The organism is Sorangium sp. So ce1335, assembly GCF_051521615.1.
Lineage (GTDB): Bacteria > Myxococcota_A > Polyangia > Polyangiales > Polyangiaceae > Sorangium.
The window spans coordinates 4,059,215-4,116,885 of sequence record NZ_CP150363.1 but is presented as its reverse complement, the minus strand read 5'-3'; the positions used below and the strand labels follow the sequence as shown (position 1 = coordinate 4,116,885).

Below are 57,671 nucleotides of genomic sequence, written 5' to 3'. Positions count from 1 at the left end.
TTCAGCAAGAAGCGCTCGGCGATGGGCAAGATGTCCTCCCGGCGCTCGCGCAGCGGGGGCAGCGTCACCGTGAACACGTTGAGCCGATAGTAGAGATCCTCGCGGAAGACGCAGTCGTCGACGAGGTCGAGCAGATCCTTGTTCGTGGCGGCGACGACGCGGACGTCGGCCTCGATCTCCTTGCGGCCGCCGACGCGGGTGAACCGGTACGTCTCGAGCACGCGGAGCAGGCTGACCTGCACGGCAGCGTCCATCGTGCCGACCTCGTCGAGGAAGACGGTGCCGCCGGCGGCCGCCTCGAACTTGCCCTCCGCGGCCGCGAACGCGCCGGTGAACGAGCCCTTCTCGTGGCCAAAGAGCTCGCTGCCGATGAGCTCGCGCGGGATGGCGCCGGTGTGCACGGGGACGAACGGGCCGGCGCGGCGGCGGCTCCGATTGTGGATCGCGCGCGCGACGAGCTCCTTGCCGGTACCGCTCTCGCCCACGATCAGCACGGGCGCCATCGTCGCGGCGACGCGCTCGATGCGCGTGAAGACCTCCCGCATGCGGGCCGAGCCGCCGATCATCCCCTCGAACACGAGCTGCCCGTGGAGGGGGTCGTCGTCCTCGCCCTCGACGAACTCGCGGGCGGGACCGTCGGAGAGGAGCTGGCGCACCAGCAGCACGAGGCGCGCCGGATCGAGCGGCTTCTGGAGGTAGTCGGCCGCGCCCAGCTTGAGCGCGTCGACGGCGCTCGTGATCGACGCGGCGCCGGTGACCATGACGACGGCCGGCGGCGGCGTCTTCGGCTCGGGCCCTTCGAGCTCACCTGGGGAGAGCCGGCGCATGAGATCGACCCCCGTCATCCCTGGCAGGTTGAGGTCCGTGACGAGCACGTCCGCCGGGGTCCGCTGATGGATCTCGAGCGCTTGCTCGCCGCTCGAAGCGACGACGACGTCGAGGCCTTCGTGACGCAGCACCGCCTCGAGGATGGCCGCCTGGTCAGGCTCGTCCTCGACCAGCAGCACCCGGCCGTGCTGGTTGTGGCCCCGATGCGGCGAGCGCGCTTGTCCGCGCGGAATTGCAGCAGATACTGCGTTCGGTCCCAAAGCTTCCCTCCCAGCTCGGCGGACGGACGGCTCGGCCCCGTGCGATGTGAAACGTGCCGCTCAATTTGTACCCTGCGGGAGCTTCACATCAACTCGGGAGTTGCCTCCTTCTCGGTGCAAAGCCCCCTCACATGCCGTCCGTGACATGCCGTCCATGCGCAACGGATGCGACGCCCCCGGGTCGCTGCCCCCTGTGGTGACACGCCAGCGCGCGCATCACCAGCGCTCGATGATGCCGCATGCGATGCGATCGGCCAGCGCCATGCACGTAAGCATCGGGTTCACGGCAGGACTTCCGGGAAAGATGCTCGTGTCGGCGACGTAAACGTTCTCCAGATCGTGGCAGCGACCCGCTTCGTCGACGACGCCGTCGCGAGGCCTCCGCGACATCCGCGCCGAGCCGAAGGCGTGGTTCGCCGCGGTGATCGTGTCGCGCCCGTCGAGCCGCTTGCTCTTCAGGATCTCGGCTTCTGCCGGCGACGTCAGCTCGTCGGGGATCCCGTGCAGCCCGGGCAGGATCGAGGAGGCGCCCGCCGCCCAGCAGATGTCCGACAGGATCCCCAGGCCGCGCTGGATCTTCTCGACGTCGCGCGGCGCGTAGTCGAACCGCACATCCGGATCCCACGAGCCGCGCTTCGGACGGACCGTCCCGCGCGACTGCTCGGCCGCGATGATCACATCGAACGGCGCCATGCGGTTGTATGTCCGCAGATGACGCTGGTAGTCGTGCCCGAAGCCCGGGAAGCGCGCGGCGAGCACCGCGGGGGGCGACCAGAGGACCTCGAGCTTGATGCCCTGATCGAGGAAGTGGAGCGAGTGATAGCCCTGGGTGGCGCCCTCCCACGGGTCGATGGGATCGGGGAACACGGCCATGATCGCGAGCCCCGGGTGGAGCTGCAGCTCGTTCCCGACATGACCGCTGGAGCTCGCGGCGCCGCTGCGGAGCAGGATCAGCGGCGTCGCCATGCAGCCCGCCGCGAGCACGACGAGCCTGGCCCGGATCTCGACGGCCGCCCCCTCGCGCCACGTGAACGGCTCGATGGTGCGGCCGCGCATCCCGGCGGCCCGCCTGCCCGACAGGAGCAGCGTCTCGGCGCGCACGCTGGTGAAGACGCGCGCGCCCGCGCGGATCGCGGCAGGGACGTACGAGACGTCGGTCGACATCTTCGCGCGGTTGCGGCACCCCGTGAAGCACTCGCCCGAGCCGCGGCAGCCGCGCACGTTGCGGTGGGTCGGCTCGCTCGACAGGCCCAGCGCGTCGCAGCCCCGCTTGAAGCGCAGGTTGCGCTCGCCCTGCACCTCCATGGGCGTGGGCGCGACCCCGAGCAGACGCTCGACGCGCTCGTAGTGGGGCAACAGCGTCTCCAGCGTGATCGACGCCGTCCCGGTCCGGTCCGCCCACTTGTCGAACACCCAGGCGGGCGCGCGCGCGCAGATCGCCGAGTTGACGACCGACCCGCCCCCGAGCGCGATCGCCTGCATGGTCGGGATGAGCATGCGACCGCGCGCCGCCCGCATCCCCCCCTCGCGCAGCGTGCGCGCCAGCGACTCGCCCGCCTCCTGCCGGAAGTCCTCCACCCCGAACGGCGGCCCTTCCTCCACGAGGATCACGTCGCGCCCCGCCTCGGCGAGCTCCTTGGCGACGACCGCCCCGCCCGGCCCCGACCCGACGACGAGCACCTCGCAGGACGCCCGCACGTCACCGTCGTAGTCGGCGAACACCTTCACCTGGGAGCGCGGCTCGCTGGGCGCGAGCGGCTCCACCTCGGCCCTCGATCGGAGCGCGGCCACGGGGAGCTGGCGCTGCTCGGCGCGCTCGGGGCTCGCGGGCGGGAGCGCCCCAGATAGCCCCGGGAGCTTCATGCCGTCACCCCCGGCGAGAGCGACGTGGCGCTCACGGCGACCCCCTGCCCCGCCGGGCTCGCGGGGGCGCGGCGCTCGAACGGCGTGGCGCAGCAGGAGACGCCGATCGCGCGGGCCACCTTCTCGTTGGCGAGGTAGCCCATCGAGAGCATCGTCCGGAGCGAGAGGAACGTCACCCGCCGCAGGTAGATGCAGCTCTGCGCCATCGACGCGAGCACCGCGACGCGATCGGGCTGCGGCAGCCGCGTGAAGCGGGCGCGCCGCGGCCCGAAGACCCAGGGCGAGAGCTCGACGAAATGGAGCAGCAGCCGCAGGTAGGGCCGGAGCGGCCGAGGCGTGCGCGCGACGTAGCGATCCATGTACTCGACGAGCCCGGCCTCGGTGCCGGAGAGCGGGATCGGGCCGCCGGCGGGGAACAGCGCGTCCGCGCAGGCCGCCACGATGGCCCGCTCCCTCATGGAGAGCGCGCGGGCGGGCGCACCGGAGCTCCGGCCCCTGCGCGCGAGGACCACCGCGGCGAGGGCGAGCGCCGCGAGGGCAACGACGAGAACGATCACGGGCAGATGCGCAACGACGTCGCTCATCACTCGACTCCTTTCCTGGCGGCGCGGGCTCGCGTGGCGCCGCGCTCGGCCGCCCCACGGGCTCGCGCCCCCGTCGCCATGGCTGCCTCGAGAGCCTAATCCGGCGAGCGGAGTGCGCAATTTCGTTCGCACTGCGTCGGGGTGTTCGCACACCATCCTGTCCTGATTTACGCGGGCCGAGGTTACGGCTGTGACAATCGCGGTATGGTCGGCGCCCGATGAGCGACGAGCGCAGCAGAATTGCCGTGGACACGAGCGAAGACCCAGGACGCGACGAGCCTGCGGAGGACGAGGAGCCGATGGAGGACGAGGAGCGCCCGACGTCGCCGGCGCGCGATCTTCGTGGCTGGCTCGCCGGCGCGCCGCTGCCCGCGTGGCTCCAGATCGCGCTCGGGCTGGTCCTGCCGATGCTTGTCACGATCGTGGGGGCGCTCCGCGTCGCGAGCTTCACGATCGACGACGCGTACATCTCGTTCCGGTACGCGGAGAACCTCGCGAACGGCAACGGGCTCGTCTACAACGTGGGCGAGCGCGTCGAGGGCTACACGAACTTCCTCTGGACCGTGCTCCTCGCCGGCGCGGTGAAGCTCGGCGCGACGCCGGCGGCCGCGTCGAAGGTGCTCGGCGTGGCGTGCGCGTGCGGCGCCCTCGTCCCGACGTACCTCCTCTCGCGGCGGCTGCGCCCGTTCTCGAACGTCCCGTGCCTCGCGACGTGGCTGCTCGCGACGAGCATCCTCTTCTCCGGTTACGCGGTGTTCGGGCTGGAGACGCCGCTCTTCCTCCTGCTCACGCTCGCGGGGACCGAGCTCTTCCTCCGCGAGGAGGACGCCGCCGAGGCCGGCGAAGGGCCGGAGCGCGCCGCCTGGTTCCACGCGGTCCCCTGGTCCGGCGTCGTGTTCGCGCTCGCCGCGCTCACCCGCCCCGAGGCGCCGCTGTTCCTCGGGCTGCTCGTCATCTGGCACGTGGACCAGGCGTTCTCGCGGCGAAACCTGCTCCGCCTCTTCGCCTTCGCGCTCCCGGTCGCGGCGCACCTGCTCTGGCGGCACAGCTACTACGGCGCGTGGCTCCCGAACACGCTCGCCGCGAAGACCGGCAACTTCGCGCAGCAGCTCCAGGGCGGCAGCGACTACGTCCGCAAGTACGCGCAGCACGCCGGCGCCTTCCTGTGGCTCGGGCTCTTCTCGGTCGCGTCGTCCGTCGTCCACCGGCGCCGGAGCGGCCTCGCGATCGCGTCGATCGCGCTGCTCTTTGGCGTGTACGTCGTCGTCGTCGGCGGCGACTGGATGCCGTACTTCCGGTTCCTCGCGCCCGCTGAGCCGTTCGCGTTCCTGCTCGTCGACCACGCGATCCGCGCGATCGCCGCGCGGCGCGAGCGGGCCGCGTCGCTCGCGCTCGCGGCCTTCGGCGCGATCACGTTCGCGACCCGCACCGAGGAGCTCTGGCGGGCGCAGCGCAACATCCTCGTCAACGACAAGGGCTTCTGGGACGACGCGGCCGGGCGCACGGCCGACTGGCTCGAGAAGAACGCCGAGCCCGGCCCGATCGCGATCGCGGACATCGGCTACGTCGGGTACCGCACGGGCTTCCCGGTCGTCGACATGCTGGGGCTGCTCAGCCCCGAGGTCTCGAGCCTGCCCGGCGGGTACACGCACAAGGTCGGCACCGGCTACACCGACGCGCTCTTCTCCAAGAACCCGCGCTACTTCCTGATCATCGCCTCCGGGGCGGACTGCAGGAACCCCACCGTGCCCTCGTCGCGCGCGTCGTACAACGATCCCCGGTTCAAGAAGGACTACAAGCTCCGCCAGACCATCGCCCTCAAGAAGGGCGGCGCCTGGTGCATCTACGGCAAGACGTCGTACCCCTGACGGCCGGCCGCGCTCGCCTCACCCTCACCCCGCCGAGCGCCCTCCTCGCGGCGCTCGGCTCGGCCTCCCCCGACGCTCGCCTCAGCGCGGTTCGTCGGCGCGCGCCGGCGCTTCTCCTTGCGCCCCTGCCCCGGCGGCGGTCCAGAACGCCCGCACGTCCTCGATGCGCTCCGTCCGGCGCGCGTCCGGCAAGCTGTCGAGCAGCACGCGGCCGTAGCCGCGCGTGCGGACCCGGCGGTCCAGGATCGCCACGATGCCGCGATCGGTGCGCGTGCGGATCAGCCGGCCGAACCCCTGCTTCAGGGTGATCGCGGCCTGCGGGACGCTGTAGGCGATGAACGGGTTGCCGCCGGACTGCTCGATCGACGCGCACCGGGCGGCGACCACGGGATCGGTCGGCACCGCGAACGGGAGCTTCTCGATGATCACGAGGCGCAGCGCCTCGCCCGGGACGTCGACGCCCTCCCAGAAGCTCATCGTCGCCACGAGCACGGCGTGCCGCTCGGCGCGGAACCGGCGCAGCAGCGCGCCCTTCGGCGCGTCCCCCTGCACGAGCAGCGGCATCGGGGCCCGCGGCGCGCCCCCGCCCGCCCGGGCCTGCGCGGGCGCGCGGCCGAGCCGGGCGCGCAGGGCCGCGGCGAGCGCGTTCATCGCGCGGATCGACGTGCACAGGACGAACGCCCCGCCGCCCGTGATACCGATGAGCTCGGCCATGCGATCGGCCGCGCGATCGACGAACGCCGCGTCGGTCGCCTCGGGGAGGTCGCGCGGCGTGTAGAGGAGCGCGGCGTTCGGGTAGTCGAACGGCGACGGGACCTCGAGCTCGTCGACCGGCACCGACACGTCCTCGTCGAGCCCCATCCGCGAGCGGAGGAACCGGAACCCGGATCCGCTCGAGCCACCCGTGGTGAGCGTGGCGCTCGTCAGCACCACGGCGCCGATCCGCTCGAAGACGTGCTCGCGCAGCATGTGCCCGAGATCGACCGGCGACGCGCCGAACGACACGCCGCGCCCGCGCACCTCGACCCACGTGACCTGGTTCGTCGCGGGGTCGACGATCCGCGCGGCGTCGTCCCGCACCTGCGCCGCGCGGTTGCCGACGAGCTGCACCGCCTCGCTGATCGCGTTCGCGCTCGCGTAGCTCGAGAGCGCCTCGAGGTGGTCGTCCAGGCGATGGTAGGCCTCGAGCAGCTCGCCGGACCACGCGTCCCTGGCGAGCGGGACGCGGGCGCCCTCGCGATCCGCGCTGGCCGCGGGGCCGCCGAGCGCGGCGAGCCGGTCGAAGAGGGCGTCCGCGGACTCGCGCACGACGGCCGTGATCGCCGTCCCCTCGCCCCGGCCGAGGATCCTGTCGGCGAGGCCCGACGCGATGAAGGCCCGGTCCGCGTCGCGCAGCATCGAGTCGACGCGCGCGCGCGAGACGCGGACGCCGAAGAAGCTCGTCGCGATGTCCTCGAGCTGGTGCGCCTCGTCGAAGATCACCGCGTCGTACGGCGGCAGCGCGCCGGCGCCCGCGAAGCCGCGCCGCGCGCCGGCGATCTTCAGCGCGAGGTCCGCGAAGAAGAGGTGATGGTTGACGACGAGCAGGCGCGCCGCCTCGCTGTCGCGCTTCATCCGCGTGACGAAGCACTCGTCGTAGTAGTCGCACGACGATCCGAGCCGCGTCTCGCTCGACGACGCCACCTCCCGCCAGAGCGGATCCCCCTCGGCGAGGTGGACGAGCTCGGCGACGTCGCCCATCTCGGTCTCCTGCGCCCACGCCTCCAGGAGCGGCAGCGAGCGCCCCGCGGCCCCGGCGCCAGCGCCGGGGCTCTGGCGGAGCTCGTTGAAGCGGCGCAGGCACAGGTAGTTGCCGAGCCCCTTCACGAGCGCCGCGCGCGGATCCAGCCGGAGGTGCTCGGCGACGAGCGGCAGGTCCTTCGTGTAGATCTGGTCCTCGAGCGCCTTCGTCGCGGTCGAGACGACGACCTTGCGGCCGCTCAGGATCGCGGGGACCAGGTAGGCGAGCGTCTTGCCCGTCCCGGTGCCCGCCTCGCAGAGCAGGATGCGGTCCTCGGCGATCGCCCGCTCGACCGCGCTCGCCATCGCGACCTGGCCCTCGCGGTCCTCGTAGCCCAGGAGGCCGCGCGCGAACGGGCCGGAGGGCCCGAGCAGGCTCGCGGCTCGGTCGAACGGCATCGTCTACCGCTTACCGCGGTACGGCAGTCTTCTCCAGCGAGAGGGCGAACCCCACCTCGCTGACGGCGAGCTCGAGCGACGCCACCGGCTTCTCGAACTGGACCTCGCACCACGTATCCAGCGTCCGCGCGGCGTCGCCCGGATCGTGGACGTGGCGGAGGGCGGCCGCGCCCTCGGTGTAGCCGCGCGCCACGGCGGCCTCGGCCAGGGCGCGCGCCCGGTCGAAGAGCAGCTCGTCCGCCGCGCCCGGGAAGTCGCTGCGCTGGGCGCGCACGACGAACCCGACGCGCAGCGGCTCGGCGCCCACGACGACGCCGGAATCCATGAGGAGGTTCTCCCGCACCCGCTCCGCGACGTGCACGGCGTCGCCCCGGGTGCGGTACACCTCGAATCCGGCCTGGAGCAGGGCTTTCTTGATCTCCGCGGGTGTCGGCATCGTCCGCTGGTTCCCGGCTACCCCCATGCCAGCAGGAACATCCATCGCAAAATTGCGGGGCCCTCGTCAAGCTGACAGCGCTGACATGGACCTGTGGCGCTTTGGCGCCAGAGCGCATTTCCGCGCACGTCCGCGCAGTCACATACGCGGCTACGAGCTCGACCGTGACGGCCTCGGCTCCCCCTCGTCGAGGAAGCAGACGCCGACGATCGAGCCGTCCGGCTCGTCCTGGACCCACGTGATCCGGCCCGGGCGCGGCGCCCGGCCGTCGAGCCAGACCGTTAGCTCCGTGCCGGGGTCGAGTGAATTTTCTATCACCACCCGAAGCCCGCCGACGCTGACGTTCAGCGTCCAGCCGGAGACCGCGCGATCCTCGGTCTCGAGGCGCACCCGCTCGCTGAGCTCACGGCGCGGGCTCCTGCGGCGGTTCGCCAGGAGCTCGGGTGGAATCTGGAGCGACGGAGGAGTGAGGGTTCTGCGTCGAATCACAGAAGAAAATTACAAGCACACGCCGTGCCCGGGAATGGATTTTCTGGCCTCCCGAGCAGCTTCAGCGTGGACGGGAGCGACGGGTTGATCAGTGCGCTTCGGCGTGGTCGGGCTTGTGGCCGGAGCCGTCGCTCGGCTCCTCGAAGACGGAGACGGGCTCGAGCAGCGAGAGCTGGTCGCGCTTGATGCCCACGCCCTTGTCGGAAAAGAAGAGGTCGTTCTCCTGCAGCCGCGACCGGACGCGGGCGATGAACAGGATAGGCATGCCCGCCTGCGTGTAGCCGAGCTGCACAAGGGTCCCCTTCGGCCAGTTGCCCCCGTCGAACGTGAGCTCCTTGCGGAGCGTGTAGAACCCCTCGGCAGGGAGGCGCTGCAGCGAGTCCGCCCACGTCGTGCCCCGGAACGCGACGGCGGGGCCGTGGAAGTGCCAGCGGTTGTGGACGTTGTGATCGGGCGTCGTGACCGTCGGCAGACCGTTGTCCGAGTGGTTGTGGAAGGAGACGATGATGCCGGCAGGTACCTTGTCCTCGTGTCCGGGGAGCGGCTTTGTCGTCAGGTAGAGGCCGCAATCAGGGAGGTGTGACTTCGAGCTTGCCATGGGATGAGCCCCTAGCCCCGCTCTCGACCGCCGTAAAGACACGCCGTCGACGCCGTGCTATGCCGCGCCAGGCCAAGGCGAGAGGCTGCTCGAGGAGCGAGCAGCGCGCCCCGGGAGCGAGCCCTTCGTGAACAGACTGAGCCAAATCTTCGGCGCCGCCATCGTCATCGCGATCGCCGTCGTCTTCATCGTCCAGTTTCGCCCGAGCGCCGGCCCCGTGCAGTCGTCCGGGAGCACCTGCGCCGTCGAGGTCCGGGGGAGCTGCATCTCCTCCATCGAGTTCAACGCCTCGAGGAACCTGCTCGCGATGCGCAGCGTCGACGAAAACCGCCTCCGGGCAATGGGGCTCCGGCGGATCACGGCGGAGGGCCTCTACGAGCGGTGGCTGCTCAACGAGGACGCGAAGCGCCTCGGGATCAGCGTCTCGGACGACGAGCTGACGGCCGAGCTCGGGGCAGGCAGGGTGCGTGTCTCGCTCCCGGCGGACAAGATCCGCCAGGTCGGTTACGCCCTCAACCTCCGAGAGGACCTGATTCGCTACCTGGACGTCCGCAACCGCCAGACGAAGAAGTTCGACAACAAGCAGTACGAGCGGCAAATCCGGGCGATCACGAAGATGAGCCCGACCGACTTCCGCGACTACCAGCGGAAGGAGCTCATCGCCGCGCGGATGCGCGACTTCGTCCGCGCCCGCGTCCGGGTCGGCGAGAACGAGGCGTTCGAGCAGTTCTCCCGCGAGAAGTCGACCCGGACGCTCAGCTACGTGCGCTTCGACCGGAGCTTCTACAGCGACCTCCTCGTGGACACCTCGGAGAAGGCGATCCAGGCCTGGGCCGACGCCAACAAGGAGGAGCTCGACAAGACCTGGGAGGGGCGCAAGGCGCAATACCTGCCGGAGTGCCGGGTCGCCCGGATCGTCACCGCCGAGGTGAAGTCCGACGAGGCCGCGCAGGGACCGGAGGCGGGCAAGGCCGCCGCGAAGGCGCGGATCGAGCAGGCCGTCGAGCGCCTCAAGAACGGCGAGGGCTTCGCCGACGTGGCGCGCAGCGCGAGCGACGATCCGAGCGCGGCGCGCGGCGGCGAGCTCGGCTGCGTGACGAGGGGCAGGCTGAGCAAGCCGGTGGAGGACAAGCTGTTCGAGATGAAGGCGGGCGAGGTGTCGGAGCCCGTCGAGACCGAGGACGGCTTCCACGTGATCAAGCTCGAGCAGATCGCGAAGGACGCCGAGGCCGAGAAGATCGGCCGGCTGGAGACGGCGCGCGACCTGTACATCCGCCACGAGTCGGAGCGGCTCGCGGCCGAGGCCGCGAAGCAGGTGCTCGCCGCGGCCGCCGGCGGCAAGTCGCTGGAGGACGCGCTCGCCGCGTACATGGCGCAGCTCGCGCCCTCGAAGAGCGCGGCCGCCGCGCCGGGCGCGAAGCCGGCGGACAGGGCCGCCGCGCAGGACGGAAGCAAGGGCGACGCGAGCGGCGCGAAGAAGGAGGGAGAGTCCGAGCCGGGAGAGGCGCGGGCGCCCTACACGATCGCCACGCATCCGAACCGGCCCAACGTCGAGACGAGCCTGCCGTTCAACGTGTCGGGGTCGCCGATCGCTGACGCGAGGGACAGCACCGAGCCCGCGCGCATCGCCTTCCAGCTCGACAAGCCGGGCGACCTGCCCAAGGACGTCGTCGCGCTGGAGAACGGGTATGCCGTGATCCAGCTCAAGGAGAAGACCTCCCCGACCCAGGAGCAATGGGACAAGGATCGCGAGTTCTACATCTCGGCGATGCGGGCCGCCAAGCAGAACGACGCGCTCGTCGGGTACATGCGCCGGCTCAAGTCGACCATCGGCAGCGAGGTCAAGTACGACCAAGGCCTCCTCAAGGAGTCCAGGCCGGCCGATGACGGCTCCGGCGAGCCGGAGCTCCCGATCGAAGACGAGGGGGAATGACGTCGCTCCCGCTGCGCGACGCTCGGGACGTCGTCCTCCCGAACGGCCTCAAGGTCGTGCTCGTCCCGCAACCGCAGGTGCACCGGGCTGTCGCCTCGCTCTACCTGCGCGTGGGCTCGCGGTTCGAGACCCAGCAGAACAACGGGATCTCCCACTTCCTGGAGCACATGGTGTTCCGTGGGACGCCGACCTTGCCGTCGGCGCACGCGCAGGCGCTCGCCTTCGAGCGCCTCGGGGGGACGCTCTACGCGGCGACCCACGTCGACCACGGCGTGATGAGCATCTCCGTGCCCCCGGCGAACCTGGATCCGGTGCTCGCGCTGCTCGGCGAGGTCACCACGTCGCCGCGCTTCACCGCGATCGAGGTCGAGCGCGGCATCGTGCGCGAGGAGATCCTCGAGGACCTCGACGACGAGGGGCGCGACATCGACGCGGACAACAACGCCCGCGCGCTCATGTACGAGCGGCACCCGCTCGGCTTCACGATCACCGGGGACATCGACGCGCTCGACAGGTTCGACGAGCCGATGCTGCGCGCGCACCACGCACGGCACTACACGGCGGCGAACGCGGTGCTCTGCGTGGCGGGGCGGTTCGACCCCGAGGCGTGCGCGCGGGTGATCGAGCGGCACTTCGGCGCCATGCCGCGCGGCGAGCAGGTGCCCGTCACGCCGCCGCCGAACGGGCAGAAGAAGCCGAGGTTCCGCTTCATCGAGAACCAGTCGAGCCAGACCGAGCTGCGGGTCGCGTTCCGGGGCGTGAGCGAGCGCGATCCGCGCGAGCCCGCCGTGGAGATGCTGCTCCGCGTGCTCGACGACGGCATGTCGACGCGGCTGTACGAGCGGATCTGCGACCGGCTGGGCCTCTGCTACGACGTGTCGGGGATGTTCGAGGCGTACGAGGACGACGGCGTCGTCGACATCGCCGCGGGCGTGCAGCACGACCGCGCGACCGTGGTTGTCCGGGAGATCTTCGCGTTGCTCCGAGAGCTCGCCGAGACGGGGCCGCGCGAGGACGAGCTCGCCAAGGCGCGGGACCGCCACCTCTGGTCGGTGGAGGCGATGCAGGACGACCCCGAGGCGACCGCCGGCTTCTACGGGCTCTCCGCGCTCGCCGACATCACCCGGACCCCGGAGGCGCGGCACGAGGAGCTCGCCCGCGTCACCGTGGAAGACGTGCGCAACGCCGCGCGCGCGCTGTTCCGGCCGGAGCGCCTCACCGTCGTCGCCGTGGGCCTGCTCCGCGCCTCCGAGGAGGCGAAGCTCGAGAAGGCCGTGCGCTCGTTCGGCTGAGGTGCCGCGCACCGCCGCGCGGTGCGTGGTGAGACAGGCGAATCCAGACAAGGCGGAATGACCCGCTGCGTGGACGGTCGGCGGCTGACCCCAACCTCGGTCGGCCCTCGCTCCGACCGCAACCTCGGTCGGCCTCTACGACGTCAACCTCGGTCAGCCCAACCTCGGTCGGCCTCCACGACCTCAACCTCGGTCGGCCTCTACGACCTCAACCTCGGTCGGCCTCCACGACCTCAACCTCGGTCGACCTCTACGACCTCAACCCCGGTCGACCTCTACGACCTCAACCTCGGTCGGCGGCGCCCGACCTCCCGCCCGACCTCAACCTCGGTCGGCGGCGCCCGACCTCCCGCCCGACCTCAACCTCGGTCGGCGGCGCCCCCGACCCCCAACCACGGTCGGCCCCTACGACCTCAACCTCGGTCGGCGCCCGCTGACCTCAACCACGGTCGGTCTGCTCGCCGCCGCGAGGGCCTGACCGCCCATTCCCCCGGATGGGCGTGCCTGTTCGTGTCAGCGCCGGTGCGCGTGGCTCCCACGGCCCCGCTGGGGACGTGACCGGCAGCACGCGTTTTATATTTGCATCTATGCGCATCGACGCATATACGTTGCCAGGTGGTCACCGTCACGGAGCCCCTGGCACAGCCTCTCGAGGCGATCGCGCGGTGCGAGCTGTACCGGCTCCTCGCCGATCCGGTGCGGGTGCGGCTCCTCGGCCTGGCAGCGGCGGAAGAGCTCGCCGTCGGCGAGCTGGCCGAGCTGCTCCGCGAGGGCCAGCCGAAGATCTCGCGCCACGCGGCCGCGCTCCGCGAGGCGGGCATCCTGCTCGCCCGGCGTCAGGGCACGTGGACGCTGCTCCGCCTCGACCCGCGCGCCACGACCGACCCGGTGGTCGACGACGCCGTGCGCGCGGGCCAGCGCGCCTGCGCGGCGGACGGGACGCTCGCGCGCATCGAGGACGTGCTCGCCGCGCGCGACGCCGAGACCCGCGAGTTCTTCGCGCGCGGGGGGCGCCCGCTCCGCTCGGGGCCGCCGTCCGAGCTCGCCGCGTACCTCGCCGCGCTCGCGCCGCTCCTGCCCCACCGCCGCCTGGCCGTCGACGCGGGCACGGGCGACGGGGCGCTGCTCGAGGTGCTGTCGCCCGTCTTCGACCGCGTGGTCGCGCTCGATCGCGCGAGCGCCCAGCTCCAGCTCGCGGCGGAGCGCATGCGGCGGCGCAGCCTCGAGAACATCGAGCTCGTGTGCGGCGAGATCGACGGGCCCGAGGTGATCCGGGCCGTGGCCGGCGCGCTCGGGATCGATCCGCCCGAGGGCGGCGAGCCCCTCTCCGGAGGCGCCGACGTTGTCTTCGCGGCCCGCGTGCTGCACCACGCGCCGCAGCCAGCGAAGGCGATGCGCGCGCTCGTCGAGCTCGCGCGGCCGGCCGCGCCCGCCCACGCCGATGACGCCCTGCGCGCCCGCGGCGGCGCGGTGTGCGTGCTCGACTACGAGACGCACAACGATCCGACGCTGCGGGAGCAGGAGGCGGACATCTGGCTCGGCTTCTCGCCGACCGACCTCAGGCGCCTCGCGGAGGACGCCGGGCTTTGCGGCGTCGAGATCCGACGGCTGCCGTCCGCCTGGCAGGGCGAGGGCCCGGATCGACACCTGGTTTGGCAGTTGCTCGTCGGCTGGCGCGGCGCGCGCGCACCGGCGCATTCACCGGAACAGACAAGGGGACACCATGACTGCTGAGAAGAAGCTCTCGTACAAGGTCGCCGACATCACGCTCGCCGACTGGGGTCGCAAGGAGATCCGCATCGCCGAGAAGGAGATGCCCGGGCTGATGGCGCTCCGCGCCGAGTACGGCCCGACGCAGCCGCTCAAGGGCGCGCGCATCGCCGGCTGCCTCCACATGACGATCCAGACCGCGGTGCTGATCGAGACGCTGGTCGCCCTCGGCGCCGAGGTCACCTGGTCGAGCTGCAACATCTACTCGACGCAGGACCACGCGGCGGCGGCGATCGCGGCGGCCGGCATCCCGGTCTTCGCCTGGAAGGGCGAGACCCTCGAGGAGTACGACTGGTGCATCGAGCAGCAGCTCTACGCCTTCAAGGGCGGCAAGGGGCCCAACATGATCCTCGATGACGGCGGCGATCTGACGGTCATCGCCCACGAGAAGCACCCGGAGCTCTTCACCGGCACCGACCCGATCCGCGGGCTGTCGGAGGAGACGACGACGGGCGTGCACCGGCTCTACGAGATGCACCGCGCGGGCAAGCTGAAGGTGCCCGCGATCAACGTCAACGACTCGGTGACGAAGAGCAAGTTCGACAACCTCTACGGCTGCCGCGAGTCGCTGGGCGACGGCATCAAGCGCGCGACGGACGTGATGTTCGCCGGCAAGGTCGCCGTCGTGTGCGGCTACGGCGACGTCGGCAAGGGGTGCGCGCAGTCGCTGCGCGGCCTCGGGGCGCGCGTGATCATCACCGAGATCGACCCGATCTGCGCGCTCCAGGCGGCGATGGAGGGCTACGAGGTCAAGCGCCTCGAGACCGTCGCCCCGATCGGCGACATCTTCGTCACGGCGACCGGCTGCGCCGACGTCGTCCGCGCCGAGCACATGCTCGCGATGAAGGACGAGGCGATCCTCTGCAACATCGGCCACTTCGACTCCGAGATCCAGATCGCGTGGCTCGAGAAGAACCCCGAGATCAAGGAGGAGAACATCAAGCCGCAGGTCGACCACTTCATCTTCCCGGACGGCAAGCGGCTGATCGTCCTCGCGCGCGGCCGGCTCGTGAACCTCGGCTGCGCGACGGGCCACCCGTCGTTCGTGATGTCGACCTCGTTCTCGAACCAGGTCCTCGCGCAGATCGCCCTGTGGACCGAGAAGTACACGGTCGGCGTCCACCTGCTGCCGAAGAAGCTCGACGAGAAGGTCGCCGCGCTGCACCTGCCGAAGCTCGGGGTCGAGCTGACGCAGCTCACGCAGGAGCAGGCGAAGTACCTCGGCGTCCCCGCCGAGGGCCCGTTCAAGGCCGAGAACTACCGCTACTGAGCGGCGGGCTTCCGGCGCCTCCGTCGCTGGGGTACGCGGCCGGTCGATGGATTGTCGCCACAGCAAGGACGAAGCCCAGCGCTACCTCGACACCTACGCCGCGACCTGCGGCGAGGATCTCGCCCTCCGCGTCTACACTTCCCGCCTGCTCGGCGCCGATCCGTCGCTCGTCCTCCACGGGGGGGGCAACACGAGCGTCAAGAGCACGGCCGTCGACCTGCTCGGCGACCGCGTCGACGTGCTCTTCATCAAGGGCAGCGGGTGGGATCTCGCGACCATCGAGCCGCGCGGCTTCCCCGCGTGCCGCCTCGCGCCGCTCCAGCGCGCGTGCGGGCTCGAGGCGATGACCGACGAGCAGATGGTCGCGCTCCTGCGCGGCCAGATGCTGGATCCATCGAGCCCCACGCCCTCGGTCGAGGCGCTGCTTCACGCGATCATCCCCGCGAAGTTCGTCGATCACACGCACGCCGACGCGGTGCTCTCGGTCATCGATCTGCGCGGCTCGGCCGAGGTCGTCCGGCAGATCTACGGGGACGAGGCGCTCTTCGTGCCGTACGTGATGCCGGGCTTCGCGCTCGCGCGCCGCGTCGCCGAGCTCATCCGGGCTCGCCTCGATCGGGGCGCGCTCCCCTCGCTGATGATCCTCGACAAGCACGGCGTCTTCACGTGGGGAGAGACGGCCGAGGAGAGCTACTCGCGCATGATCGACGCGGTGACCCGCGCCGAGCGCTACATCGCCCAGCGCAGCGCGATCGCCTCGCACCCCACGGTCGCGGCGCCGGACCCGGACATCCGGGCCGCGATCGGGCCGGTCGTCCGGGGCGCCCTCGCCCGCGCCTCGGGTCGCCCGTGGGTGAGCACGCTCCGCACCAGCCTGGAGCTTGTCGCGTTCTGCGAGCGCGACGACCTCGCCAGGGTCTCGCAGATCGGCTGCGCGACCCCGGATCACGTCATCCGCACCAAGGCGCGACCGCTCGTCATCGACGGCCATGACGTCGCCGACGCGGCGCGCCTCCGCGCGGCCGTCGAGCAGGGCATCGCGAGGTACGCTGCCGAGTACCACGAGTACTTCCGCCGGTCGTGCGCGGCGCGGGCCGTGACGCGCGACGAGCTCGATCCGTTCCCGCGGGTGCTGCTGCTCCCGGGGGTGGGCGCGCTGTGCGTCGGCGGCTCGCGCGCCGAGGCGGAGATCGTGGCGGACGTCTACGAGCACACCGTGTCCGTGATCGAGGCCGCTGAGGCGCTCGGCGGGTACCAGCCGGTCCCGGAGCTCGACCTGTTCGACATGGAGTACTGGAGCCTCGAGCAGGCGAAGCTGAAGCTCGGGGCCGGCCAGAAGGGGCCGCTCGATCGGCGCATCGCGCTGATCACGGGCGCGGCGTCGGGGATCGGCCACGCGACCGCGGCGGCGTTCCTCGCCGCGGGGGCGCACGTGGCGCTCGTCGATCGCGACGAGGAGCCGCTCGAGAAGGCCGCCGCCGAGCTCGGCGGTCGCCACCGCGGCCGCTGCATCAAGATCGCGTGCGACGTGCGCAGCGAGGCCAGCGTGAGCCGCGCGTTCGCGCAGGCGGCGGCGCACTTCGGCGGCGTCGACGTGGTCGTCTCGAACGCCGGCCGCGCGTTCTCGGGATCCCTCCACACGCCGGAGGGCCACGAGGCGCTGTGCGCCTCGCTCGATCTGAACCTGCTCGGCCACCAGAACGTCGCCCGCGCGGCGGCGCGCGTGCTGCTCGCCCAGGACGCGGGCGGCGCGCTCCTGTTCAACGCGTCGAAGAGCGCGTTCAACCAGGGGCCCGACTTCGGCCCCTACGCCGTCGCCAAGGCGGCGCTCGTGGCGCTGATGCGCCAGTACGCCGTCGACCTCGGCCGCCACCGCATCCGGGCGAACGCCGTGAACGCCGACCGCATCCGCACCGCGCTGTTCGGCGCCGGCATGCTGGAGGCGCGCGCGCGCGCCCGCAACGTCTCGGTCGACGACTACTTCCGCGACAACCTGCTCCGGCGCGAGACCACCGCGGCCGACGTGGCGCAGGCGTTCCTCTACCTCGCGACCGCCGAGGCCACGACGGGCTGCGTCGTGACCGTCGACGGCGGGAACGCCGCCGCGTTCCCCCGCTGATCGGGCCCGGTCAGAGCCCCTGCGCGCTCGGGCCGCCGCTCCCGTCGTCGAGCGCGGCCTTGTCGGGCTGCTCCCGGACGTCGAGCCGGATCTTCTTCCAGTCCCCTGAGCGGAACTTCCACGCCATCGTGGCGGCGAGGAGGACGACGTAGATCACGCCGGCCGTCCAGATGCCCATCAGGCCGAAGCCGAGCGTGATGCCGAGCAGCCACGCGAGCGGCACGAGGCACGTGAAGTGGAGGATGAGCTCCACCACCATCACGAACAGCGTGTTGCCCGCGCCGAAGAGCGCCTGCGTCAGGATCATGCCGACCGCGACGAGCGGCGTGCAGATGCCCATCACCTGGAGCGGCCGGAGCGCCGCGGCCTGGACGAGCTCGCTGCTGCTGGCGAACGCGAGGATCTGCGGGGCAAAGATCGCCTCGAGCAGGCCGACGACGCCGAAGATCGCGAGCCCCAGCCGGACGCTCACCCAGCCGAAGCGCGCGGCCTTGTCGCCGTCCCGCTCGCCGAGCGACTGCGCCACCAGGGTCGCGGTCGACGTGCCGAAGGCGAGGCAGGCGGTGAACGTGAGCTTCAGGATCCCGACGATCACCGTGGTCGCCGCGCCGTAGACAGGCTCGGCGCGGCCGCCCGGGCACAGCGGCGAGATCACGCCCGCGGGCGCGACCTGGTCGAGCTTGCTGGCGATCGCGTAGAACAGGCCGAAGCCGGTCATGATCGCGACGGTCGCGACGGCGCTCGGGATCGACAGCTTGAGGATGGACCAGGTGAGCGGGGCCGAGAGCTTGCTCGGGGCGAACGGGCGGTAGAGGCGCCGGTACTCCGGGAGGAGCGCGTACGCGAGCATGATCGCGAGCCCGACGTAGGTCGAGATGAAGCCCGCCATGCCCGCGCCCGCGATGCCGTACTTCGGGATGCCGAGCGAGGCGTTGCCGAAGATGAGCAGGAGGCACAGCACGATGTTCAGCGCGTTCATCGCGAGGGCCGAGACGAGGTGGATGTGCGTCTTGCCGATCCCGTCGAAGAACGCCTTGAGCGCGAACGTCGCCGCCATCGACGTCACGCCGAGCAGGCGCCAGCCGAGGTAGTCGAGCGCCGCTTGCCGCGCGTCCGGCACCTTGATGATGACCGACAGGATGTAGGGCATCGTCAGGTAGCCGAGCGCGGAGAACGCGACGCCGGCGACGATCGCGAAGAACAGGGCGTTCGCGAGGACCGCGCCCGCGTCCTCGGGCCGCTTCTCGGCGAAGCGGCGCGCGGTAAACGCCTGGGTGCCGACCGAGATCGCGCTGAGCGAGCCGCCGAACAGCCAGAGGACGATCAGCGACGGCAGGAGCGCCGCGTGCGCGTTCGACGACTCGGGGCACGGCAGGTGCGCGAAGAAGACGATGTCGACCTCGTTGACGATGCTCTGGGTGAGCATCGCCGCCACGGTCGGCAGCGCGAGCCGCAGGATGGCGCGATGAGGCGGGCCCGAGGTGACGGCGTTCGAACCGGGCGCGGAGAGGGCGATCTGGGCCATCGCAGGCTGCGCGGTATACAACGCCGCAGCGTGCGCGCGAGAGAAATGCGCCGCGTGCGGCGCAGCTTACTCGGCCTTGGCGACCCGCGACCGCCGCTTGTGACGGCGCCGCTTCGCCTCGCTGTGATCCTCGTGGCCTTCCTTGTCGCGCATGTCAGCCTCGCCACGGGCCGGTGTCGGCGGCGCGGCGGGCTCGCGCGCCGAGGATGAGGACGATCGGTCGCGCACCTTCGAGTCGCGCTTCGCGACCTCGCGCGAGGCCCGATCCGCGGACTCGCGCGCCGCGGGCTTGTCCGGCTTCGGCGACGCGGCGCGCGCCGCGGCCACGGCCGGACCGCGCGCGGCGGCCTCGCCCCTTGCCGGCGGCTTCGCTGCCTCGCTCTTCGTGACGGCCACCTGCGCGGGTCGGGCCACCGGCGCGGCCGGCGCGGCGCCTGCCCGGAGCGCGACGGCCGCGGGCGCGGCGGCGGGCGCGACAGCGAGGGCCGGAGGCGCAGCGGTCCCCTGCCCCGCCGGGCCGGGCACGGGCGCGCCAGCGGGCGCCTCCGCCCCGGTCGCGGTCGGCGCCGCAGCGGTCGCCGCCGACGTCTCCGCGACCGCCGGCGTCTCCGCGATCGCCGGCGTCTCCGCGATCGCCGGCGTTTCCGCGGCTGCCGTCCGAGCCTCCGCCGCCGCAGGCGCGCCGGTCGCCGGCGCGCCGGTCGCCGGCGCGTCGCTCGCCCCGGCGCCACCCTGGGCCGCCTCCTCCGGCGAAGCGCCGGCGCCGCCCGCGACCTCGACAAGCCTCGCGATCGCGGGCACGCCGGCCGCGATCTCGCGCCCGTTGCCCACGGCGAGCACGCCCGCGACCGTCATCACCGCGGCCACCGCCGCGAACCCGAACGCGCGGCGACGCGCACGCGCCCGGACGGGCGTGTCCAGCGCATTCAGGACGGCCTGACGCATCTCGGTCGCGCTCTGGAAGCGGACGCTCGGGTGGCGCGCCAGGGCGCGCATCACCAGCTCGTCGACGAACGGCGGGATCTGCCGCGCCGGCGCGCGCTCGCGGAGGCGCTCGGGGCTGCCCTTGATCTTCGCGTCGAGCAGCGCGACGAGGCTCGGCTCGACGAACGGCAGGCGCCCGGTGAGCATCTCGTAAAGGACGCAGCCGAGCGCGTACAGATCGGCGCGCCCATCGATGCGCCCCGACGCCGCCTGCTCCGGGGCCATGTACTCCGGCGTCCCCACGATCGCGATCGCGGCCCTCGCCGGCCCCGCCCCCGCGCCGGTCGCGTCCGCGACGCCGTCGGCCTCGCCGCGGTCCTCCGAGAGGCATTTGGCGAGCCCGAAATCGAGCAGCTTCAGGCCGGCGTCGGCCAGCGAGGGCGACCCCGCGGCGCCGCTCAGGCGCGTCAGGAACAGGTTCTCCGGCTTGACGTCCCGGTGCACGAGGCCCTCGGCGTGCGCGAGCTCGAGCGCGCTCAGCACCTTGACGGCCATCGCGAACGCGTCGCGCCAGTCGATCGCCGCCCCGCGCGCGAGGACGGCGTCGAGCGTCTCGCCCTCGAGCAGGTCCATGCCGCAGAAGAGGCGCCCGTCCGCGGCCATGCCGAAGTCGTGGACCTTCACGAGGTGCTCGTGGGAGAGACGCGAGAGCACGCGCGCCTCGCGGCGGAAGCGGCTCGCGACGACGTCGGTCGCGGAGTGCTCGGCGGACACGACCTTGAGCGCCACGCGGCGGCCGAGGTCGACGTGCTCCGCCTCGTAAACGATGCTGCTCGCGCCCTCGCCGATCTCGCGCAGCAGCCGGTACCGCGTGCCCGGCAGCATGCCCTCGTCCCCGCGCTCGGCGGAGGCCATCGCCTCCGCGCGGGGGCTCACCGGCGTCACGGCCGCGGCCCGGTGGGCCTTCGCGGCGGCGACGAGGGCCGCGAACTCGCTGCGCGAGCGCCCCGGCTCACCGGGGAAGAGCCGCTGCATCAGGTGCGCGGCCCGCGCGCGCACGCCGCGCTCGCCGCCCGGCAAGGCGATCGCCGCCCCGAGCAGCGCGGCGAGGTCGCGCGCGGCGGCGCGGCTCGACGGGTACCGCGCGTCCCTGTCGAAGGCGGTGAGCCGCGCGATCACGGCGTCGAGCGCCGGCGGCGCCTCGAGGCCCACGGCGATGGGCGGCGGGTCGTTCTGGTTGCGCGCGACCGCGGCCATGTGCGCCTGCGCGTCGCCCTGGAGGAAGCGCCGCCCGGCGCAGAGCTCCCAGAGCATGATCCCGAGCGCGTAGAGGTCGACCCGCGCGTCGCCCGGGTCGCCGTTGGCGACCTCCGGCGCGACGTAGCCGGGCTTCGCGAACACGACGCCCGCGACCGTGTGGCAGCGCCGGTTCTGCCCGCGCGCGGTGCCGAAATCGATGATCTTCACGTCGCCGGAGAACCCGAGCATCACGTTCTGGGGCGACAGATCGCGGTGCACGATGCCGAGCGCGGCGCCCGACGGGTCCCTGCGCTCGTGCACGTGCGCGAGCGCCTCGGCGATCATCGTCGCGATCGCGACCGCCTCCGCCCAGTCGAAGCGGTGCCCGAGTTGCACGGCGCGGGCCCGGACCTCCCCGAGGCTCCGGCCCTCGACGTGCTCGACCACCGCGTACGGCTCGCCGGTCGCGGGGTCGACGTCCGCCTCGATGACCTGCGCGACGCCGGAGTGCTGGAGCTGCGCCTGCACCCGCGCCTCGTCCAGGAAGCGCGCGATGTAGCTCGGATCCGACGCGTGCTCGCGGCGGATGATCTTCACGACCACGGGCCGCTCCGCCCCCTCGAGGCCGGTCGTCGAGGCGAGGAACACCTCGCCCATGCCCCCCCGCGCGATGCGCCGCAGGAGCACGTAGCGGCCGAGCGGCCGCGGAACGTCGTCCGCGGCGAAGCCGCTCCTGCTGGGCTCGTGCGAAGGCGGAAGAACCGGACGAGGCACGGTCACGGAGGAGTTCGCCATGCAGCGAACCTACCGGATGTAGGACAAGGTGGGCCAAGTTCGCGAGGTGCGCGTCGCCAGGCCGGAAAACGGCCGAGCTCGCAGGGCGGGGGCAGGCTCCGCGCACCATTTCGACACAGGGGCTCTCCAGTTTATCCACAGGGTTATCCACACCCTGTCGACAACTCTTGCGCCGGACGCCGCGCCGGACGCGGGCAGAGATCCGTCCACGGAGGCGCCGGAACGGCGCGATCCCTCGTGGATCCAGGGCATTGCTCTTCTTCCGGGCCTCGGCTACTCCTTGCGTGGATGTCGCGGCACGCTGCCCAGCGCCTGATGACCTTGCTGACGTTCGCGTTGGCGATGGTCCTGCCGCTGCGCGCGGGCGCTGCGATCGTACCGGTCTGCGAGGAAGACCGGATGACGATCGTCGCCCCGCCGGACGAGCCGTCGTGCACCGTCCTTACCAGCGTCGACGACGCGACGGGCGAGACGAGGGACGCGCCCATCTGCGATCCCCGCGGCGCTTCCTCGGTCGCTCCGCCCCGCACCCTTCCGGTCGCCGACGATCGGATCGACGCGGCCCCCGGGTGTGATGGCGGCGATCCGTGGCCGAGGGTCGGGCCGAACTCGCGCCACCCCGTGCCCGCGAGCGAGCTCGCCAGCGCGCCGCAGCAGGCGCTGCTCGTCCCGGACCTCGTGCTGCCTGCTTCGTGCGCGCCCGTGGCGCACGTCTCGTTCCTCGCGCCGGCCGGGGGGCCGCGCCCTGGCGTCGAGCAGGGCGTCTACCACCCGCCCCGGTGAGGCGAGCTCGCCGGCGGGCCGCGATCGATCGCGCCGCGTGGCCTCTCGGAGGCCGCGGATCGAGGCGCGAGCTCAGGCCTGCCGCGAGATCCGGAGCGTTGCCGGTCTGACCCGAGCCCGAGAGGCGCTCGTCCAGAGCCGCGCCGCGGAGGCGCGCCGCCCCCTACGAGGGCGACGGTCTCCGCGCTGCCGGAGCCGGGCGCCGACGTGACGGGTCCAGAGCGGTCCCGGCGCTCCGCCGGGGGCTGACGCCGCGCGCACGCGGCGGCGGCTCCTTCGGCCCTGGGTGGCTCGCCGCCCAGGGAGTTCACGATTGGCCATCTTGTCGCGGGCGCTCCACCTGGTGTCGCGCCCGCGTTGTAAGGAGGGGCCCGCCTGGCGAGCCCCACCAACGTTGAGAGAGGAAATCATTCATGAACAAGGGAACAGCCATCGTCGGCTTCCTTCTCTGCTTCATCGCAGGGATGGGGCTGATGTGGAGCATCGATCGGAGCGCCGGCTCGCGCGGTCATGAGATCGCGGCGGCCGTCGACGACGGGCAGCCGTGGAGCGACGAGGACGCGGCGATCCCCGTCTCGTCGAAGGACCCGATGTGGGGCTCGCGGACGGCGCCGGTCACCATGGTCGTCTTCAGCGACTTCGAGTGTCCGTTCTGCACCCGCGTCGAGGGCACGATCAACCAGCTCAAGGAGAAGTACGGCCCCGAGAAGCTGCGGATCATCTGGAAGAACAACCCGCTTCCCTTCCACAAGAACGCGCGCCCGGCCGCGCTCGCGGCCGAGACCGTGTTCCGCCTCGGCGGGTCGAAGGCGTTCTGGAAGTTCCACGAGCTCGCCTTCAAGAACCAGAAGAGCCTCACGCCCGCCAACTTCGAGGCGTGGGCCGCCGAGGCCGGCGTCGACAAGGCGAAGTTCAAGGCGTCGTTCGAGCGGCAGGAGTACATGGCCAAGATCGACGCCGACATGGCGGTCGGCAAGGCGTCCGGCGTCACCGGCACGCCGGCCTCGATCATCAACGGCGTGTTCCTGAGCGGCGCGCAGCCGGTCGACAAGTTCACCGCCGTCATCGACGAGCAGCTCAAGGCCGCGCAGGCCGCGATCGCCGCGGGCACCAAGCCCGAGAAGGTCTACGCCAAGCTCGCCGCGGAGAACAAGGCGAAGGCGCCGCCCAAGCAGGACCGCGAGCGCCCGCAGGAGGACGACAAGACCGTGTGGAAGGTGCCCGTCGGCGACGCGCCGGTGAAGGGTCCGGACACCGCGCTTGTCACCATCGTCGAGTGGTCCGACTTCCAGTGCCCGTTCTGCAGCAAGGTCGTCCCGACCATCGACGAGCTCCTCACGACCTACGGGGACAAGGTCCGGTTCGTCTGGAAGAACAACCCGCTCCCCTTCCACCAGCGCGCCGAGCCCGCGGCCGAGCTCGCCATGGAGGCCCGCGCGCAGAAGGGCGACAAGGGCTTCTGGGACGCGTACTACCTGCTCTGGAAGAACCAGCAGAAGCTCACCGACGAGGACCTGCTCGGCTACGCGAAGGAGCTCGGCCTCGACGTCGAGAAGGTGAAGGTCGCGATCACGACGAAGAAGCACGGCGCGGGCATCGCCGCCGATCAGGAGCTCGCGGACGACCTGCAGGCGTCCGGGACCCCGCACTTCTTCATCAACGGCCGCCGGCTCGTCGGCGCGCAGCCGATCGACAAGTTCAAGACGATCATCGACGAGGAGATCAAGAAGGCCGAGGGGCTGCTCGCCAAGGGCGTCACCGCCAAGAACCTCTACGCCGAGATCATCAAGGACGGCAAGGAGCCGCCGCCGCCCGAGCGTAAGGAGGTCGCCGCGCCGGCGCCGAACAGCCCGTGGAAGGGCGGCGAGCGGGCCAAGGTCGTGATGCAGGTCTTCTCGGACTTCGAGTGCCCGTTCTGCAAGCGCGTCGAGGACACGGTCGCGCAGATCTCGAAGACCTACGGCGACAAGCTGAAGATCGTGTGGCGCCACCGGCCGCTGCCGATGCACAAGAACGCGCCGCTCGCGTCCGAGGCCGCGCAGGAGGCCTACGCGCAGAAGGGCAACGCCGGGTTCTGGGCGTACCACGAGCTGCTCTTCAAGAACCAGGGGCAGCCGGAGGCCTTCTCGCGCGCCTCGCTCGAGAAGTACGCCGAGGAGGTGGGCCTCGACATGACGAAGTTCAAGAACGCGCTCGACGCGAACACCCACAAGGCGTTCGTCGAGTCCGAGAACTCCGTCGCGGAGAAGGCGGGCATCAGCGGGACGCCGGCCTTCGTCGTGAACGGCTACTTCATCAGCGGCGCGCAGCCGTTCTCGAAGTTCAAGAAGCTCATCGACAAGGCCATGAAGGAGGCCGGCGAGACCGCGCCTGCCGCCGCCAAGAAGCCGGCCGGCGCCGTGCAGCCCGCCGCCGCCCCCGCCGTCCCCAAGTGAACCGCCGCCGCGCGGTCTGACCCTCCCTCCCCCAGACCAGCCCGCCCGAGGGCGGCTCCCGTGAGACGGACGAGCCGCCCTCTCTCCTGATCGGCGCTGCCACCCGGTCGACGCCGCGCTGACGCCCGTCTGCGCTGCGGCAGGACCGCGCGCGGCGCCGGCCTGCGGCAAGGGCGCGCGGCTCGCCAACGCGCTGGCGAGCCGCGCGCCGCCGGCCCGCGCCCGCCGCTCGCGCCCGGGTGGACAGCGTCAGCCCGCGCCGAACCGCGAGCGCCCCTCGGAGATCCACCACGCGCGGTAGCGCGCCTGGGCGGCCTCCCGCTCCTGCCGCGGGAGGTCCTCGTAGTAGCCGAAGTACTCCTTCGTGATGCCCTTCAGCTCGTCGATCGCCGCGCGGCGGATCGCGGGCTTCTCGTGGGTGAGCGCGTCGATGATCCACTCGATGCGGTGGCGCTCGCCGTTCCTCGACCACCACGACGCCCACCTGCGCGCGTCGCGGCCGTGATCGTCCCGCGCGATGACGACCAGCGCCCGGGACGCGGCATCGACGATCGCCTCGTGAGGATCGGTGAGCGCGCTGATGAGCGCCGGCACGGCGGACGCGGCGCGGATCTCGGCCATCGTGTCGATCGCCGTCAGCCGTCGCGCCGGCGATTCCTCGCGGTCGCGCGCGATGTGATCGAGCCCCTGCAGGATCGGGCCGCCCGCGGGCGGCGCCGCGATCAGCAGCGCGGCCGACCGGACCGCGATCCGGCGGACGGCCAGGTTGTCGTCGAAGAGCCGGGGGAGCAGCGCGTTGGCGGCCTCCGGGTACGGCAGCTCGCCGAGCACGTGCGTGGCCCAGAAGCGCACCTCGGGGTCGGGTGATGCGCTCCGCACCGTCATGAAGGGGAGCGCCGGACGCCGGATCGCCACGATCAGCTCCAGCAACGGTCCGCATTGCGAGGCGGCGGGCGCGGCGGCGGCGACAGCGGCGCCGTCTGGGCCGGTGAGCTGCTCGCGGAAGCGCTGGCGATCGGCCCGGAGCGGTCCGGGGAAGCGCGCGGCAACGATCGAGACCGCTGTCTCGCCGTTGCGCACGAGCTCGGCGAACGCCCGCGCGCCAGCCTCGCCGCCCGCGAGGACGTGCTGGAGGAGCGAGGTGTACTCCGCGCGCAGATCGCCTGCCGGAGGCGAGACCGCTGCGCGCCGCTCGGACGAGGGCCGCGCGTACGCGGTCGAGCTCTCGACGGCGACAGGGGTGCGACGGCGCCAGGCCGAGCGGCTCGCGGTCGGTGCCTGTCCGGGCTCTCGGTGCTCCTCGACGCCGGGCGTGATCGCGCTGTCGAGCATCCACGGAGGACGCGAGTACCGCCTGGTCCGCCCCTCTTCGGGCTCGTTTGGATCGAGCTCATCCGGCGGCGAGGGGGCCGGCGCGGCAGGGATCTCGAGGTCGGGGATCTCGTTGATGAGCGCCGGCCGCGCAGGCGCCGTGACCGCTGGCATCATCGGCGCGGTGACCGCCGGCATCATCGGCGCCGTGACGGCGGTGCCGGACACGACGTCCGCGCCGGCCTCGAGGCCCAGCCGGAACTGCGGCTCGACCGCGAGGCTCGGCGCGTGTGGCATCGGCGCCGGCGGGATGGTCGAGCTGAACGCCACCGCGTGCGCGGAGCCTTCGTCCGGCTGCACGGGCTCGGCCTCGACGCCTGTGCCGCGGAGCCCGAACGCCCGCGCGACCGCGTCGATCCCGGAGCCGCCGTCCTCCGTGGACCAGCCGCCCTGCGGTCGCGCGCCTTGCGGCGCGCCATCCGCGCTGTCGGCGCGGCGCGGCTCCCCGGGGCCGGGGTCAGCGTGCACCTCGGGCCCGGTAGCCGCCGCGCCGGGCGAGCCGAGCGTCTCCGCGCGGAGCATGTTGCTCAGCTCCAGGAGCGCGGCGCGGGTGCGCATGGAGAGCGGCCCGTCCTTGGCGTGCTCGTCGCTCGGCGCGGCCGCCTCGTGCGGCGGCAGAGCGGCGGGCTGCGGGGCCTCGCGCGGCGGCGGCGCAGCGGGCTGAGGCGGCGCCGTTGCCCGGAGCGGCGGCACGGCGGAGTCGCGGGCCGCCGGGCTGTCGCTCGGATGGGCCGCGCCGCTCCGGTTCAGCTTCTTCCGCAGGATGAGCCGCTCCAGGACCGTCGCGGCGACCCCGGCGAGCGCGATGAGGTCTCCGATGCTGGAGAGCTCGACCGAGCTGGCCCCGTCGTCGCCGTAGACGAGCGCGACGACGCGGCCGCGCACGACGACCGGGACGACCGCCACGGCGGCCGCGTGGACCGTCCGGCCGAGCTCGCGCTGGAGCTCGGCGTCGGGCGCGCTGCCGGCGAGGGCCGTCACGAGCGGCGCGCGGAGCGCGCGCGCCCTCGCGAGCACGCTCGGGCGATCGAAGGGCACCGCGATCTTCGCGACGCGCTCGCGCTCGGCGCCTGGGCCCGCGGCGTTGCGGCCCTCGGCGCGCTCGCCGTGGACCGTGAACAGGACCGTGTACTCGAAGTACTGCTGCGCGAAGTCGAAGAGGATCGCGAGCACCGCCTCGCTCGAGTCGACCGCGGCGAGCTCCTGCTCGGCCATGGCCAGCGTGAACGGGCCCTTCCGGCGCTGCGCAGCCGGCGCAGATCGGCCCGCTGCGCGCATCGAGACCTCGGCCGCGGGCGCGCTGGACGAGCGCTCGCGCTGCGCTGCCGCGGGCGCTACAGCGGCCGCTGCCGGCGCAGCATGCGTCGCGGCGACAGCCGGCGGCGCAGCATGCGTCACGGCGACAGCCGGCGGCACAGCGGGCGCAACCGCCGCAGGCGGCGCAGCATGCGTCGCGGCGACAGCCGGCGGCGCAGCGGGCGCAACCGCCGCCGGCGGCGGCGCAGCATGCGTCACGGCGACAGGCGGCGGCGCAGCGGGCGCGACCGGCGCTGGCGGCGGCGCAGGGACGGGCGATGCCGGAGCAGGTCCGCCGGGCTGGCGCTGGAGAGGGGTGGCCGCTTGCGGCAGCGTCGCTTGCTGGGCGCGGTGCGCCGCCGATGCCCGCTTCAACCAGCCGGTCAGCAGGTGGCTGCCCAGAGCCGGCGCGCGTACACCGGACGGTGCCGGCCCGTGCTGCGCCAACGTCGCCGCAGGCGGCACCGGAGCTTCCACTGGCGGCGCCGTCACCGCGACGACGGGCGCCGCGTGCACCGCGTCCGACGCGGCGAACGTCGCCAGCCGCGGCGCGAGCTCCGCGGAGCGCGGCGTCGGCTCCGGCGGCTCGATCGCGGGCTCTTCGCGCGATCGAGCCACGCGGTCCGGATGCTCGGCTCCCGCGACCGGGCTTTCCACGGCGCCCTGACGATCGCGCTGCGGTGCGTTCCCGGGGGTGCGTGAAGCGAGCGCCTCGTCCCGGGGCGTGTTTGCGTCGAGATAACGGAACGAACGCAGGTCGACCGGGTACTGGGCAACGACGGTCGGCTCGTCGTCCAGCTCGTGGAGCGACGGCTTCCTCGGCGTGGGCACGGCCTCGCTGATCGCGACGTCCGCGCTCACCGTCTCCTCGTCAAAGATCGAGGTCAGCGCCTCCACGGTCGGCGCATCGTCGATGCTGGGCCGTCTCGGTTCATGCGTGTCGGCCGCCTGCGCATCGTCGTCGACCGCGGCGGGCAACGTCGCGCCGTGCTCCGCGAGCGGTGCTGCCTCCCCGGCGGCCACGGCGGGCGGCGGCGCGTCGGCGGGTCGCGCTGCCTCGACACCGTTGGGCAACGTCGCGTCGAGGTCTTCTGGCCGCGCCGCCTCGGTTTCACCGGGCGACGTCGCGTCGCCTGCAGGCGGCGCCACCCCCTGCGCATCGGCGCGCGGCGCAGCCGCCTGCTCATCAGCGGGCGGCGCCACCTCCTGCGCACCAGCAGGCGTCGCCGTCTCCTGCGCACCAGCACGCGTCGCCGCAGCGGCCCCAGCAGGCGACGCCGTCTCGACCTTCGCGGCCGACGCCGCCTCGCCTCCAGCAGCAGGTGCTGGCGCAGGAGGCGCCTTCGGCGGGAGCGCCGCTGTCGCCGCAGCCCCGCGCTCGATCGCCTCGGGGGCCGGCTCGGCGCGCGCGTCGAGCTGCTTCACGAGCCGCGACATGCGCCGCTCGAGGGCGATCCCGTAGTGCTCCGCGAGCGCCTGGCGGATGCGGACGAGCGGCGCCGCGAGCTGCCGCAGGCTGACCCCCAGCGCGACGCTCAGCTTCTCCGCGACGGCCGGCGCGAGGGGCTCGGCCGTCGCGAGGACCAGCGTCGCCTCGGGCTGCGGCGCTCCGGTCGCCGCGGCCTCGAGGTCCGTGCGCACGTCGAGCGGGAACACGCGGTGCTCGACCGCGAGATCGGCCGGCACGACGCGGAGCACCTCGGGCGACGCGGGCCGCAGCCGGCCCACGGCGGGCGGCAGCCCGAGGCTCTCCGCGAGCAGCTCCGTGAGCTCGCGCTCGCGCACCGCGCCCAGCTCCAGCACGTTCGTGGCGAGATCGCCGCCATGGAGCACCTGACGAGCGATCGCCTCCTCGACCACTCGCATCGAGGTAACCCCATGCTGCACGAGGAGAGAGCTCAGCGTCGGCATCGAGGCGCATTCATCCGTGTGCGGTGGAAGATGGAGCACGCTCGCGACGTGCGGCCCAGTCCATCCTAGACGAAGTCTTCATCGGACACGATCCGCGCGTGGGGGCCCGAGGGATCTCACGAATCCGGGATCGCCGCCGGCCGCATGGCAGCGACCCTCCGTCATGCGAGCTCCGGAGGAGCGTTCCCTTCAACGCCGCCGAGGGTGCACGTGAAGCGCAGGCCGGTCGCAGCATCGGTCGCGCTTGACTCCGATGAGCCGCCTTCCCCGCGCTCGGACGAGGGCTCCACGGTCAGCCCGCCGCCGTGCGCGTCGAGGATGCCGCGCGCGATCGCGAGCCCGAGGCCGAGCCGCTCCCGGCGGCGCGGCGCGACCGGGTCGGCGGGGATCGCCGCCCGCTCGCCGAACGGCTCGAGCAGCCGGGCGAGCGGCTCCGGTGGGACGGGGCCCGCCTCGTCGATGATGGTCACCACCGGCCCGGCGTCGGCGCTCGCGACGCGGACCCGCACCGGCCGATCGCGCGACCGCAGGACGGCGAAGCCGAGCACGTACTCGAGCGCCACCCTGAGCAGCTCCGGATCGCCCTCCAGCGTGGCGACGCCCTCGGGCTCGCCGTCGAAGGCGATGCCCACGCCGCGGGCGGCGGCCGCGCCCTCGAGGTGCGCGGCCGCGCGGCGGGCGAGCTCGGCGGCGTCGCACCGGGCGATCGCCATCGGGCGGCTCGCGTCCGCGCGGAGCCAGATCGAGTTGTCGAACTCGTCGAGCAGCCGCTTCAGCCGCTCGCCCGCGCCGCGCACGCGCTCCAGCATGTCGCGCGGCGCTGCGCCGAGGTCCTTCTGGTAACGCAAAAGATAGTGGACCCCCGCGAGCATGGTCGCCAGCTCGCCCCGGAGGTCGTGGCCCACGCGCGCGAAGAACTCGTCATTCATCCACATGACCGCCTGCTCCGAATATGCAGCAACGCGGACCTTGAGCATCAGACGAGCAAGCCAACTGTCGTCGGGACCACCCCGAAACAGCGGTCGCCGGCCGGCTGGGACGAACCGCGCAAAGCCCCATCTACGCTGGACAGTTGATGGTTGCGGATAAGCGACCTGGGCACAAGGTGTACCCGGGGTTCAGGTTCCACCTCCACCAGCGCGGGGGGACCTTTCCAGAAACGCCGGCGGAAGTCGTCGCCCTCACGGCCGCGCATCCAGGCCCGAGCGCCTGGGGAGCGCTGTCAGCCGAGCGGCGAGCGGGGGAGCATGTCCCAGGCAGAGCGCAGAGAGTTCACCGAGCGCGACGAAGAGCAAGCCGACGAGGACGATACCCAGGTCATCGAGCGGCGGCGCCGCGTCCTCATCGTGGATGACGATCCCGACTTCCTCGTCATGGCAGAGGCGGCGCTCGCCGCGCACGGCTTCCTGGTGGAACGGGCGGCCGGCGGCCTGCGCGGCGTGTTCCTCGCCACGCAGGACGTGCCGGATGTGATCCTGTGCGACCTGCGCATGCCCGGCATCGACGGCTTCGTCGTCGCCGAGGCGCTCCGCGCCGACCCGGCGACCCAGCACGTCGCCATCTTCGCGTGCACCGGCCGGCGCGATCTCGAGGCCCGCGCCGCCCTCAACGCGTCGGCCTTCGACGGCGTGCTCGTGAAGCCGGTCGACTGGGACACCGCCGCCCGTTTGCTCCACGAGATCATCGGCCTCCGGCGACCCTACGGACCTGCCCAGGACGAGTAAGGATTATCCTTAGGTCCCCTCAGGCGAGTGCAGGGCTGCCCCTGCGCGGGAGGGGAAATGCCCGGCATCATGCCGGCAATAAGGTATACAAACGTCGCGTGACCCGAGCGGATCGCTCCCCTAGATGGGGTGCGTAGAGGCTGGCCGAACGATGCTGGCACCGCTCACGATCGATCGGCCGGCGCGCTGACGAATGGAAAGGTTCACTGGGATGGAAGTGAAATGTGACGACAACGCGTTCGCGCCGCTCGTCCTGGTCGTGGACGACTTCCAGGACAACCGGGAGATGTTCGCGGAGTACCTGTCCTTCTCCGGGTTCCGCGTCGCGGAGGCGGCGACCGGACGGGAGGCGCTCGATCGCGCCTTCGAGCTGATCCCGGACCTCATCCTGATGGATCTGTCGCTCCCGGAGATCGACGGCTGGGAGGCCACGCGCCACCTCAAGAGCGACCCGCGCACGAAGCGGATCCCGATCGTCGCGCTCACCGGTCACACGCTCGCGGGGCACTCGCGCGAGGCCAAGGACGCGGGCTGCGACGCCTTCCTCACGAAGCCCTGTCTGCCGGACACACTGGTGCTCGAGATTCGCCGCCTCCTGTCGCGAAGCGAAGGAGAGGCGCGCGGGGCGCCGTCGCAGCCCGAGAGGACGACCTGACACGCCGCTGATCCCGCCCGGCGAACCGGCCAAGACGCCGAGATCCGCTCGACCGGCGAGACCGCGAAACACGCACCTGCGCTCCCGCGTTGCCAGGACTTGACTGAGGCACCCCCTGACTATTCCCGGCACAGTCTTTCAGGCTAACTGATCGCCTGAGAGGCACGAGGGGACAAGGATGGCGGGGGTGACCAGAAAAAAAGCCGGAAAGAACGCGACGGAGGGCGCGGATTCCGCGCACGGACGCACGCTCCGCGGGCGCGCCTCGGCGGTGCCCCTGCGCGCGCCGAAGCGGGGCTCGACGCCCGCCGCCGCGAGCGGGCCTCGCTCGGCGGGACCGGCTACCCTGCGCGCCAGGGTGCCCAGGCGATCGAAGGCGGACTCGGAACGGCACGGCTCCCGGGGCGACGCGGCAGAGCGCGAGCGGATCGAGGAGCAGTGCCAGCGGCTCGAGCGCCGCGCGGAGGCGGCCGAGCGCATGCTCCGCGAGACCGTGTCCACCATCTCTCACGATCTCAGGAACTCGCTGAGCGTCATCGTGGTGAGCGCGCGCATGCTGCTGCGCTCGATCCCTCCGGATGGCCCCGGGCGGCGGCAGCTCGAGGCGATCACCCGCGCGGCGGACGAGATCAACCAGCTCGCGCAGGACCTCGTGGACGCCATGAGCATCGAGAACGGCTCGCTCAAGATCGGCAAGGGCGCGCACGAGGTGGAGCCCATCCTCGACAGGGCGATCGAGCTCGTCGCGCCCACGGTCGCGCTGAAGCCGCTCGAGATCGCGAAGGAGCTGCCGCACGACGTGCCGCCCATCGCGTGCGACCGGGATCGCATCGTCCAGGTGATCGCCAACCTGCTCGGCAACGCCATGCGCTTCACCCCGAAGGGCGGACGCATCACGGTGCGCGCCGAGCCCGCGGGCACGGACGCGCGGTTCTCGATCTCCGACACCGGCCCGGGGATCCCGTCGGAGCTGCACCCGCTGCTCTTCGCGCGCCACGCGCCCGCCCGGAGGCCCATGGGACAGGGGATGGGGCTCGCGGCGTTCGTCACGAAGGGCATCGTCGAGGCCCACGGCGGCACGATCTGGGTCGAGAGCTCGCCCGGCCAGGGCAGCACGTTCTTCTTCACCATCCCGGCCGCCGGGCTGTCGGTGCGCTCTGCCGAGGCAGAGCGCGCGTAGCGGCGCAGGGCAGAGCGCGCGCGGCGAGGAGGCGCGCGCTGGACCGGGCACGCACAGGCCCCGGGCGCGCGCGCGAGATCAGGCCCGTCCGAAGGCCGAGAGCCAGCGGCGAAGGATCGCGCGGCCCTCGTACAGCTTGCGCAGCGACGCCCACTCGTTGCGCTGGTGCGCCTGGGCGTTCTCGCCGGGACCGAAGTTCACCGCGGGCACGCCGAGCTCCGCGAAGCGGGCCACGTCGGTCCACGCCTGCTTCGGCTCGACCGCCGCGACGCCGGCCTCGCGCAGCGCCACGACGAGCGGGTGCGACGCGTGCGGCGGCGCCGAGGGGCTGAGATCGCGCCAGGCGATCTCGGCGCGGCCGGCCACGAGCGCCTCGATGGTCCGCTGCGCCTCCTGGATCGACGTCCCCGGGGGGAAGCGGTGGTTCAGGTTCATCGTGAACTCGTCGGGAACGACGTTCCGCCCGCGCCCGCCCTGCGCCATCGTCGCCGTCGTCACGGCCCGGTAGACGAAGCCGTCGATCTCGACCTCGCGCGGCGCGAGCGCGGCGAGCTCGACGAGGAGCGGGCCCGCCTTGTAGATGGCGTTCTCCCCCTGCCACGGCCGCGCGCTGTGCGCCGTGCGCCCCCGGAACGTCAGCCCCGCGTGGAGCGAACCGCTCGCGCCGAGGCTCAGCTTGTTGTCGCTCGGCTCGAGGCACACGGCGAGATCGAGCGCGCGCAGGCCCGGCTCGCGCTCGATCACCAGCGCGAGCTCGTTCTCGAGGTACGGGCCCTCCTCCCGCGCGTAGAACACGAGCGTGAGGTCGACCCCCGCGATGTCGTCCCGCGCGCCCTCGGCGAGATCGAGCATCAGCGCGAGGCCCGACTTCATGTCGCTCGCCCCCGGGCCGTAGAGGCGATCGCCCTCGATGCGCGGCGGCCCGTCGTGCGAGGTGCGCACAACGTCGAGGTGCCCGGCCAGCGCGATCTTCGGGCCGCCCGTGCCCTGCGTCACCTCGACCACCAGCGAGTCGCCGTGGCGGCGCACCGGCGCGGCGAGCCGGGCCCGCCCGAGCCGCTCCGCCACGTCCGAGCACAGCGCCTGCTCCTCGCCCGTGGGCGACGGGACCGAGCACAGCCAGAGCAGCGTGTCCGCGAGGGCCGCCTCGGCCGCCGCGTCCTGGTCGGGCCGCGTGTTCACACCGGCACCGCGAAGTCGCGCAGCGCCGCGTTCAGCGACACCTTGCGGTCGGTCGCCTCGCTCCGCTTGCCGATGATGAGCGCGCACGGGATCGAGAACTCCCCTGCCGGGAAGCGCTTCGGCCGCGTGCCCGGGATGACCACGCTGCGCGCCGGCACCCGGCCGCGGTGCTCGACGACCTCGGGACCCGTGACATCGAGGATCGCCGTCGACGCGGTGAGCACCACGCCCGCGCCGAGCACCGCCTCCTCCTCGACGACGACGCCCTCCACCACGATGACCCGGGAGCCCACGAAGACGCCGTCCTCGATGATCACCGGCCGCGCGCCGGGCGGCTCGAGCACGCCGCCGATGCCGACGCCCCCGGCGAGGTGCACGCCCCGCCCGATCTGCGCGCAGCTGCCGACCGTCGCCCACGTGTCGACCATCGATCCGGCGCCGACCCACGCGCCGATGTTCACGTAGCCGGGCATCACGATCGCGCCCTGCTCGAGGAACGCGCCGTAGCGCACCGCCCCCGGCGGCACGACGCGCACGCCCGCTTTGTCGAGCCCCCGCTTGAGCGGGATCTTGTCGTGGAACTCGAGCGGGCCGGCCTCCATCACGCTCATGCCCCGGAGCGAGAAGTAGAGGAGGATCGCCTCCTTGACCCACGCGTGCGTCACCCAACGGTGCGGCGCGTCCCCGCCCGCGGGCGCCGCGGGCTCGCCGCCCGGCTGCGCGCTGTCGTCGCGCTCGGCGACGCGGAGCAGGCCCTGATCGAGGCACTCGATCGTGCGGAGGACGGCGGCCTCGTGCGCGGGCGAGCGCAGGAGCTCGCGGTCGCGGAACGCCGCCTCAACGAGGGACTTCAAGGATTCGTCGGTGACCATGGCGCCGCCTTTAGCACGGCCGCGCCACCACCGGCACCGCGTCAGAACGTCATCGTGACGGCGCGGCCGCCGGCCGCCTCGGCGAGCTCGATGTGCGCGCGCCGCGCGACGACGCGGGCCACGGCGACGGCGCGCTCGCCGCCGTCGCGCACCACCACGTCCAGCGAGACCGCCGGCGCCGCGTCACCCGCGCTGCGCTGCGCGATCCGCACCGTCGAGCGCCCGTCCGCGAGGCGAAACACCGAGACATGAGGGCTCGCGACGCCGGCGGCGCTGACCATGCCGACGGCGAGCTCCATGAGCCCGCTCACGGCGCGCACGTCGCCCTCCACCTCGTTGGCGCGGCCGTCCGATGAGGCGACCGAGATGGCGATGACCGGCCGCCCCTCGGTCGGCGAGGCGCTCCAGTTGCGGAGCACGTCGATGAGATCGAGCGGCGTCGGCCGCAGCTCGAGGGTCGCCATCACGAGCTCGGACAGGCGCAGCGAGCCGCTCAGCTCCCGGGCCGCCCGGCGCACCGACGCCTCGAGCGCGAGCCGCTGCCGCGCGTCGACGCCGCCGCGCTCGCCGCGACCGGCGCCGCGCAGCGGGGCGCGCCCCGGCGCGGCCCCGGCGGCGGCGCGCGACAGCTCGTCCGTGAGGCGCGCGGCCTCGACGCTGGCGTGGTCGAGCGCGGCGCACGCGGCGTCGGCCGCCGCGATGTCGCCCGCCTCGACGAAGCCGTCGCGGACCGCCGCAGAGAGGCTGCCGAGGGCCGCGAGGAGCGCCGTGCACCCCTCGCACACCTCGGGGAGCGCGAGCGCGACCCCGCGCGGCCCGACGCGGCGCGAGCCGAGCAGGTGCGCGAAGCTCTCGATGCCTGCAGCGCCGTCGCGCGCCGCGCCGAGCGCAGCCGCGAGCCGCTCGCCGAGCATCAGGCCGTCGCGCTCGGAGCGACCTCGTAACCCGCGAAGAAGTAGGCGATCTCCCGCGCCGCGGTCGACGTCTTGTCGGAGCCGTGGACCGCGTTCTCGCCCACGCTCGCCCCGAAGAGCTTGCGGATCGTCCCCTCCGCCGCCTTCGCCGGGTCGGTCGCGCCGATGACCTCGCGGTACTTCGCGACCGCGTCCTCGCGCTCGAGCGCCATCACGAGGATGGGGCTGCGCGACATGAACTCCACGAGCTCGCCGAAGAAGCCGCGGCCCCGGTGCTCGGCGTAGAAGCCCTCCGCCTCCGCGCGCGTCAGGTGGATGCGCTTCATCGCTTTGATCGTGAAGCCCTCCTTCTCCAGGCGGGCGATGATCGCGCCGGCCGTGTTCTTTTCCATCGCATCAGGCTTGATGATTGAGAGGGTTCGCTCGAGGGCCATGGGCGGCCCAGTTAGGCGAAAACTCTGAGATTTGCAAGCGTCACGCGCGCCGTCCGACCGGGCGACGGCCGCGCCGCCGCGCTCCGGGCGCGCCGGCCGCCACAACGTCGCTTCCGTCCGTCTGCAGCCGCGCTCCACAGCCAGCTCCATCCGTCCGCCCACCGGCCCGTCCGTTCCCCTTCCCTTTCCCTGCGCGCCTCTCCCCGCTCTCCTCGCCCTCTCTCTTTGCCGCTTGCTCGCCGCAATTCCGTGTCGCGGGGGCGACGCGCGGCACGCGCGATCGCCATCAAGCTGACACAATGCGCTGCTACACCCATCCGCCATGCCGAGCCACGTGCTCATCGTCGAGGACGAGCGCGACCTTCAGCGCGTCCTCACCTATAACTTTCGTCAAGCTGGGTTCGATGTGGTGTCCGCCGGGAGCGGGGAGACGGCGCTCCGGGCGGTCAAGGAGGAGCGGTTCGATCTCGTCCTCCTCGACCTGATGCTCCCCGACATGTCGGGCACCGAGATCTGCCGCCGCCTCAAGCAGAACCCGCAGACCTCGGCGGTCCCCGTCATCATGGTCACGGCCAAGGGCGAGGAGATCGACCGCATCGTCGGCTTCGAGCTCGGGGCGGACGACTACGTGGTCAAGCCGTTCAGCGTGCGGGAGCTCATCCTTCGCGCGCGGGCGATCCTGAAGCGGGCCGAGAGCCCCGCGTCGGCCCCGGAGAAGTTCGACTTCGGGATCCTGCGGGTCGACCGCGCAGCGCACCGGGCGTGGGTGCAGGAGAACGAGATCGCGCTGACGGCGCTCGAGTTCCGCCTGCTGATGATGCTCTACGATCGCCGGGGCCGCGTGCTCTCGCGCGATCTCCTGCTCGACGAGGTGTGGGGGTCGCACGTCGACGTCACCGCGCGCAACGTCGACACCCACGTGAAGCGCGTGCGCGAGAAGCTCGGGGCCGCGGGCGACTACATCGAGACCGTGCGCGGCGTCGGCTACCGCTTCCGCGCCGAGCCCGAGGCCGCGTAGGGCGCCATGCGCGCGCTGAGGCGGGTGGGGATCGGCGCGAAGCTCGTGGCGGCGACGGTGCTCGTCCTGCTCGTCGCGGGCGTGCCGATCGAGCGCCTCGCCGCGCGCGACATGGAGGCGGCGCTCGTCGCGGAGCACAGCCCGCGCGCCGCCGTGGACGCGGCCGTCTGGCGCTCGCGGCGCACCCTGCTGGTCGGCATGGGCGCCGTCATCGTCGTCGCCATCTCGGTCGGCGCGGCCACCACCTTTTTCATCACCCGCCCCATCCGGAAGCTGACCCGCTTCGCGCTCGCCATGTCCGAGGGCGACCTGACCACGCGCGCGCCCCTGCGCGGCTCGGGCGAGCTCCGCCAGCTCGCGCACGCGCTGAACCACCTCACGGGCGAGCTCTCCCGCTCCATCGCCGAGGCCCGGACGGAGCGCGACCTGCTCGCGGGCATCCTCGACGGCATGAGCGAGGGCGTGCTCGTGCTCGACCGCGACGGGCGCATCCTCCTCGCCAACCGGGCGCTGCGCGGGATGGCCTCCCTCGGCGAGGACGCGCTCGGCCGATCGGTCATCGAGGCGACCCGCAACGCGCGGCTGACCGAGGCGATCCAGCTCGCGGGCAAGCGGGACGAGCCGGTCGACGTGGAGGTCGAGCTCGGGCGGACGCTGCCGCGGCGGCTCCTCGTGCGCGTTTCGCGCCGGAAGAGCCCGGCGCACGCGCGCGACGCGCACGACGCCCGCGGCGCGGACCTCGACGGCCCCTCGGCCGAGCCGGGGCTGATCGCGGTGTTCCACGACGTCACGGATCTCCGCCGGCTGGAGACGATCCGGACCGACTTCGTCGCCAACGTGTCCCACGAGCTGCGGACCCCGGTCACCGCGATCAGCACCGCCGCCGAGACGCTGCAGCTCGGCGCGCTCGAGGACCCGCAGGAGGCCGCCGAGTTCGTCGACGTGATCGATCGGCACGCGAAGCGCCTCCGCCACCTCGTCGACGACCTGCTCGATCTCTCGAAGATCGAGGCGAAGAACTTCCGCCTCTCGCTGGCGGACCTCGACGTCGCCCCCGCCATCGAGCACGTCACGCACCTGCTCGGCGAGTCGGCGCGCCGGCGCCGGGTCAACGTGACGGTCGACGCCGCCGCCCTCCCGCCCGCGCGCTGCGACCGCCGCGCGCTCGAGCAGGTGCTCATGAACCTGCTCGACAACGCCATCAAGTACGCGGGCGAGGGCGCCCACGTCACGGTGAAGGCGCGCTCCGTCGACCAGCAGGTGACGATCGCCGTCGCCGACGACGGCCCCGGCATCCCCCCCCACCACCTGGGCCGAATCTTCGAGCGGTTTTACCGTGTGGACGCCGGCCGCTCGCGCGACCTCGGCGGCACGGGGCTCGGCCTCGCGATCGTGAAGCACCTCGTCGAGCTGATGAACGGCTCGATCGAGGTCGAGAGCGCCATCGGCCGCGGCACCCAGTTCACCGTGCGCCTCGCGCGCGCGGCGTGAGCTTGCAAACCTGAAAGTCAGGAAAGACCGGTACTCGCCGTTCCACCCTGCTGTCACGCGCCTGTCACAGAACTCGATTACGCCTGACGTTGCATGGCTCGAATTCTGCTCACCCTGGCGATGTTGATCCTGACCGCTGCATGCGGTCGCTCCGATGCCCCCCAGGACACCGGCTCGCTCCCCGGCTCGAACAAGAACGCCGCGCCGCAGCCGACCGCCGACGGGGAAGTCGCGCTCACCGGTGCGGGGGCGACGTTCCCGTACCCACTTTATGCCAAGTGGATCTCCGAGTTCCAGAAAGCCAACCAGAAGGTCAAGATCAACTACCAGTCGATCGGCTCCGGTGGCGGGATCCGGCAGATCACCGAGCGGACCGTCGACTTCGGTGCCACCGACGCCCCGATGACCGAGGAGCAGCTCGCGAAGGCGACCGGCATCCTCCACCTGCCGACGTGCCTCGGCGCGGTCGTGCTGACCTACAACCTCGAGGGCGTCCCGTCGGGCCTGAAGCTCACGCCGGACGCCGCCGCGCACATCTTCCTCGGCAAGATCAAGAAGTGGAACGATCCGGCCATCCAGGAGGAGAACCCGGACGTGAAGCTCCCCGACAAGGAGATCGCGACGGTCCACCGCTCGGACGGCAGCGGCACCACGAAGATCTTCGTCGACTACCTGAGCGCGATCAGCCCGGAGTGGAAGAGCGGCCCCGGGACCGGGACCAGCGTCAACTGGCCGGGCGGCCTCGGCGCGAAGGGCAACGACGGCGTCTCGGCCCTCATCTCGAGCACCCCCGCCTCCATCGGCTACATCGAGCTCGCGTACGCGATCCAGAACAAGCTCACGTTCGCGTCGCTGCGGAACAAGAGCGGCAAGTTCGTCGCCCCGTCGCTCGAGAGCACGACCGCCGCGGGCGCCGGCGCCGCCGCCAGGATGCCTGACGATCTGCGGATCTCGCTCGTGGACGCCGAGGGCGAGGACGCGTACCCCATCGCCGGCTTCACCTACATCCTCGCGTACCAGGAGCAGAAGGATCTCGCGAAGGGCAAGGTGCTGGCCCGGTTCATGAAATGGGCCACGCAGGACGGCCAGAAGTTCACGAACGACCTCCACTACGCGCCGCTGCCCGCGGCCGTCGTGGAGAAGGTCAACGCGAAGCTCGCCGCGCTGGTGGGCCCCGACGGCAAGCCCCTGCTCACCCCGTAGCAACCCCGAAGGAAGGCCCGCGCGCGGCGCGAGCGGCGGTTCCGCCGGGCGCCCGCGCCGCGGTGCGCGCAGGTAGGTCATGAGCACTGTAGAAGTCCCGATGCAACAAGCTGCCTCGTCGACGACAGCGGGCGACGTGGCGCGGGGGGCGCGCGGTGCAGACCGCGCGTTCCGCGCGATCTTGACGCTGTTCGGCCTGACGGTGCTCGCGGTGCCCCTGCTGATGGTGCTGGAGCTCGTCCGGTCCTCGCGGCTCGCGATCGACAAGTTCGGCCTCGGGTTCCTCACCGGGACGGTGTGGGACCCGGCGCGCGAGCAGTTCGGCGCGCTCCCGTTCATCTACGGCACGATCGTCACCTCGCTGATCGCCATCGCGCTCGCGGTGCCCGTCTCGCTCGGGCTCGCGATCTTCCTGTCGGATCTGGCCCCCCACCGCATCCGCAAGCCGCTCGGCTTCATGGTCGAGCTGCTCGCGGCCATCCCGAGCGTCGTCTACGGCTTCTGGGGCATCGCCATGCTCCGCCCGTGGCTCCGGGACACCGTCGAGCCGGTCCTCATCAAGTACCTCGGCTTCCTGCCCCTCTTCGAGGGCCCGCCGCTCGGCTTCGGCATGTTCGCCGCGGGCGTCGTCCTCGCGATCATGATCGTCCCCACGATCACCTCGGTGTCGCGCGAGGTGATGCTGGCGGTCCCCCAGCTCCACCGCGAGGCCGCTGTCGGCCTGGGCGCTTCTGCCTGGGACACGATCCGCTACGCGGTCCTGCCGTCCGCGCGCTCGGGCATCATCGGGGCGGTCATCCTCGGGCTGAACCGGGCGCTCGGCGAGACCATGGCGGTCACCATGATGATCGGCAACGTCCCGAAGGTGAGCGCCTCGATCTTGCACCCCGGGTATTCGATGTCGAGCGTCATCGCCAACGAGTTCGTCGAGGCGACGAGCGACATGTACGTGTCGGCGCTCTCCAAGATCGCGCTGCTCCTCTTCGGGGTCGCCCTCGTCCTCAACCTCTTCGCCCGGTGGCTCGTGAGCTCGACGAAGAGCAAGCTGGAGCGGCGCGCATGAGCAACGAGGCCCCTCCCCCCTTTGCCAGGCCGTCCAGCGCCCCGCGACGCACGCTGCTCGCGCCCACGCCCGGCGAGCGCCTGCGCCGCGCGCGCGGCTACTTCTTCGAAGGGCTCTGCGTCGCGAGCGCCGTCGTCGTCCTGGTCCCGCTGTTCCTCATCTTCGTCTACGTCGTGAGCAAGGGCCTCGGCGGGCTCTCCCTCGACTTCTTCACCCAGCTCCCGAAGCCGGTTGGCGAGTCGCCGAGCGGCATGGGCAACGCGGTCGTCGGCACGCTCCTCTTGATCGCCATCGGCTCCTGCATCGGGCTCCCGACGGGCATCCTCGCCGGCATCTACCTGGCGGAGGTCGGGCGGGGAAAGCTCGCGAGCGCCATCCGGTTCATCGCGGACGTCCTCGGCGGCGTCCCCTCGATCACGATCGGCGTGTTCGTCTACGCGCTCGTCGTCGTCACGATGAAGCGCTTCTCCGCGCTCGCCGGCGGCGTCGCGCTCGCGATCGTGATGCTCCCGACGGTGACGCGCACGACGGAGGAGCTGCTCAAGCTCGTGCCCGCGCACCTGCGCGAGGCGTCGCTCGCCCTCGGCGTCCCTGAATGGCGCACGAGCCTCTTCGTCGTGCTCCGGACGGCCTCTCCCGGCATCGGCACCGGCGTCATGCTCGCCGTGGCCCGCATCGCCGGCGAGACAGCGCCGGTGCTCCTCACCGCGCTGGGCTCGCAGTACTGGAGCCTCGCCATCGACCGCCCCATCGCCTCGCTGCCCGTGCAGATCTGGCGCAACGCGACGTCGCCCTACCCCCAGTGGCAACAGGAGGCCTGGACGGGCGCTCTTGTGCTGATCGCCATCGTGTTCTTCCTGAATCTGCTCGCTCGCATCGTCACGTCCCGGAGCGTCAAGGCGCGTTAAAGGCAATCGATGAGCTCGTTCGACTCACCGCACAATGCACAGATCGGCCAGCGTCGCAGAGCGCTCGAGGTCAACGGGGTCGACGGACAGCCCGTCGACCCCGGAACCGAGTCGCCGCCAGCGAAGATCAGCGTCACCCGGCTGAACGCATATTTTCACAAGTTCCACGCAATCCACGACATCACGTTGGACATCCCGGATGGCCACGTGACCGCCGTCATCGGGCCGTCCGGTTGTGGCAAGTCGACGTTCCTGCGCTGCCTCAACCGGATGCACGAGCAGGTGCCCGGGGCCACGGCGAAGGGCTCCGTCATGATCGACGGGGTGAACATCTACGACAAGGCCGTTGACCCGGTGCGTCTGCGGCGCCGCGTCGGCATGGTGTTCCAGAAGCCCAACCCCTTTCCCACCATGTCGATCCGCGAGAATGTCCTCGCCGGACACAAGCTGAACGGCGTGTCCGTGAAGGACCCGACCGGGCTCGTGGAGAAATGCCTGCGCCAGGTCGCGCTCTGGGACGAGGTGAAGGACAAGCTCGACCAGTCGGGTCTCTCGCTCTCCGGCGGCCAGCAGCAGCGGCTCTGCATCGCGCGCGTGCTCGCCGTCGAGCCCGAGGTCATCCTGCTCGACGAGCCGTGCTCAGCGCTCGATCCGATCGCCACCGCGCGCATCGAAGAGCTCATCGACGAGCTGAAACAGCGCTATACTTGCGTGCTCGTCACACACAACATGCAGCAGGCCGCGCGGTGCTCCGACTACACGGCTTTCTTCTACATGGGGGATCTGGTGGAGTTCGACAGGACCGAGACAATCTTCACCAACCCGAAGGAAAGCAAGACGGAAGACTACGTCACCGGTAAGTTCGGCTGAGGGGAGCGGGGAGATTCATGCCGACGTCGCACACGAGCAAGGTCTACGAGCACGAGCTACGCACGCTTCGAGAGAAGCTGTTGCTGATGGGCAGCCTTGTCGAGGAGATGATCCAGAAGGCCTCGACCGCCCTCGCGACGCGCGACACGGGCCTCGCCAAGGCGACGATACGGCTCGACCGTCGGATCAACAGCCTGGAGTGCGAGGTCGACGAGCTCTGCATGAGGATCCTCGCGACGCGCCAGCCCGTCGCCTCCGATCTGCGCTTCGTCACCACGGCGCTCAAGATCGTCACCGATCTGGAGCGCATCGGCGACCTCGTGGTCAACGTCTGCGAGCGCGTGCAGGAGCTCAACGAGGAGGCGCCGCTCGCGCCGGCCGGGGAGCTGCAGGGCCTGTCCGACGAGGCCATCGAGGTGGTGCACGAGGCGCTCGACGCGCTCGTCGCCCGCGACTGGGAGCGCGCGAAGGAGCTCCTCTCGCGCGACGACGTGATCGACGAGCACTACGCCCGTATCTTCCAGGACGTGCTTCAGACGATGAGCCGCGACCCGAGCACCGTGTACAGGGCCACGCGCATCCAGTCGATCGCGAAGTACCTGGAGCGCATCGCCGATCACGCGATGAACATCGCGGAGTCGGTCGTGTTCCTCGTGAAGGGGACGGACATCCGGCACAACAACCGCCTGAGGGAGAACGATCCGCTCTCCACGCGGCCGCCGCCGCCGGCGGGCCTGCGGGCGCGCTAGAGCAACAAACGGGTTGAACCCGCCTGGAACGAGCAGAACCTGGAACCGCCAAGACGCCAAGGCATTGTCTTCTTCTTGGCGTCCTCGGCGCCTTGGCGGTTGATTTCTCGCTGCCTCATCGTCGTTGTTCTAGACGCCCGCGCCCCCCGGCGGCGCCGCGCCGCCGGGGCCGTGCGCGTGCCCGTGGTGCTCCTCGTGCTCGCCGCCGCAGCGGGCGTCCTCCCAGCCGACCCAGTAAGGCCCGTCCGGGCCGTGCTCGCGCTTCCAGATCGGCAGGCGCGCCTTGATGCGATCGATGAGCAGGCGGCACCCGCGGAAGGCCTCGCCCCGGTGCGGCGCGCTCGCGGCGCAGGCCACGGCGACGTCGCCGATCTGGAGCGCGCCGACCCGGTGCGTCGCGGCGACGCGCACGCCGGGGATCTCCGCGGCGATCTCGGCCAGGATCCGCTCGAGCTCGGCCTCGGCCATCGTCCCGTAGGCCTCGTACTCGAGCAGCGTGACCGACCGGCCGTCGTTCACGTCGCGGACCACGCCGAGGAACGTGGCGATGCCGCCCGCGCCCGGGTGGGACACGGCGGCGATGAGCTCGTCGAGGCGGAGCGGCTCGGTGCGGATGCGGCTCACGGCGCGCTCCTCTGGAAGTGGCCGGAGCGGCCCCCGCTCTTCTCGAGGAGCTTGATCTCCGAGATCACCATCTCGCGGTCGATCCCCTTCAGCATGTCGTAGATCGTCAGGCACGCGGCGCTCACCGCGACCATCGCCTCCATCTCGACCCCGGTGCGATCGAGCGCCTCCGCGGCCGCCGTCACGCGGATCTCGGCGGAGGGCTCGTCCACGTCGAGCTCGACCGCGACGTGCGTGAGCGCGATCCCGTGGCAGAGCGGGATGAGCTCCGGCGTGCGCTTCGCCGCCATGATCCCCGCGATCCGCGCCGCGGCCAGCACGTCGCCCTTCGGGGCGTCGGCGCGCGCGACCCGCGCGATCGTCTCGGGGCGCATCCGCACGGCGCCCGAGGCGACGGCGCGGCGGTGCGTGACCGGCTTGCCTTCGACGGGCACCATGCGGGCCTCGCCGCTCGGGGAGAGGTGGGTCGAGAGCGCCTGGCCCTCGCCGGGGGAATCGCCGGGGGAACTGCCGGGTGGATCGATGGTTCGCGACATCGAGCGGGAATCTGACACGGCAGCCCGCGGGACCGGTAGCCGAACCGTGCCCCGGAGCCGCGCCGGCCAGCCGCAGCGTCAGCCGCCGCCTCAGCCGCCAATGGCGCGGATCGACACCGAGGACGCCGTCTCCTCGGTGCACCCCTTCCAGACGGTGCCGTCCGGCTTGAGGCGCCACGCCTCGTCGAGGCGCTCGCGGATCGCCGCCCTGTCGCCAGCCTTCGCCTCGCGCGAGGCGTCGACCCCATCGTCCGTGGCGAGGCACGGGCGGAGCACGCCCGTCGACGAGACGCGCAGGCGGTCGCAGCTCTCGCAGAACGTGTCGCTCGTCCCCGTGATGAACCCGACGCGGAGCGACGGGTCGTGGCGGGCCCGGACGTACCGGGCCGGGCCGAGCCCCGGCTCGGTGACCGCCTCCTCCGGGAGGAGGTGCTCGGCGAGCCGCGCCCGCATCTCGGCCGCGGTGACGAGGTGATCGCCGACGAGGCGGGCGCCCTCGGCGATCGGCATGACCTCGAGGAAGCGCGGGACCATCCGCCGCTCCCACGCCCAGAGCGCGAGCGGCTCGATCTCGTCGTCGTTCACCCCGCGCAGGACGACCGTGTTCAGCTTGATGGACGAGAAGCCCGCCGCGAGCGCGGCGTCGAGCCCCTCCAGCACGCGGGCGAGATCACCGCCGCGCGTCACCTCGCGGAAACGCGCTGGATCGAGGGTGTCGATCGAGACGTTCAGGCGGTGCAGCCCGGCGTCGCGCAGCGGCCGCGCGAGCCGCGCGAGCTGCGACGCGTTCGTCGTGAGCGCCAGATCGTCGAAGCCGAGCGAGGCGAGGCACGCGACGATGGAGACGATGTCGGGGTGGAGCAGCGGCTCGCCGCCCGTCAGGCGGACCCGCCTGACGCCGGCGTCGCGCAGCGCCTCGAACATGGTGCGCCAGGCGGGCGTCATGAGCCGGCCGTCGGCGTAGCCGTCGTGGCGCGACGGGCGGCAGTAGGTGCACGCGAAGTCGCACCGGTCCGTGACCGAGATGCGCACGCTCCGCGGCGGGGGCATCGCGCGCGCGCCGGGCGCGGGGACAGCGCCGTCCCGGTACGGGATCACGCCGGCGCGTCGCGCGGCCTCGCCGCCGCCGATGAGCGGCAGCGAGCGACGCCGCAGGGCCGATGCGTCTGCCGAGGCGGGCGCCGGATCGAGGCCAATCGAAGATGCCATGCGGTCTCTCGCGGGTCTCCCTAGCCGCCCGCCACAGGTGGGATGAGCGCCACCTCGTCGCCGAAACCTACAGGATCGCTCGGCGTCGCATACACACCGTTCACCGCCACCCGGATCGAGCCTTTGTAGGGGGTGAGCCCAGGATATCGGGCGCAGACGTGATCCAGGAGCTCCGCCGCCGTACAGGGGCCAGCGAGCGGCAGCGCGACCTCTCCGGCGCCGAGGACATCTCTCGCGCCTGCGAACGCGAGCACGCGAACGGCGGCATCCATGTCGGGGAACCTAGCATCGCTGCGCTTCCGCGACACGACGAACCGCGCCCGGCGCCCCCGGGTCGCCCCCGCGAGATGAGCCTACCGGGCCCGGCCGGCACGGCTATCATCGGACCGCTCACCGCCATGTCCGAAGAAGGCTTTCTACCGGGCACCATCCTGGCCGGTCGCTATCAGGTTCGCCGCGAGCTGGGTCGCGGCGGCATGGGCGTCGTCTATCTCTGCCGCGATCTCGTGATCGACGAGCGCGTCGCGGTGAAGCTGCTCGACCGATCGGGCACGGCCGCGCGCCCCGAGGACGCCTGGTGGTTCCAGGAGGAGGCCCGGGCGCTCGCCGGGCTCTCGCACCCGGCGCTCGTGAAGGCCCGCGACTTCGGGGCGCTCGCGAACGGGACGCCGTACCTCGTGATGGACGCCGTCCCGGGGCGGTCGCTGCACGAGTGGCTCTACCTCGCGCGGCTCGAGAACCCCCTGCCCTGGCCGATCATCTGGAGCGTGATCGACCAGGTCCTCGGCGCGCTCGCGCACGCGCACGCGCGCGGCGTGATCCACGGCGATCTGAAGCCCTCGAACGTCCTCGTCGACCTGCAGCACGGCGGCGAGCCGCCGCTCGTCCACGTGCTCGACCTCGGGCTCGCGTGGCTCATCAAGGACCGGGTCGATCACCGGCTCGACGGCTCCAGGGAGAGCGAGCCGACGGTGCGCTGGGGCGCGGGCACCCCGGGCTGGATGGCGCCCGAGCAGATCCGCTTCGCGGCGCCCCACGTCGGGCCGCCGACGGACCTCTACGCGCTCGGCTGCATCCTCTACGCGCTGCTCGCCGGCGGCGAGGTCTACGACGGCACGAACGAGGAGCTGCTCCAGCAGCACCGCAGCGCGCCGATCCCGGATCTGCCGCTGCCGCCGGAGGTGCCGGGCGACGTCGCGAAGTTCGCGAAGCGGCTGCTCGCGAAGCGGCCGTGGCACCGGTTCGACTTCGCCGGCGACGCGCGGCGGGTGTGGAAGCGGTTCGAGCCGCGCACCGACGTGAGCGTCGTCGCGACGCCGCTGCCGATCGCGCTCCTCACGACCGGCCGGCTGCCCCCGAGCCGAAAGGAGCTGCTCACGCCCGAGCTGATCGAGCCTCCAGACGACGACCCGCCGCCGTCCGTGACGACCACCGGCCTGCTCGCCCTTCGGCCAAGCCCGTTCGTGGCGCGCACCGGCGAGCGGGCGCGGCTCATGGAGGTCGTCGCCGAGATGGTCGACGCGCCGAAGCCGATGCACAGGTTCGTCCTGCTCGCGGGCGAGGCCGGCGTCGGCAAGAGCCGGCTGGCCGAGTGGCTCTGCGAGGAGGTGCACGAGCGCGCGCTCATGGTGCCGCTCCGCGCGCGCTACCGGCGGATCGCGGCGCCGCTCGACGGCGTGCTCGGCGCGGTGACCCAGCACTACCGGCTGGAGCGGGCCGAGCGCGAGATCGTCGAGAAGGTGCTGATGAACCTCTGGGAGGTCTCGCCCGAGGACGAGGTCGGCAAGACCTGGGTCGCCGCGACCGCCGAGTGGATCAAGCCGTCGCCCCCGGGCAGCGAGGCGGTCGGCCCGACGGGGAAGCGCTTCCGCCTGGATCGCCCGGAGCTCCGCTGGCTGATCATCCGCAAGACGCTGGAGCGGATCGGCCGCGACCGGCCGGTGCTGCTCTGGCTCGACGACCTGCACTACGCCTCGTCGACGACGTTCGAGGGGCTCCTCACGCTCCACCGGGACGCGCCGAACCTCGGCCTGCTCATCGTGGCGACCGTGCGGAGCGAGGCGGTCGAGTGCGACCCGCCGGCGGCGCGGCGGCTGGAGGGGGCGCTCGCGGCGTACGGCGGGGAGCGGCTCGACGTCGCCCCGCTGAACCCGACGCAGACGCACGCGCTGCTCCGCGAGACGCTGCCGCTCGACGACGCGGCGGCCGAGGCGGCGACGGCGCGGAGCAAGGGCAACCCGCTGTTCGCGCTGCAGCTCTTGCACGCGTGGGCGGGCGGCGGCCACCTCCAGCTCCGCGCGGGCAAGTACTTCGTGCCGCGCGGGTCCATGGCCGTGCAGGCGTCGACCACCGCGGACCTCTGGGAGGAGCGGCTCGCGGCGCTCCCCGCCGAGCTCCGGTGCGGCGCGCGCGCGGCGGCGGCGCTCGGCGGCGACATCCGGCGCGAGATCCTGCGCGCGCTGCTCGAGACGCTGGACGTCCCGGCGGATCGCGCGATCGCGGCGATGCAGCGCGCGCAGATCCTCCTCGCCGTGGGCGACCGGCTGCGCTGGCCGCACGCGCTGCTCCAGGAGCACCTGCTCTCGCAGCTCGTCCTCGAGCCGGACGCGGCGCGCGTCTTCCGCGCCGCCGCCGACGCGCTCGGTGCGCACCCGGCGGCGTCGAGCCGCCGCATCCTCCGTCACCGGGTCGTCAACCTGCTGCGCGCCGGCGACACCGACGAGGCGGCGGACCTCATGCACGCGCACGTGGCGGCGCACTGGCAGAGCTCGCGCGACATCTCCGCGACGCTGCGCGATCTCGCGGTGCTCGACGGCAAGCTGCCCGGCAGCGACTCGCGCCCGGGGCTCCGGGGCGGCGTGGAGGTGCGGCCCATCCTGACAGGGACGCGGCTCGGGACGCAGCTGCGATTCCGGTCCGAGGCGCTCCGGCTCGCGGGCCGCCTCGACGAGGCGCGGCGCGACGCGGAGGAGGCGCGGCGCATCTTCGAGCACGCCGGCGACCGGGAGAACCAGGCGCACTGCCTGCGCCTGCTCGGGCACATCGCGTCGGACGTCGGCGCGGAGGCGCAGGGGCGGCGGCTCGTGGCGCGCGCGCACGCGATCTTCGACGAGATCGGCCACCGCCACGGGCAGGCGCAGTGCGAGGTGCTGCTCGGCGAGATCGACTACCAGCTCGGCGAGCACACGCGGGCGCGCGCTGTGCTCGCCTCGGGGGAGGCGCGGTTCCTCGAGGTCGGCGATCGGCTCGGCCGGGCGCAGTGCCTGCTGCTCCAGAGCATGGTCGAGCAGGCGGGCGCGCTCTCCGAGGCGGCGCGGGAGCTGCTCACGACGGCGCGCGCGGACTTCGACGCGATCGGCTACCGGCTCGGGCTCGCGCAGTGCGACCTGACGCTCTCGCACGTGGATCACCGCCTCGGGCGCTTCGAGGCGGCGCGCGTGGGCGCGCTCGCGGCGCGGCAGAGCTTCCGCGACCTCGCGAACCCGCGCGGAGAGGCGGGGTGCGAGCGGCTCCTCTCGATGGTGGCGCTCGACGCCGGCGCGCCGGAGCTCGCCGAGGAGCACGCGCTCGCGGCCGGCAGGATCTACGAGACGCTGGCGGATCCGTGGGGGCTCGTCGAGGCGCGGCTGCTCTTCGCGCAGATCGCGCTCCACCGCGGGGACGCGGAGCAGGCGCGGGAGCACCTCATGGCGTGCGAGGCGGTGGCGCTCGCCGAGGCCGAGCCGCGGCAGCACCGGCACCTGACGCTCGCGTGGCTCGCGTACCACGAGGGGCGGTTCCACGAGGCGGCGCGGGAGCTCGACGCGGCGCGGGCGTCCTTCAAGGACAGCCGGACGGGGGACCACACGCCGCAGCTCCTCGAGCGGTTCGCGCGCATGGGGTGGCCCAAGCCGGCGGGGGCGCGGATCAGCGGCTGGATGCGGACGCTGGCGCTGGCCTGAGATAGCCACGGCTGGCGAGGGGGGTGATCCGCGCGGCTGCTGGCGCTGTCGGGGGGAGCGACATCTACATCGGCAGCCAGAAGTCGGGGCCGAAGAGGCGGCGGGCGGCCTCGATCGTGCGCAGGGCACGGGGGAGGTCGAGCTTCGCCTGGTGCTCGGCGAGCTGGACGACGTAAGGGATCCAGAGCGGGCGGCAGACGACGAGCGCGGCGAGGTGGAACTCGGCCTCGTCGGTCTGACCGAGATCCGTGGCGACACGCGCGAGGATGGTGTGCACAGGGACCGGCGAGCCGAGCGGCGCGATCGCCGTCGCGCAACGACGAACTTCCTCGGCGGCCTGCTCGCTGGGGTGACGCCGGAACTCCTGGAATGCCTCCTCGAGCTCGTGCTCGTCGCTGACCTGCTCGGGCAGGTGCTGCGCCACGAGCTTCTTCCAGTGCTCGACGAACGGCAGCGCCGCGAGCGCGGCCGAGCGATCGGCGTGCGCGACGAGCAGATCGGCCTCCTTCCAGTCGCCCGCCTCGCGCGCGAACTCCAGGCCGGAGACGACGCGCGCCTCCTCGTGAAGCCCGGGCTCCTTCGTCAGGAGCCACCGCTGCCAGTACAGCGCGCCCCGGAAGGCCACGCGCGCGAGCGGCTCCTTGCCCTCGGAGCGGATCCGCAACGCCACGTCGATGAGCGCGCTCTTGTGCCGCTGCACGTCCTCGACGACGAGGCTCGCCGGCCAGGCACAGAGCCCACACGCCTCGGAGATCATCGCGGGCCCCTCACGCCGCGCGCCGGACGCCCGAGAGCAGGCCGTGCAGAAGCAAACCTCCCCGACACGAGCCAACGCTACCACGACGCGCGCGACGGGTGACAGGGCAGAGGACGGCAGTGACGACACACGGCAGACAGATGGGAGGCAGCCAACAGCGCGCGATGCGCGACGCGCGCGCGAGCAGCAGGCGCATCGGCCTCGATCTCCAACGAGGCTTCCTGCACAATGGGCCGTTGCGGCAGCGACCGAGCGGTGGGGACGGCGGCCGCTCGAGGTGCTGATTGGCAATCGAGGTCGAGAGGACAACCCGACAGCGTGGCGCTCCTGACGGTGGAAGGCGCCGACCATGAGCCAGCGAGATCTCCACCGCGCCGCGTTCCAGGCGGCCGAGGACGCGCTCCTCCTCCTCGAGAACGGCCGCGTGATCGACGCCAACCCGAGCGCGACGCGGCTGTTCTCGGGGCCCGCGCAGGAGCTCCTCGGGCGCGAGCTCGCCGACATCTCGCCGCTCCTCCAGCCCGACGGGAAGCCGTCCGCGGACGGGCTGAAGCAGAAGATCGAGGCCGCGAACCGCGGCGAACCGCAGCGGTTCCGCTGGCTCTACAGGCGACCGGGCGGGGGCTTCGTCCAGGCCGATACGCAGCTCGCGCGGCTCGCCCTCCCGGACGGCGCCGGGCCGGTCCTGCGCGCCGTCGTGCGCGAGGAGGACAACGAGCAGCGACGGCTCTACGCGCTCGCGATCGACATGCTCGGCATCGCCACGCTCGACGGGCGCTTCAAGGAGCTCAGCCCCTCGTGGGAACGCGCGCTCGGCTTCAGCCGACAGGAGCTGATGGCGCGGCCGTACGTCGACTTCATCCACCCCGAGGACAAGGCGCGCACCCTCTCGGAGACCGATACGTTCTCGACGGGCGCGCAGACGCTGACTTACGAGAACCGCTTCCTCTGCAAGGACGGGTCGTACAGGTGGCTCGAGTGGAACGCGATGCTCGCGCTCGACGAGGGGCTCGTCTACTTCGTCGCCCGCGACGTGACGCGGCGCAAGAGCGCGGAGCTTGCGCTCCGCGAGTCCGAGGCGAAGCTGCGGGCGCTCTACGAGGGCATCCCGCACTTCCTGATCGTCGCCGACGAGGACGCGCGGATCGTCTCCGTGAACCGGCCGTCTCCGGCGGACCCGAAGGAGGGGGTCCTCGGCCGGAGCGTCTACGATTTCATGCCGCCGGAGTCCCACGACATGGCGAGGCAGGCGTTCCAGACCGTGCTCAGGACCGGCGGGCGGGCGCGCTACGAGATGATCGGCATCGAGCCGAGCGGGGAACGGGCGTGGTACGCGAACCACGTCAGCACGATCCCGGGCGCCGGCGAGTCCACGAACCTGCTCATCGTCGCGGAGGACATCACCGATCGCCGGCGCGCGGAGGAGCAGCGCCGGGCGAGCGAGGCGCGGTTCCACGCGGCGGTCGAGGCGAGCATGGACGCCTTCCTCACGATGACCTCCCGGCGCGACGAGCGCGACGAGGTCGCCGACTTCGTGGTCACCGGGCTGAACGCGCGCGCCGCGGCGATGCTCTCGATGCCGCGCGAGGAGCTCCTCGGGCAGCGCCTGTCGGAGCTCGGTCACTCGATCGAGGCCGGCGTCCTCCTCGACAGGTGCCTGCGCGTCGTTCGGAGGGGGGCGCCGCACGAGGAGGAGGTCCTCCTGCCAGCGCCGCCCGGCGAGGCGTCGCGCCCGGGCGCCTGGGTGCACCACCAGATCGTGCCGATCCAGGACGGCGTGGCCGTGACGATGCGGGACACCACCGATCGCAAGCGGCTCGAGGACCAGCTCCGCCAGTCGATCGATCGCCTCGAGGCGTACGCGGAGGAGCTCGAGGGAAAGAACCGGATGCTCGCCGAGGAGAACGCCGAGCGCGAGCGGACCGCGGGCGTCCTGCGCCAGCAGCAGGAGGCCATCCGCGCGCTCTCGACGCCGATCATCCAGGCGTGGGAGGGCGTCCTCGTGCTGCCGATCATCGGCGCGCTCGACAGCGGCCGGGCCACGCAGATCATGGAGAAGCTGCTCGGCGAGATCGTCCGCACGCAGGCGCACTTCGCCGTGCTCGATCTGACCGGCGTGGTGGACGTGGACGCGCCGACCGTCGACCACCTGCTCCAGGTCGCCCGCGCCGCGAGCCTGCTCGGCAGCCGCTGCCTGATCTCCGGCATCTCGCCGAGGGTCGCGCAGGCGATCGTGGAGCTCGGCAGCGACGCGCGGACGTTCGAGACGTTCGCCGAGCTCGAGGACGCCCTGCGCCACGCCCTGCTCGTGTCAGGCGCCCGGCTGCCGCGCGGCAAGCGTTGACGCCGCGCGCGGCGCCGGGGCGCGGCGCGCGGTGGACGCGCCTCGGCGCAGCGCGCGGCGCCGGGGCGCCGGCCGGGCCCTACGCCTCGTCGGCCTCGCACTCCTCGCGCAGCTCCCGGGCGCGCGCCGCGTGGCGCGTCGCCTCGTCGGCCTCGCCGATCGCGGCGGCGTACGTCGCGGCGCGGGCGTAGGCCGCCGCCGCCGCCCGCAGATCGCCGCCGCGATCGTAGTGGTGGGCGCGCAGGGCGGCGCCCTCGTCGCCCGGCGCGCGGAGCTCGAGCCAGTCCGCGACGAGCAGGTGGATGCGCCGCCGGATCTTGAGGCTCAGCATCTCGTACGCGACGTCGCACGTCGCCTGCTCCGCGAAGACGTACTCGCGCTCGCCCGGGAACGTCGCGGGCGAGCGCAGCCGGATGAGCTGGCGCTCGCACAGGCGCGCGAGCAGCTCGGCGGTGGACGCGCCGCCCCCGTGACGCACCGAGAACGGCGGGTCGAGATCCTGGAGCTCCGCGAGGATGCGCTCGCTCGACATCGGCGAGCGCGCCTGCGGGGCGTCGTTCCGGAGCCGCTCGACCGCGCCCTCCCAGAAGGTCCGGCCGACGACCGCGGCCTGCGCGAGGACCCCGCGCGCGTCGGCGTCGAGCCGGTCGATGCGCGCCTGGACGACGCCGTGCACCGTCGGCGGCAGGCTCAGCGCGCCGACCGCGTCCTCGCGCACGCGCCACGCGCCCCCCTCGGCCTCGATGGCGCCCGCGTCCACGAGGAGCTGGAGCATCTCTTCGACGGTGCGCGGGTTGCCCTCGGCGCGCTCGGCGAGCGCGCGCACGAGCTCGGGGCTCAGCTCGGGGACGCCGCGGAGCCGATCGCGGACCATCTCCTCCGCGTGACGGCGCGCGAGCGGGTTCGCGTCGACGCGGACGTGGGCCTCCTTCGCGACGCCCCAGTCCGGGCGGCGCTCGTAGAGCTCGGGGCGCGCCGTGCACACGACGCAGAGCGGCAGCCCGTCGGCGTGCGCCACGAGCTCCTCGAGGAGATCGAGCGTCGCGTCGTCGGCCCACTGCAGGTCGTCGCAGACGATCACGATCGGCGTCCGCTCGAGCGCGAACCTCACGAGGTGCGCGAGCGCGGACGCGATCCGGCGCCTCGCCAGGACGCTGCCGCGCGCCGCCGTGTCGAGGAGCCCGGCCGGCGCAGGCCGCGCGCCCAGGATGGCCGCCAGCCGGGCGAGGATGTCCTCGAGGTCGCTCGATCCGAGCGGCCTCGCCAGCGACGGCGAGGGATCGAGCTCGTCGTCGTCCTCGTACTGCACGGCGCCGGGCCCCCTGCGGCCGCTCACGGTCGAGCTGATCGGCCCGCGCAAGGGGACGGCAGACGCTCGGGTCACGACGGGCGACGCGCCCCCGAGCGCGGCGGCCCGGGTCCCCGCGCCGGCGGCCTCGCGCTCGGCGCGGGTCCGGGCGCGCGCGGCGCGCAGCCGGAGCCAGCGCAGCCCGCGCCGCAGCTTGCGCAGGATGACCTGGGCGGGATCGGCCTCGTGGATCCCGAACCACCGGCGGAGCACGGCGCCGGTGAGCCCGTAGCTCGTCTCCCGCGCGAGGGCCGAGCACTGCGCCGAGAGGACGACCGGCCCCCCGGGCGGCGCGGCGGCGAGGCCGCGCTCGGAGCCGGGCGCGCCGCGCCCCTGCCCGCCGCGCGCTGGCCCGTCGCCGCCGCCGAGGCTCGCGGCGAGCTCGGCGAGCATCCGCGTCCGGCCCACGCCCGGCGCGCCGACGAGCGTGACGAGCCGCGGCCGCCGCTCGTGGAAGGCGGTCTCGACGAGATCGCACAGGCGCTGCATCTCCGCGCCGCGCCCGACGAGGCGCGTCGCGAGGCCGTGGAAGTCGGGCGGCGCGAACGCGTGATGGATCGGCCCCTCGCCGAGCACGCGGTACATCGGCGGCGCCCCGCCGCGCGCGGGGGGCTCGGGCGCGGCGCGGCCCGCGCCGGCGAGCCCCTCGAACGGCTCGACCCGGAAGCGCCCGAGGACGAGGCGGTGGGTGTCGCGGCCGATCACGATCGCGCCGCGCGGCGCGATCTGCTGGAGGCGCGCGGCCCCGTCGACGGCGTCGCCGACCACGGCGAGGTCCTGGCGCGCCGAGCCCCCGGTGCCCACGAAGACCCGCCCCGTCGTGATCCCGAACCGCACCGAGAGGCGGACCGAGCGCGCCGCGCGCGGCAGCGTGAGCTTCGGGATCGCGGCCTGCGCGCCGAGCGCCGCGACGATCGCGCGCTCGGCGTCGTTGTCGGTCGAGCGGGGGACGCCGAAGACGGCCATGACGCGGCCGCCGATGGGCCGCTCGACGATGCCGTGCATCTGCTCGACGTGCTCCGCGAGCACCTGGTAGCAGCGGTCGACGACGTCCTTGACGTCCTCGGGATCGAGCCGCGACGAGAGCGCTGTCGCCTCGGAGAGATCGGCGAAGAGGACGGTGCAGATCCGGTGCTCTCCGCCCTCGAACGGCACGACGGTCCGGCCCCGCAGCGCGCCGCGATCGGGGCCCACGGTCCCCCGCACCCCGCTGCTCTCCGGCGCCCACCGCGGCGGCGACGGCGGCGGCAGCGACGGCGGCCGCGGCGACGGCGGCGGCAGCGACAGCGACGGCGGCGGGGGCAGCGGCGGCACGTGGACGGCGGCGAAGTCGAGCAGCCCGTCGGGGTCGTCGTCGCTGCCGACGGGGCTGAAGGCGGGCGCGCGCAGCGTGTCGCGCGCCACGACGACCACGCTGGCGCGCTGGGCGGCCTCCAGGGCGGCCCACATCTCGCCGAGGTTGTGGAACCGCTGCGACGGGTGGATGGCGAGGGCGCGGCCGAGGACCGCCTCGACGTCGACGCTCGCGTTCACCCCGCGGGCGCGGAGGCTCGGCCGGATCGCCTCGTCGCTCGACGCGACGAAGAGCTGGATGACGTCGGCGCCGCAGAGCGCAGGCTGACCGCTGGCGACCTCGATGAGGATGAGCGCCATCGCGTAGACGTCGGTCCAGGGCCCTGTGGCGCCGAACCGCGGGCTGAACTGCTCCGGCGCGCCGTACTGCGGGGTGAAGGCGCGGAAGGTTCGTCCCGTCTGGACGAGCGCCTCGGCGAACTTCGGTGTCTCGGAGAAGACCTTGGCGAGGCCGAAGTCGAGCACCTTCATGCGATCGCCGAGCAGGAACAGGTTGGCCGGCTTGACGTCGCGGTGCGAGACGTTCCCCTCGTGGGCGACGGTCAGCGCGGAGGCGACCGGCGCGAGGAGCTTGATCGCGTCGCCGAGGCTCCGCGGCGGGAGGTTCTCGGCGCGGCGGCGCTTGAGGTCCTGCTCCAGCGTCTCGCCCTCGAGCCACTCCATGACGATGTACGGGGTCCACGGCCCCTTCGGCGCGGCGGCGGCGCCGATGTCGAGCGCCTGGACGATGCCCATCGTCCGGCGCGAGAGCTGGTGGAGCAGGCGCGCCTCCTCGCGGAACTTGGCGAGGAAGCCGTCCTGCTGGTCGGGGCTCAGGCCCGTCGGGATCTTGAGGCATTTGACGGCGACGGGCGCGTCGAAGCCGAGGTGGCGGGCCCTGTAGACGACGCCGAACGCTCCCTCGCCCGCCAGCGCCTCGACGGCGAACTGGCCGTCGATGATCGACCCTACCCAGCCAAACGGGTCGCTGGCCTGCATCGTTACCTAGGCTACCTGTTGCGACGAACCACGAGCAAGGAGGCAACGGCGGCAACGGCCGCCGTCGAGGGGATGTGCGGGGCGGGGGCGCGCGTGGGGCCCCGCCGAACTCGCAAAGGCCGCTCGTGCCTCCCTCGCTGCGCGAGGGAGACACGAGCGGCAGGATGTGCTCGAACAGCGGCCCGTCCCCACGCGCGCCCCCGCCCCGCACATCCCCTCGACGGCGGCTCCAGGGGGAAAGGGGGCGGTCGGCGTGAGCCGCTGGGGGAGATCCGTCGCGGTGAGGGCGACGCGGTGGAGATGGGAGGACGGTGGGGAGATGGGGGGCGCTATGGGCCTGCGTCGCGCCGGGTCAGCGGACGACCGAGCTCAGTTGACGACGGGGGTGAAGCAACCGATCGACGTGTCGATGCGGAAGTTCGACTCGGTCGTGTGGCGCTCGGCGAAGAAGAAGTCGAGCGTGTAGCTGTTGCCCGGCGTGATGCCGAACTCCTCAGCGCGCGCGTCGAGGTCGATGGTCGCGGTCTCCGGCCTGTGAACACCGCCAAGAT

42 protein-coding genes (2 of these 42 running past the window's edge) are annotated in these 57,671 nt (G+C 72.6%); 20 read left to right on the top strand and 22 right to left on the bottom strand.

What is annotated here, in order from left to right; translation table 11 throughout:
• The 3 genes from WMF24_RS15225 to WMF24_RS15215 all read right to left on the bottom strand — a co-directional run.
• Positions 1 to 1,007, bottom strand: the 5' portion of a protein-coding gene (locus tag WMF24_RS15225) for a sigma-54-dependent transcriptional regulator (RefSeq protein WP_437737127.1). 742 nt of this gene lie to the left of the window's left edge; the window shows 1,007 of its 1,749 coding nt (coding positions 1-1,007); the start codon lies at positions 1,005 to 1,007; its stop codon lies beyond the left edge, outside the window.
• Positions 1,008 to 1,304: 297 nt separating this feature from the next.
• Complete coding sequence (locus WMF24_RS15220; RefSeq protein ID WP_437737126.1) at positions 1,305 to 2,951, bottom strand: GMC family oxidoreductase N-terminal domain-containing protein; 1,647 nt, start codon at positions 2,949 to 2,951, stop codon at positions 1,305 to 1,307.
• Positions 2,948 to 3,535, bottom strand: coding sequence for a gluconate 2-dehydrogenase subunit 3 family protein (locus WMF24_RS15215; RefSeq protein WP_437737125.1), 588 nt, complete (start codon positions 3,533 to 3,535; stop codon positions 2,948 to 2,950). The genes WMF24_RS15220 and WMF24_RS15215 overlap by 4 nt, the downstream gene beginning before the upstream one ends.
• 245 nt (positions 3,536 to 3,780) lie before the next feature.
• Between WMF24_RS15215 and WMF24_RS15210 the strand changes: the two genes are divergently transcribed.
• Positions 3,781 to 5,403 (top strand): hypothetical protein, encoded by a 1,623-nt coding sequence (locus tag WMF24_RS15210; RefSeq protein ID WP_437737124.1) that lies wholly within the window; start codon positions 3,781 to 3,783, stop codon positions 5,401 to 5,403.
• 81 nt (positions 5,404 to 5,484) lie between these two features.
• Here WMF24_RS15210 and WMF24_RS15205 read toward each other — a convergent pair whose 3' ends face one another.
• The 4 genes from WMF24_RS15205 to WMF24_RS15190 form a co-directional block, all read right to left on the bottom strand.
• A complete protein-coding gene (locus WMF24_RS15205) occupies positions 5,485 to 7,581 on the bottom strand; it encodes an ATP-dependent DNA helicase (RefSeq protein ID WP_437737123.1) in 2,097 nt (698 codons plus the stop codon).
• Between the two features lie 10 nt (positions 7,582 to 7,591).
• Positions 7,592 to 8,017: a hypothetical protein gene (locus tag WMF24_RS15200; RefSeq protein ID WP_437737122.1), complete on the bottom strand. Its 426-nt coding sequence runs from the start codon at positions 8,015 to 8,017 to the stop codon at positions 7,592 to 7,594.
• Between the two features lie 150 nt (positions 8,018 to 8,167).
• Positions 8,168 to 8,506, bottom strand: a complete 339-nt coding sequence (locus WMF24_RS15195) for a PilZ domain-containing protein (protein WP_437737121.1) — start codon at positions 8,504 to 8,506, stop codon at positions 8,168 to 8,170.
• Between the two features lie 88 nt (positions 8,507 to 8,594).
• Entirely contained in the window at positions 8,595 to 9,104 is a 510-nt protein-coding gene (locus WMF24_RS15190; protein ID WP_437737120.1) for a hypothetical protein, read from the bottom strand.
• Positions 9,105 to 9,231: 127 nt separating this feature from the next.
• On the opposite strand from WMF24_RS15190, the gene WMF24_RS15185 reads away from it, so the two are divergent.
• From WMF24_RS15185 to WMF24_RS15165, 5 genes are all read left to right on the top strand, one after another.
• A complete protein-coding gene (locus WMF24_RS15185; RefSeq protein ID WP_437737119.1) occupies positions 9,232 to 11,037 on the top strand; it encodes a peptidylprolyl isomerase in 1,806 nt (601 codons plus the stop codon).
• Positions 11,034 to 12,329: a M16 family metallopeptidase gene (locus tag WMF24_RS15180; RefSeq protein WP_437737118.1), complete on the top strand. Its 1,296-nt coding sequence runs from the start codon at positions 11,034 to 11,036 to the stop codon at positions 12,327 to 12,329. Before WMF24_RS15185 ends, WMF24_RS15180 begins: the two co-directional genes overlap by 4 nt.
• 615 nt (positions 12,330 to 12,944) lie before the next feature.
• A complete protein-coding gene (locus WMF24_RS15175; RefSeq protein ID WP_437737117.1) occupies positions 12,945 to 14,063 on the top strand; it encodes an ArsR/SmtB family transcription factor in 1,119 nt (372 codons plus the stop codon).
• A complete protein-coding gene (gene ahcY / locus WMF24_RS15170) occupies positions 14,053 to 15,369 on the top strand; it encodes an adenosylhomocysteinase (protein ID WP_437737116.1) in 1,317 nt (438 codons plus the stop codon). The genes WMF24_RS15175 and ahcY overlap by 11 nt, the downstream gene beginning before the upstream one ends.
• A 46-nt stretch (positions 15,370 to 15,415) precedes the next feature.
• The gene (locus WMF24_RS15165; RefSeq protein ID WP_437737115.1) at positions 15,416 to 17,488 is read left to right on the top strand and encodes a bifunctional aldolase/short-chain dehydrogenase; all 2,073 of its coding nucleotides are present in this window, start codon (positions 15,416 to 15,418) and stop codon (positions 17,486 to 17,488) included.
• Positions 17,489 to 17,498: 10 nt separating this feature from the next.
• Here WMF24_RS15165 and WMF24_RS15160 read toward each other — a convergent pair whose 3' ends face one another.
• Together WMF24_RS15160 and WMF24_RS15155 are read right to left on the bottom strand one after the other, a co-directional pair.
• A complete protein-coding gene (locus tag WMF24_RS15160) occupies positions 17,499 to 19,013 on the bottom strand; it encodes an MATE family efflux transporter (protein WP_437737114.1) in 1,515 nt (504 codons plus the stop codon).
• 66 nt (positions 19,014 to 19,079) lie between these two features.
• Positions 19,080 to 21,971, bottom strand: coding sequence for a serine/threonine-protein kinase (locus tag WMF24_RS15155; RefSeq protein ID WP_437737113.1), 2,892 nt, complete (start codon positions 21,969 to 21,971; stop codon positions 19,080 to 19,082).
• Between the two features lie 288 nt (positions 21,972 to 22,259).
• Here WMF24_RS15155 and WMF24_RS15150 point away from each other — a divergent pair, with 288 nt between their 5' ends.
• Together WMF24_RS15150 and WMF24_RS15145 are read left to right on the top strand one after the other, a co-directional pair.
• A complete protein-coding gene (locus WMF24_RS15150; RefSeq protein WP_437737112.1) occupies positions 22,260 to 22,754 on the top strand; it encodes a hypothetical protein in 495 nt (164 codons plus the stop codon).
• A 413-nt stretch (positions 22,755 to 23,167) separates the two neighbouring features.
• Positions 23,168 to 25,189, top strand: a complete 2,022-nt coding sequence (locus WMF24_RS15145) for a DsbA family protein (protein ID WP_437737111.1) — start codon at positions 23,168 to 23,170, stop codon at positions 25,187 to 25,189.
• A gap of 249 nt (positions 25,190 to 25,438) precedes the next feature.
• Here WMF24_RS15145 and WMF24_RS15140 read toward each other — a convergent pair whose 3' ends face one another.
• Both WMF24_RS15140 and WMF24_RS15135 read right to left on the bottom strand, forming a co-directional pair.
• Complete coding sequence (locus WMF24_RS15140) at positions 25,439 to 29,722, bottom strand: hypothetical protein (protein ID WP_437737110.1); 4,284 nt, start codon at positions 29,720 to 29,722, stop codon at positions 25,439 to 25,441.
• A 206-nt stretch (positions 29,723 to 29,928) separates the two neighbouring features.
• A complete protein-coding gene (locus tag WMF24_RS15135) occupies positions 29,929 to 30,702 on the bottom strand; it encodes a sensor histidine kinase (protein ID WP_437737109.1) in 774 nt (257 codons plus the stop codon).
• A gap of 312 nt (positions 30,703 to 31,014) precedes the next feature.
• Between WMF24_RS15135 and WMF24_RS15130 the strand changes: the two genes are divergently transcribed.
• The 3 genes from WMF24_RS15130 to WMF24_RS15120 all read left to right on the top strand — a co-directional run bounded on the left by WMF24_RS15130 (position 31,015) and on the right by WMF24_RS15120 (position 33,326).
• A complete protein-coding gene (locus tag WMF24_RS15130; protein ID WP_437737108.1) occupies positions 31,015 to 31,491 on the top strand; it encodes a response regulator in 477 nt (158 codons plus the stop codon).
• Positions 31,492 to 31,702: 211 nt separating this feature from the next.
• Complete coding sequence (locus WMF24_RS15125; protein ID WP_437737107.1) at positions 31,703 to 32,146, top strand: response regulator; 444 nt, start codon at positions 31,703 to 31,705, stop codon at positions 32,144 to 32,146.
• A 358-nt stretch (positions 32,147 to 32,504) separates the two neighbouring features.
• A complete protein-coding gene (locus tag WMF24_RS15120) occupies positions 32,505 to 33,326 on the top strand; it encodes a sensor histidine kinase (RefSeq protein WP_437737106.1) in 822 nt (273 codons plus the stop codon).
• Positions 33,327 to 33,404: 78 nt separating this feature from the next.
• Here WMF24_RS15120 and dapE read toward each other — a convergent pair whose 3' ends face one another.
• The 4 genes from dapE to ndk are packed head-to-tail and all read right to left on the bottom strand — an operon-like array spanning position 33,405 to position 36,728.
• Positions 33,405 to 34,508, bottom strand: coding sequence for a succinyl-diaminopimelate desuccinylase (dapE, locus tag WMF24_RS15115; protein ID WP_437737105.1), 1,104 nt, complete (start codon positions 34,506 to 34,508; stop codon positions 33,405 to 33,407).
• Entirely contained in the window at positions 34,505 to 35,380 is an 876-nt protein-coding gene (locus WMF24_RS15110) for a 2,3,4,5-tetrahydropyridine-2,6-dicarboxylate N-succinyltransferase (RefSeq protein ID WP_437737104.1), read from the bottom strand. Before WMF24_RS15110 ends, dapE begins: the two co-directional genes overlap by 4 nt.
• Before the next feature lie 41 nt (positions 35,381 to 35,421).
• The gene (locus WMF24_RS15105) at positions 35,422 to 36,294 is read right to left on the bottom strand and encodes a hypothetical protein (RefSeq protein ID WP_437737103.1); all 873 of its coding nucleotides are present in this window, start codon (positions 36,292 to 36,294) and stop codon (positions 35,422 to 35,424) included.
• A complete protein-coding gene (gene ndk, locus WMF24_RS15100; protein WP_437737102.1) occupies positions 36,294 to 36,728 on the bottom strand; it encodes a nucleoside-diphosphate kinase in 435 nt (144 codons plus the stop codon). Before ndk ends, WMF24_RS15105 begins: the two co-directional genes overlap by 1 nt.
• Before the next feature lie 322 nt (positions 36,729 to 37,050).
• Here ndk and WMF24_RS15095 point away from each other — a divergent pair, with 322 nt between their 5' ends.
• The 7 genes from WMF24_RS15095 (at position 37,051) to phoU (ending at position 44,030) form a co-directional block, all read left to right on the top strand.
• Positions 37,051 to 37,746, top strand: coding sequence for a response regulator (locus WMF24_RS15095; RefSeq protein WP_437737101.1), 696 nt, complete (start codon positions 37,051 to 37,053; stop codon positions 37,744 to 37,746).
• Positions 37,747 to 37,752: 6 nt separating this feature from the next.
• Entirely contained in the window at positions 37,753 to 39,237 is a 1,485-nt protein-coding gene (locus WMF24_RS15090) for an ATP-binding protein (RefSeq protein WP_437737100.1), read from the top strand.
• Between the two features lie 93 nt (positions 39,238 to 39,330).
• Positions 39,331 to 40,440: a phosphate ABC transporter substrate-binding protein PstS gene (gene pstS / locus WMF24_RS15085; protein ID WP_437737099.1), complete on the top strand. Its 1,110-nt coding sequence runs from the start codon at positions 39,331 to 39,333 to the stop codon at positions 40,438 to 40,440.
• A 100-nt stretch (positions 40,441 to 40,540) separates the two neighbouring features.
• Positions 40,541 to 41,503 carry a phosphate ABC transporter permease subunit PstC gene (pstC, locus tag WMF24_RS15080; protein WP_437737098.1) on the top strand — a complete coding sequence of 321 codons (963 nt, stop codon included), beginning with the start codon at positions 40,541 to 40,543 and terminating at the stop codon, positions 41,501 to 41,503.
• Positions 41,500 to 42,411, top strand: coding sequence for a phosphate ABC transporter permease PstA (gene pstA, locus WMF24_RS15075; protein WP_437737097.1), 912 nt, complete (start codon positions 41,500 to 41,502; stop codon positions 42,409 to 42,411). Before pstC ends, pstA begins: the two co-directional genes overlap by 4 nt.
• A gap of 9 nt (positions 42,412 to 42,420) precedes the next feature.
• A complete protein-coding gene (pstB, locus tag WMF24_RS15070) occupies positions 42,421 to 43,281 on the top strand; it encodes a phosphate ABC transporter ATP-binding protein PstB (protein WP_437737096.1) in 861 nt (286 codons plus the stop codon).
• Between the two features lie 17 nt (positions 43,282 to 43,298).
• The gene (phoU, locus tag WMF24_RS15065; RefSeq protein ID WP_437737095.1) at positions 43,299 to 44,030 is read left to right on the top strand and encodes a phosphate signaling complex protein PhoU; all 732 of its coding nucleotides are present in this window, start codon (positions 43,299 to 43,301) and stop codon (positions 44,028 to 44,030) included.
• 129 nt (positions 44,031 to 44,159) lie between these two features.
• Here the strand turns inward: phoU and WMF24_RS15060 are convergent, their stop codons facing one another.
• The 4 genes from WMF24_RS15060 to WMF24_RS15045 form a co-directional block, all read right to left on the bottom strand.
• Positions 44,160 to 44,654, bottom strand: coding sequence for a molybdenum cofactor biosynthesis protein MoaE (locus WMF24_RS15060; protein ID WP_437737094.1), 495 nt, complete (start codon positions 44,652 to 44,654; stop codon positions 44,160 to 44,162).
• Positions 44,651 to 45,190 (bottom strand): cyclic pyranopterin monophosphate synthase MoaC, encoded by a 540-nt coding sequence (gene moaC / locus WMF24_RS15055; protein WP_437737093.1) that lies wholly within the window; start codon positions 45,188 to 45,190, stop codon positions 44,651 to 44,653. The genes WMF24_RS15060 and moaC overlap by 4 nt, the downstream gene beginning before the upstream one ends.
• Before the next feature lie 90 nt (positions 45,191 to 45,280).
• Positions 45,281 to 46,399, bottom strand: coding sequence for a GTP 3',8-cyclase MoaA (moaA, locus tag WMF24_RS15050; RefSeq protein ID WP_437737092.1), 1,119 nt, complete (start codon positions 46,397 to 46,399; stop codon positions 45,281 to 45,283).
• Between the two features lie 20 nt (positions 46,400 to 46,419).
• Positions 46,420 to 46,671 carry a MoaD/ThiS family protein gene (locus WMF24_RS15045; RefSeq protein WP_434047350.1) on the bottom strand — a complete coding sequence of 84 codons (252 nt, stop codon included), beginning with the start codon at positions 46,669 to 46,671 and terminating at the stop codon, positions 46,420 to 46,422.
• A gap of 126 nt (positions 46,672 to 46,797) precedes the next feature.
• Here WMF24_RS15045 and WMF24_RS15040 point away from each other — a divergent pair, with 126 nt between their 5' ends.
• Positions 46,798 to 50,340 carry a protein kinase domain-containing protein gene (locus WMF24_RS15040; protein WP_437737091.1) on the top strand — a complete coding sequence of 1,181 codons (3,543 nt, stop codon included), beginning with the start codon at positions 46,798 to 46,800 and terminating at the stop codon, positions 50,338 to 50,340.
• A 64-nt stretch (positions 50,341 to 50,404) separates the two neighbouring features.
• Here WMF24_RS15040 and WMF24_RS15035 read toward each other — a convergent pair whose 3' ends face one another.
• Positions 50,405 to 51,097 (bottom strand): hypothetical protein, encoded by a 693-nt coding sequence (locus WMF24_RS15035; protein WP_437737090.1) that lies wholly within the window; start codon positions 51,095 to 51,097, stop codon positions 50,405 to 50,407.
• Between the two features lie 349 nt (positions 51,098 to 51,446).
• Between WMF24_RS15035 and WMF24_RS15030 the strand changes: the two genes are divergently transcribed.
• Entirely contained in the window at positions 51,447 to 53,441 is a 1,995-nt protein-coding gene (locus WMF24_RS15030; protein ID WP_437737089.1) for a PAS domain S-box protein, read from the top strand.
• Between the two features lie 79 nt (positions 53,442 to 53,520).
• Here the strand turns inward: WMF24_RS15030 and WMF24_RS15025 are convergent, their stop codons facing one another.
• On the bottom strand, positions 53,521 to 57,120 hold the full coding sequence (locus WMF24_RS15025; RefSeq protein ID WP_437737088.1) for a protein kinase domain-containing protein: 3,600 nt from the start codon (positions 57,118 to 57,120) through the stop codon (positions 53,521 to 53,523).
• A 369-nt stretch (positions 57,121 to 57,489) separates the two neighbouring features.
• A protein-coding gene (locus tag WMF24_RS15020; protein ID WP_437737087.1) for a fibro-slime domain-containing protein crosses the window boundary here: on the bottom strand, positions 57,490 to 57,671 show its end. 700 nt of this gene lie beyond the right edge of the window; only the last 182 of its 882 coding nucleotides appear in the window; its start codon lies beyond the right edge, outside the window; the stop codon is at positions 57,490 to 57,492.

Bases quoted from the DNA above. Each gene is read 5' to 3' on its own strand.
- WMF24_RS15220 (WP_437737126.1), bottom strand. From the start codon at position 2,951: ATGAAGCTCCCGGGGCTATCTGGGGCGCTCCCGCCCGCGAGCCCCGAG.
- WMF24_RS15215 (WP_437737125.1), bottom strand. From the start codon at position 3,535: ATGAGCGACGTCGTTGCGCATCTGCCCGTGATCGTTCTCGTCGTTGCC.
- WMF24_RS15205 (WP_437737123.1), bottom strand. From the start codon at position 7,581: ATGCCGTTCGACCGAGCCGCGAGCCTGCTCGGGCCCTCCGGCCCGTTC.
- WMF24_RS15200 (WP_437737122.1), bottom strand. From the start codon at position 8,017: ATGCCGACACCCGCGGAGATCAAGAAAGCCCTGCTCCAGGCCGGATTC.
- WMF24_RS15190 (WP_437737120.1), bottom strand. From the start codon at position 9,104: ATGGCAAGCTCGAAGTCACACCTCCCTGATTGCGGCCTCTACCTGACG.
- WMF24_RS15180 (WP_437737118.1), top strand. From the start codon at position 11,034: ATGACGTCGCTCCCGCTGCGCGACGCTCGGGACGTCGTCCTCCCGAAC.
- ahcY (WP_437737116.1), top strand. From the start codon at position 14,053: ATGACTGCTGAGAAGAAGCTCTCGTACAAGGTCGCCGACATCACGCTC.
- WMF24_RS15165 (WP_437737115.1), top strand. From the start codon at position 15,416: ATGGATTGTCGCCACAGCAAGGACGAAGCCCAGCGCTACCTCGACACC.
- WMF24_RS15160 (WP_437737114.1), bottom strand. From the start codon at position 19,013: ATGGCCCAGATCGCCCTCTCCGCGCCCGGTTCGAACGCCGTCACCTCG.
- WMF24_RS15155 (WP_437737113.1), bottom strand. From the start codon at position 21,971: ATGGCGAACTCCTCCGTGACCGTGCCTCGTCCGGTTCTTCCGCCTTCG.
- WMF24_RS15150 (WP_437737112.1), top strand. From the start codon at position 22,260: ATGTCGCGGCACGCTGCCCAGCGCCTGATGACCTTGCTGACGTTCGCG.
- WMF24_RS15145 (WP_437737111.1), top strand. From the start codon at position 23,168: ATGAACAAGGGAACAGCCATCGTCGGCTTCCTTCTCTGCTTCATCGCA.
- WMF24_RS15140 (WP_437737110.1), bottom strand. From the start codon at position 29,722: ATGCGAGTGGTCGAGGAGGCGATCGCTCGTCAGGTGCTCCATGGCGGC.
- WMF24_RS15135 (WP_437737109.1), bottom strand. From the start codon at position 30,702: ATGTGGATGAATGACGAGTTCTTCGCGCGCGTGGGCCACGACCTCCGG.
- WMF24_RS15130 (WP_437737108.1), top strand. From the start codon at position 31,015: ATGTCCCAGGCAGAGCGCAGAGAGTTCACCGAGCGCGACGAAGAGCAA.
- WMF24_RS15125 (WP_437737107.1), top strand. From the start codon at position 31,703: ATGGAAGTGAAATGTGACGACAACGCGTTCGCGCCGCTCGTCCTGGTC.
- WMF24_RS15110 (WP_437737104.1), bottom strand. From the start codon at position 35,380: ATGGTCACCGACGAATCCTTGAAGTCCCTCGTTGAGGCGGCGTTCCGC.
- WMF24_RS15105 (WP_437737103.1), bottom strand. From the start codon at position 36,294: ATGCTCGGCGAGCGGCTCGCGGCTGCGCTCGGCGCGGCGCGCGACGGC.
- ndk (WP_437737102.1), bottom strand. From the start codon at position 36,728: ATGGCCCTCGAGCGAACCCTCTCAATCATCAAGCCTGATGCGATGGAA.
- WMF24_RS15095 (WP_437737101.1), top strand. From the start codon at position 37,051: ATGCCGAGCCACGTGCTCATCGTCGAGGACGAGCGCGACCTTCAGCGC.
- WMF24_RS15090 (WP_437737100.1), top strand. From the start codon at position 37,753: ATGCGCGCGCTGAGGCGGGTGGGGATCGGCGCGAAGCTCGTGGCGGCG.
- pstS (WP_437737099.1), top strand. From the start codon at position 39,331: ATGGCTCGAATTCTGCTCACCCTGGCGATGTTGATCCTGACCGCTGCA.
- pstC (WP_437737098.1), top strand. From the start codon at position 40,541: ATGCAACAAGCTGCCTCGTCGACGACAGCGGGCGACGTGGCGCGGGGG.
- pstA (WP_437737097.1), top strand. From the start codon at position 41,500: ATGAGCAACGAGGCCCCTCCCCCCTTTGCCAGGCCGTCCAGCGCCCCG.
- pstB (WP_437737096.1), top strand. From the start codon at position 42,421: ATGAGCTCGTTCGACTCACCGCACAATGCACAGATCGGCCAGCGTCGC.
- phoU (WP_437737095.1), top strand. From the start codon at position 43,299: ATGCCGACGTCGCACACGAGCAAGGTCTACGAGCACGAGCTACGCACG.
- moaC (WP_437737093.1), bottom strand. From the start codon at position 45,190: ATGTCGCGAACCATCGATCCACCCGGCAGTTCCCCCGGCGATTCCCCC.
- moaA (WP_437737092.1), bottom strand. From the start codon at position 46,399: ATGGCATCTTCGATTGGCCTCGATCCGGCGCCCGCCTCGGCAGACGCA.
- WMF24_RS15045 (WP_434047350.1), bottom strand. From the start codon at position 46,671: ATGGATGCCGCCGTTCGCGTGCTCGCGTTCGCAGGCGCGAGAGATGTC.
- WMF24_RS15040 (WP_437737091.1), top strand. From the start codon at position 46,798: ATGTCCGAAGAAGGCTTTCTACCGGGCACCATCCTGGCCGGTCGCTAT.
- WMF24_RS15035 (WP_437737090.1), bottom strand. From the start codon at position 51,097: ATGATCTCCGAGGCGTGTGGGCTCTGTGCCTGGCCGGCGAGCCTCGTC.
- WMF24_RS15030 (WP_437737089.1), top strand. From the start codon at position 51,447: ATGAGCCAGCGAGATCTCCACCGCGCCGCGTTCCAGGCGGCCGAGGAC.
- WMF24_RS15025 (WP_437737088.1), bottom strand. From the start codon at position 57,120: ATGCAGGCCAGCGACCCGTTTGGCTGGGTAGGGTCGATCATCGACGGC.